Source organism: Fibrobacter sp. UWH6, from assembly GCF_900142465.1.
GTDB lineage: Bacteria > Fibrobacterota > Fibrobacteria > Fibrobacterales > Fibrobacteraceae > Fibrobacter.
The window spans coordinates 57672-110114 of sequence record NZ_FRAX01000012.1 but is presented as its reverse complement, the minus strand read 5'-3'; the positions used below and the strand labels follow the sequence as shown (position 1 = coordinate 110114).

72 protein-coding genes, 1 tRNA gene and 2 pseudogenes (2 of these 75 running past the window's edge) are annotated in these 52443 nt (G+C 47.6%); 38 read left to right on the top strand and 37 right to left on the bottom strand.

Features of this window, described 5'->3' with window-relative positions; translation table 11 throughout:
* Both BUB73_RS11190 and BUB73_RS11185 read left to right on the top strand, forming a co-directional pair.
* Positions 1-651, top strand: partial view of a hypothetical protein gene (locus BUB73_RS11190; protein ID WP_073285869.1) — the 3' portion only. It extends 21 nt beyond the left edge of the window; 651 of the gene's 672 nt are visible here — the last part of the coding sequence; its start codon lies beyond the left edge, outside the window; the stop codon is at positions 649-651.
* Between the two features lie 462 nt (positions 652-1113).
* Entirely contained in the window at positions 1114-1365 is a 252-nt protein-coding gene (locus BUB73_RS11185; RefSeq protein ID WP_073285867.1) for a hypothetical protein, read from the top strand.
* A 163-nt stretch (positions 1366-1528) separates the two neighbouring features.
* Here BUB73_RS11185 and BUB73_RS11180 read toward each other — a convergent pair whose 3' ends face one another.
* The 3 genes from BUB73_RS11180 to BUB73_RS11170 all read right to left on the bottom strand — a co-directional run bounded on the left by BUB73_RS11180 (position 1529) and on the right by BUB73_RS11170 (position 4970).
* Positions 1529-3049: a bifunctional N-acetyltransferase/class I SAM-dependent methyltransferase gene (locus BUB73_RS11180; protein WP_073285864.1), complete on the bottom strand. Its 1521-nt coding sequence runs from the start codon at positions 3047-3049 to the stop codon at positions 1529-1531.
* A 109-nt stretch (positions 3050-3158) separates the two neighbouring features.
* Positions 3159-4334: a DUF3800 domain-containing protein gene (locus tag BUB73_RS11175; protein WP_073285861.1), complete on the bottom strand. Its 1176-nt coding sequence runs from the start codon at positions 4332-4334 to the stop codon at positions 3159-3161.
* Positions 4335-4343: 9 nt separating this feature from the next.
* Entirely contained in the window at positions 4344-4970 is a 627-nt protein-coding gene (locus BUB73_RS11170) for a hypothetical protein (protein WP_139259198.1), read from the bottom strand.
* Between the two features lie 439 nt (positions 4971-5409).
* Between BUB73_RS11170 and BUB73_RS11165 the strand changes: the two are divergent.
* From BUB73_RS11165 to BUB73_RS17330, 4 genes and pseudogenes are all read left to right on the top strand, one after another.
* A pseudogene (locus BUB73_RS11165) lies at positions 5410-5652 on the top strand (GDP-mannose 4,6-dehydratase); the annotation flags it as partial.
* Between the two features lie 221 nt (positions 5653-5873).
* Entirely contained in the window at positions 5874-6092 is a 219-nt protein-coding gene (locus tag BUB73_RS11160) for a hypothetical protein (protein WP_073161277.1), read from the top strand.
* Complete coding sequence (locus tag BUB73_RS11155) at positions 6074-6628, top strand: GNAT family N-acetyltransferase (RefSeq protein ID WP_073161278.1); 555 nt, start codon at positions 6074-6076, stop codon at positions 6626-6628. Before BUB73_RS11160 ends, BUB73_RS11155 begins: the two co-directional genes overlap by 19 nt.
* Positions 6625-6879 carry a hypothetical protein gene (locus BUB73_RS17330; protein ID WP_170932303.1) on the top strand — a complete coding sequence of 85 codons (255 nt, stop codon included), beginning with the start codon at positions 6625-6627 and terminating at the stop codon, positions 6877-6879. Before BUB73_RS11155 ends, BUB73_RS17330 begins: the two co-directional genes overlap by 4 nt.
* Here BUB73_RS17330 and BUB73_RS18020 read toward each other — a convergent pair.
* Positions 6865-7087, bottom strand: a pseudogene (locus BUB73_RS18020) (PDDEXK nuclease domain-containing protein); the annotation flags it as partial. The gene BUB73_RS17330 and the pseudogene BUB73_RS18020 overlap by 15 nt on opposite strands.
* A 34-nt stretch (positions 7088-7121) precedes the next feature.
* Positions 7122-7271 (bottom strand): DUF1016 N-terminal domain-containing protein, encoded by a 150-nt coding sequence (locus tag BUB73_RS16980; protein ID WP_112132866.1) that lies wholly within the window; start codon positions 7269-7271, stop codon positions 7122-7124.
* A gap of 255 nt (positions 7272-7526) precedes the next feature.
* Between BUB73_RS16980 and BUB73_RS11140 the strand changes: the two genes are divergently transcribed.
* From BUB73_RS11140 to BUB73_RS11110, 8 genes are all read left to right on the top strand, one after another.
* Positions 7527-7730, top strand: coding sequence for a hypothetical protein (locus tag BUB73_RS11140; RefSeq protein ID WP_073285856.1), 204 nt, complete (start codon positions 7527-7529; stop codon positions 7728-7730).
* 151 nt (positions 7731-7881) lie between these two features.
* Entirely contained in the window at positions 7882-8751 is an 870-nt protein-coding gene (rhuM, locus tag BUB73_RS11135) for a RhuM family protein (RefSeq protein ID WP_073285853.1), read from the top strand.
* 313 nt (positions 8752-9064) lie between these two features.
* On the top strand, positions 9065-9301 hold the full coding sequence (locus tag BUB73_RS11130; RefSeq protein WP_073285850.1) for a DUF3791 domain-containing protein: 237 nt from the start codon (positions 9065-9067) through the stop codon (positions 9299-9301).
* Entirely contained in the window at positions 9298-9786 is a 489-nt protein-coding gene (locus tag BUB73_RS11125; protein ID WP_083539755.1) for a DUF3990 domain-containing protein, read from the top strand. The genes BUB73_RS11130 and BUB73_RS11125 overlap by 4 nt, the downstream gene beginning before the upstream one ends.
* A gap of 3 nt (positions 9787-9789) precedes the next feature.
* Complete coding sequence (locus tag BUB73_RS16680; RefSeq protein ID WP_083539754.1) at positions 9790-9990, top strand: DUF3791 domain-containing protein; 201 nt, start codon at positions 9790-9792, stop codon at positions 9988-9990.
* Between the two features lie 304 nt (positions 9991-10294).
* Complete coding sequence (locus tag BUB73_RS11120; RefSeq protein ID WP_112132867.1) at positions 10295-12169, top strand: S8 family serine peptidase; 1875 nt, start codon at positions 10295-10297, stop codon at positions 12167-12169.
* Positions 12170-12295: 126 nt separating this feature from the next.
* Positions 12296-13594, top strand: coding sequence for a hypothetical protein (locus BUB73_RS11115; RefSeq protein ID WP_073236410.1), 1299 nt, complete (start codon positions 12296-12298; stop codon positions 13592-13594).
* 8 nt (positions 13595-13602) lie between these two features.
* Entirely contained in the window at positions 13603-14820 is a 1218-nt protein-coding gene (locus BUB73_RS11110; protein WP_073236406.1) for a vWA domain-containing protein, read from the top strand.
* Positions 14821-14829: 9 nt separating this feature from the next.
* Here the strand turns inward: BUB73_RS11110 and BUB73_RS11105 are convergent, their stop codons facing one another.
* Positions 14830-15825 carry a GGDEF domain-containing protein gene (locus BUB73_RS11105; RefSeq protein ID WP_073161292.1) on the bottom strand — a complete coding sequence of 332 codons (996 nt, stop codon included), beginning with the start codon at positions 15823-15825 and terminating at the stop codon, positions 14830-14832.
* A gap of 123 nt (positions 15826-15948) precedes the next feature.
* On the opposite strand from BUB73_RS11105, the gene BUB73_RS11100 reads away from it, so the two are divergent.
* Complete coding sequence (locus BUB73_RS11100) at positions 15949-17199, top strand: amidohydrolase (protein ID WP_073236403.1); 1251 nt, start codon at positions 15949-15951, stop codon at positions 17197-17199.
* Positions 17200-17226: 27 nt separating this feature from the next.
* On the opposite strand, the gene BUB73_RS11095 is transcribed toward BUB73_RS11100, so the two are convergent.
* From BUB73_RS11095 to nadB, 3 genes are all read right to left on the bottom strand, one after another.
* On the bottom strand, positions 17227-17895 hold the full coding sequence (locus tag BUB73_RS11095) for a CvpA family protein (protein ID WP_073285847.1): 669 nt from the start codon (positions 17893-17895) through the stop codon (positions 17227-17229).
* A 23-nt stretch (positions 17896-17918) separates the two neighbouring features.
* Positions 17919-18983, bottom strand: a complete 1065-nt coding sequence (locus BUB73_RS11090; protein ID WP_073285844.1) for a serine/threonine protein kinase — start codon at positions 18981-18983, stop codon at positions 17919-17921.
* A gap of 138 nt (positions 18984-19121) precedes the next feature.
* Positions 19122-20705 carry an L-aspartate oxidase gene (gene nadB / locus BUB73_RS11085; protein ID WP_073236396.1) on the bottom strand — a complete coding sequence of 528 codons (1584 nt, stop codon included), beginning with the start codon at positions 20703-20705 and terminating at the stop codon, positions 19122-19124.
* A gap of 148 nt (positions 20706-20853) precedes the next feature.
* Here nadB and BUB73_RS11080 point away from each other — a divergent pair, with 148 nt between their 5' ends.
* Complete coding sequence (locus BUB73_RS11080) at positions 20854-22782, top strand: peptidylprolyl isomerase (protein ID WP_073285841.1); 1929 nt, start codon at positions 20854-20856, stop codon at positions 22780-22782.
* An 82-nt stretch (positions 22783-22864) separates the two neighbouring features.
* Positions 22865-22937, top strand: a tRNA-Glu gene (locus tag BUB73_RS11075).
* 271 nt (positions 22938-23208) lie between these two features.
* Here the strand turns inward: BUB73_RS11075 and BUB73_RS11070 are convergent.
* From BUB73_RS11070 to BUB73_RS17310, 27 genes are all read right to left on the bottom strand, one after another.
* Positions 23209-23622: a type II toxin-antitoxin system HicB family antitoxin gene (locus BUB73_RS11070; protein ID WP_073285838.1), complete on the bottom strand. Its 414-nt coding sequence runs from the start codon at positions 23620-23622 to the stop codon at positions 23209-23211.
* A gap of 46 nt (positions 23623-23668) precedes the next feature.
* The gene (locus BUB73_RS11065; RefSeq protein ID WP_073285835.1) at positions 23669-23851 is read right to left on the bottom strand and encodes a type II toxin-antitoxin system HicA family toxin; all 183 of its coding nucleotides are present in this window, start codon (positions 23849-23851) and stop codon (positions 23669-23671) included.
* Between the two features lie 127 nt (positions 23852-23978).
* Complete coding sequence (locus BUB73_RS11060) at positions 23979-24296, bottom strand: hypothetical protein (protein WP_073285832.1); 318 nt, start codon at positions 24294-24296, stop codon at positions 23979-23981.
* Entirely contained in the window at positions 24286-24828 is a 543-nt protein-coding gene (locus BUB73_RS11055; protein ID WP_073285829.1) for a hypothetical protein, read from the bottom strand. The genes BUB73_RS11060 and BUB73_RS11055 overlap by 11 nt, the downstream gene beginning before the upstream one ends.
* Before the next feature lie 29 nt (positions 24829-24857).
* Complete coding sequence (locus BUB73_RS11050; RefSeq protein ID WP_073285826.1) at positions 24858-25076, bottom strand: hypothetical protein; 219 nt, start codon at positions 25074-25076, stop codon at positions 24858-24860.
* On the bottom strand, positions 25073-25339 hold the full coding sequence (locus tag BUB73_RS11045) for a hypothetical protein (protein WP_073285823.1): 267 nt from the start codon (positions 25337-25339) through the stop codon (positions 25073-25075). Before BUB73_RS11045 ends, BUB73_RS11050 begins: the two co-directional genes overlap by 4 nt.
* A 260-nt stretch (positions 25340-25599) precedes the next feature.
* Positions 25600-25809 (bottom strand): hypothetical protein, encoded by a 210-nt coding sequence (locus BUB73_RS11035; protein ID WP_073285817.1) that lies wholly within the window; start codon positions 25807-25809, stop codon positions 25600-25602.
* Between the two features lie 21 nt (positions 25810-25830).
* Complete coding sequence (locus tag BUB73_RS11030) at positions 25831-26283, bottom strand: hypothetical protein (RefSeq protein ID WP_073285814.1); 453 nt, start codon at positions 26281-26283, stop codon at positions 25831-25833.
* 22 nt (positions 26284-26305) lie between these two features.
* A complete protein-coding gene (locus tag BUB73_RS11025; protein WP_073285811.1) occupies positions 26306-27070 on the bottom strand; it encodes a prohibitin family protein in 765 nt (254 codons plus the stop codon).
* Positions 27071-27339: 269 nt separating this feature from the next.
* Positions 27340-27636, bottom strand: coding sequence for a hypothetical protein (locus BUB73_RS11015; protein ID WP_073285805.1), 297 nt, complete (start codon positions 27634-27636; stop codon positions 27340-27342).
* A gap of 1 nt (position 27637) precedes the next feature.
* Positions 27638-27937, bottom strand: a complete 300-nt coding sequence (locus tag BUB73_RS11010; protein ID WP_073285802.1) for a helix-turn-helix domain-containing protein — start codon at positions 27935-27937, stop codon at positions 27638-27640.
* Positions 27927-28451 carry a dATP/dGTP diphosphohydrolase domain-containing protein gene (locus BUB73_RS11005; protein WP_073285799.1) on the bottom strand — a complete coding sequence of 175 codons (525 nt, stop codon included), beginning with the start codon at positions 28449-28451 and terminating at the stop codon, positions 27927-27929. Before BUB73_RS11005 ends, BUB73_RS11010 begins: the two co-directional genes overlap by 11 nt.
* Positions 28448-28618, bottom strand: a complete 171-nt coding sequence (locus tag BUB73_RS17325) for a hypothetical protein (protein ID WP_170932304.1) — start codon at positions 28616-28618, stop codon at positions 28448-28450. Before BUB73_RS17325 ends, BUB73_RS11005 begins: the two co-directional genes overlap by 4 nt.
* Positions 28619-28621: 3 nt before the next feature.
* On the bottom strand, positions 28622-30031 hold the full coding sequence (locus BUB73_RS11000) for a ParB/RepB/Spo0J family partition protein (RefSeq protein WP_083539753.1): 1410 nt from the start codon (positions 30029-30031) through the stop codon (positions 28622-28624).
* Positions 30015-30551: a hypothetical protein gene (locus BUB73_RS10995; protein WP_073285793.1), complete on the bottom strand. Its 537-nt coding sequence runs from the start codon at positions 30549-30551 to the stop codon at positions 30015-30017. The genes BUB73_RS11000 and BUB73_RS10995 overlap by 17 nt, the downstream gene beginning before the upstream one ends.
* 1 nt (position 30552) lies before the next feature.
* On the bottom strand, positions 30553-31227 hold the full coding sequence (locus tag BUB73_RS10990; RefSeq protein ID WP_073285790.1) for a hypothetical protein: 675 nt from the start codon (positions 31225-31227) through the stop codon (positions 30553-30555).
* Positions 31228-31438: 211 nt separating this feature from the next.
* Positions 31439-31999 (bottom strand): 3'-5' exonuclease, encoded by a 561-nt coding sequence (locus BUB73_RS10985; RefSeq protein ID WP_083539752.1) that lies wholly within the window; start codon positions 31997-31999, stop codon positions 31439-31441.
* Positions 31977-32186, bottom strand: a complete 210-nt coding sequence (locus tag BUB73_RS10980; RefSeq protein ID WP_073285784.1) for a hypothetical protein — start codon at positions 32184-32186, stop codon at positions 31977-31979. Before BUB73_RS10980 ends, BUB73_RS10985 begins: the two co-directional genes overlap by 23 nt.
* Entirely contained in the window at positions 32186-32428 is a 243-nt protein-coding gene (locus BUB73_RS10975; RefSeq protein ID WP_139259197.1) for a hypothetical protein, read from the bottom strand. The genes BUB73_RS10980 and BUB73_RS10975 overlap by 1 nt, the downstream gene beginning before the upstream one ends.
* A gap of 10 nt (positions 32429-32438) precedes the next feature.
* Positions 32439-32918 carry a single-stranded DNA-binding protein gene (locus tag BUB73_RS10970; protein ID WP_170932305.1) on the bottom strand — a complete coding sequence of 160 codons (480 nt, stop codon included), beginning with the start codon at positions 32916-32918 and terminating at the stop codon, positions 32439-32441.
* Entirely contained in the window at positions 32881-33207 is a 327-nt protein-coding gene (locus tag BUB73_RS17320) for a hypothetical protein (RefSeq protein ID WP_170932306.1), read from the bottom strand. Before BUB73_RS17320 ends, BUB73_RS10970 begins: the two co-directional genes overlap by 38 nt.
* Positions 33208-33215: 8 nt before the next feature.
* A complete protein-coding gene (locus tag BUB73_RS17315; protein WP_170932307.1) occupies positions 33216-33377 on the bottom strand; it encodes a hypothetical protein in 162 nt (53 codons plus the stop codon).
* Positions 33378-33519: 142 nt separating this feature from the next.
* Positions 33520-33867, bottom strand: a complete 348-nt coding sequence (locus BUB73_RS10965) for a hypothetical protein (protein ID WP_073285776.1) — start codon at positions 33865-33867, stop codon at positions 33520-33522.
* Positions 33868-34037: 170 nt separating this feature from the next.
* The gene (locus BUB73_RS10960; RefSeq protein ID WP_073285773.1) at positions 34038-34304 is read right to left on the bottom strand and encodes a hypothetical protein; all 267 of its coding nucleotides are present in this window, start codon (positions 34302-34304) and stop codon (positions 34038-34040) included.
* Entirely contained in the window at positions 34297-34623 is a 327-nt protein-coding gene (locus BUB73_RS10955; protein WP_083539751.1) for a SpoVG family protein, read from the bottom strand. Before BUB73_RS10955 ends, BUB73_RS10960 begins: the two co-directional genes overlap by 8 nt.
* Before the next feature lie 14 nt (positions 34624-34637).
* Positions 34638-35489, bottom strand: coding sequence for a hypothetical protein (locus tag BUB73_RS10950; protein ID WP_073285770.1), 852 nt, complete (start codon positions 35487-35489; stop codon positions 34638-34640).
* Positions 35486-35647 (bottom strand): hypothetical protein, encoded by a 162-nt coding sequence (locus tag BUB73_RS17310; RefSeq protein WP_170932308.1) that lies wholly within the window; start codon positions 35645-35647, stop codon positions 35486-35488. The genes BUB73_RS10950 and BUB73_RS17310 overlap by 4 nt, the downstream gene beginning before the upstream one ends.
* A 138-nt stretch (positions 35648-35785) precedes the next feature.
* Between BUB73_RS17310 and BUB73_RS10945 the strand changes: the two genes are divergently transcribed.
* Positions 35786-36106, top strand: a complete 321-nt coding sequence (locus BUB73_RS10945; protein WP_073285767.1) for a helix-turn-helix domain-containing protein — start codon at positions 35786-35788, stop codon at positions 36104-36106.
* A gap of 595 nt (positions 36107-36701) precedes the next feature.
* Entirely contained in the window at positions 36702-37301 is a 600-nt protein-coding gene (locus BUB73_RS10940) for a hypothetical protein (protein WP_073285765.1), read from the top strand.
* A 54-nt stretch (positions 37302-37355) separates the two neighbouring features.
* Here BUB73_RS10940 and BUB73_RS10935 read toward each other — a convergent pair whose 3' ends face one another.
* The gene (locus tag BUB73_RS10935; protein ID WP_073285762.1) at positions 37356-37583 is read right to left on the bottom strand and encodes a hypothetical protein; all 228 of its coding nucleotides are present in this window, start codon (positions 37581-37583) and stop codon (positions 37356-37358) included.
* Positions 37584-37893: 310 nt separating this feature from the next.
* Here BUB73_RS10935 and BUB73_RS10930 point away from each other — a divergent pair, with 310 nt between their 5' ends.
* From BUB73_RS10930 to BUB73_RS10835, 19 genes are all read left to right on the top strand, one after another.
* Complete coding sequence (locus BUB73_RS10930) at positions 37894-38394, top strand: hypothetical protein (protein WP_073285760.1); 501 nt, start codon at positions 37894-37896, stop codon at positions 38392-38394.
* A gap of 14 nt (positions 38395-38408) precedes the next feature.
* Positions 38409-38732 carry a hypothetical protein gene (locus BUB73_RS10925; protein WP_073285758.1) on the top strand — a complete coding sequence of 108 codons (324 nt, stop codon included), beginning with the start codon at positions 38409-38411 and terminating at the stop codon, positions 38730-38732.
* Between the two features lies 1 nt (position 38733).
* Complete coding sequence (locus BUB73_RS10920) at positions 38734-38916, top strand: hypothetical protein (protein WP_073285756.1); 183 nt, start codon at positions 38734-38736, stop codon at positions 38914-38916.
* 589 nt (positions 38917-39505) lie between these two features.
* Positions 39506-40237, top strand: a complete 732-nt coding sequence (locus tag BUB73_RS10915; RefSeq protein WP_073285754.1) for a hypothetical protein — start codon at positions 39506-39508, stop codon at positions 40235-40237.
* Entirely contained in the window at positions 40230-42092 is a 1863-nt protein-coding gene (locus BUB73_RS10910) for a phage terminase large subunit family protein (RefSeq protein WP_073285751.1), read from the top strand. Before BUB73_RS10915 ends, BUB73_RS10910 begins: the two co-directional genes overlap by 8 nt.
* Positions 42093-42291: 199 nt before the next feature.
* A complete protein-coding gene (locus BUB73_RS10900; RefSeq protein WP_073285745.1) occupies positions 42292-42957 on the top strand; it encodes a hypothetical protein in 666 nt (221 codons plus the stop codon).
* A 16-nt stretch (positions 42958-42973) separates the two neighbouring features.
* The gene (locus BUB73_RS10895; RefSeq protein ID WP_073285742.1) at positions 42974-43270 is read left to right on the top strand and encodes a hypothetical protein; all 297 of its coding nucleotides are present in this window, start codon (positions 42974-42976) and stop codon (positions 43268-43270) included.
* A gap of 71 nt (positions 43271-43341) precedes the next feature.
* Positions 43342-44820 carry a phage portal protein gene (locus tag BUB73_RS10890; protein ID WP_170932309.1) on the top strand — a complete coding sequence of 493 codons (1479 nt, stop codon included), beginning with the start codon at positions 43342-43344 and terminating at the stop codon, positions 44818-44820.
* A 10-nt stretch (positions 44821-44830) separates the two neighbouring features.
* Positions 44831-46129 (top strand): S49 family peptidase, encoded by a 1299-nt coding sequence (locus tag BUB73_RS10885; RefSeq protein ID WP_073285737.1) that lies wholly within the window; start codon positions 44831-44833, stop codon positions 46127-46129.
* A gap of 3 nt (positions 46130-46132) precedes the next feature.
* Positions 46133-46483, top strand: coding sequence for a hypothetical protein (locus BUB73_RS10880; RefSeq protein WP_073285735.1), 351 nt, complete (start codon positions 46133-46135; stop codon positions 46481-46483).
* 15 nt (positions 46484-46498) lie between these two features.
* Positions 46499-47536, top strand: a complete 1038-nt coding sequence (locus BUB73_RS10875; protein WP_073285732.1) for a major capsid protein — start codon at positions 46499-46501, stop codon at positions 47534-47536.
* A 3-nt stretch (positions 47537-47539) separates the two neighbouring features.
* Positions 47540-47884, top strand: coding sequence for a head-tail joining protein (locus tag BUB73_RS10870; RefSeq protein WP_073285729.1), 345 nt, complete (start codon positions 47540-47542; stop codon positions 47882-47884).
* Positions 47881-48477 carry a hypothetical protein gene (locus BUB73_RS10865; RefSeq protein WP_073285726.1) on the top strand — a complete coding sequence of 199 codons (597 nt, stop codon included), beginning with the start codon at positions 47881-47883 and terminating at the stop codon, positions 48475-48477. Before BUB73_RS10870 ends, BUB73_RS10865 begins: the two co-directional genes overlap by 4 nt.
* On the top strand, positions 48474-48668 hold the full coding sequence (locus tag BUB73_RS10860) for a hypothetical protein (protein ID WP_073285723.1): 195 nt from the start codon (positions 48474-48476) through the stop codon (positions 48666-48668). Before BUB73_RS10865 ends, BUB73_RS10860 begins: the two co-directional genes overlap by 4 nt.
* The gene (locus BUB73_RS10855) at positions 48665-50173 is read left to right on the top strand and encodes a hypothetical protein (RefSeq protein ID WP_073285719.1); all 1509 of its coding nucleotides are present in this window, start codon (positions 48665-48667) and stop codon (positions 50171-50173) included. The genes BUB73_RS10860 and BUB73_RS10855 overlap by 4 nt, the downstream gene beginning before the upstream one ends.
* A gap of 11 nt (positions 50174-50184) precedes the next feature.
* Positions 50185-50559 (top strand): phage tail tube protein, encoded by a 375-nt coding sequence (locus tag BUB73_RS10850; protein WP_073285716.1) that lies wholly within the window; start codon positions 50185-50187, stop codon positions 50557-50559.
* Between the two features lie 171 nt (positions 50560-50730).
* A complete protein-coding gene (locus BUB73_RS10845) occupies positions 50731-50982 on the top strand; it encodes a phage tail assembly protein (protein WP_073285713.1) in 252 nt (83 codons plus the stop codon).
* A gap of 310 nt (positions 50983-51292) precedes the next feature.
* On the top strand, positions 51293-51712 hold the full coding sequence (locus BUB73_RS10840) for a hypothetical protein (protein WP_170932310.1): 420 nt from the start codon (positions 51293-51295) through the stop codon (positions 51710-51712).
* A gap of 54 nt (positions 51713-51766) precedes the next feature.
* Positions 51767-52443: the beginning of a phage tail tape measure protein gene (locus BUB73_RS10835; RefSeq protein WP_139259194.1), read on the top strand. Its footprint extends 931 nt past the window's final position; only the first 677 of its 1608 coding nucleotides appear in the window; its start codon is at positions 51767-51769; its stop codon lies beyond the right edge, outside the window.

Genomic DNA, 52443 nt, shown 5'->3' with positions numbered 1-52443 from the left:
TTTTTCCGTTGTGAAAAGTTCCGTGATGACTTTTTGAGAGGACATCTATACTTCAGTTCCTTGAATTATTTTAGGGAGGCTGAAAAATCCGAAGTTCCTGGGCAAAATGACCGTTTTGAGTGCAGTGAAATTCTCCAACCTGATTCTGTAAAGGTTACTGTCGGGAATATTGAATTGAACGATCTTGCAGGTCCCATATCCATCTGCGACAATACCGCAGTGTTACGTAGCAACATTATGTGCTTTTCAACGATTGGGGCTGACGATGAAAAGGAGTTTGACTCCTTAGAAGAATTGAAACAGGATGTGTTGTTTCCGGAAAAAATGATAGAATACGGCGAGTTTGCGATTGTAATTCCGCAAGCTGATTTGTTTATAGAACGGTTGAGAAAGGTCGTATTGGAAACTGGATTCGGACTTTATGGGAGACCTGTGAGTTATTACGATTTTTCCAAGGATAATATTTCTTGTTGTTATCCCGAAATAGCTTTTAAAAAGCGGAGCGAATTCTCTTATCAAAGGGAATTCCGCTTCTTGCTGACAAAACGGCAGCCTTTTGATGCTCCGGTGATTCTTGAGGTGGGCGACTTGTCAGATATAGCAATGTCGTGCAAGTCCTGCGACCTAAATGAAATGATTGGTGTTATCTAATTTCTCGGCAAGCCATTGCGGATTTCTAAGTTCGTAAACGAGTTCGTCCACATGTGTACATGGATTTTGTTTACTAGGAGATACCGCAGAATCTAAAAATTGATTCTTTGGCCTATATGACATTTGGGTACCTAATTTCGTTGTAACCCCTTGTCAATAAAGGCGTTATCGCAGATTTTTTCTTTTATGGGAAAAATCTGCTTTTTTTGTGGTTCAAACAGGGTTATCAAGAAGGGCTTGAAAAATGGCAAACAGCGTTGGTTTTGCAAAGCGTGTGAGCGTCTTTTTTCATCAAGTTCTCGGATAAGTACAGACCAAGTCGTCGGTTTATATTCGCAAGGAAATTTTACCGTTAGGCAAATTGCGGTCAACCTCAATGTTGACGAAAGAACAGTGTACAGGCATCTGGCAAAATGCCATTCTTGTTCCAAGAAAATAAGATCGCCTGGTGAAATTATTGCAATGATGGACGCTACCTATTGGGGATGGAATTTTGGAGTCGTTGCCATCAAGGACCATATTTCTGGCGATGTTGTCTGGAGTAAGTTCATCAACCGTAAGGAACGAATCGACGATTACCTGGAAGGCATCATGATTCTCGAAAAGGAAGGCAACAGAATAGTCTGCATTGTAGGTGACGGCTTGAAAGGCCTGAGAGAAAGCGGGCTTCAGCCGGAGTATTTCGCGATATTTGGTCATGAGACCTCCATGTAAAAAGTCCGCGGCAATCATTGTCGTGGACATTCGCATTATAGAGTTTTCATGACATTTTGTGGGTGGCTCTCAGCCTCCGGAAGGGTGGCTCCATTTTTTCCGGAAAGGTGGCTCTCTAGTACCGGACTGGTGGCTCAAAGTACGCCGGAGTAATCAGGAGTTATTAAGCGTGTTCCAAGACTAATAAAATTTCTTTGGCATGAGAATCTGTTGATGTCAATTTTTTATCCCAGGCACCTGCGCTAACGAATCTTGTATTGACGATTTTCAAGCCTTCGTCTTGTACGATTTTCTTTATTTCGCTCAAATGGTAACGTTTGTCGGCGACCACATATTCTGCTAAGAGAAATTCATCGCCAGAAAATTGTTCTTTTCTGTAAACGAGACCATCGTCCTTATTGATTAAGAAGTATTCCGGCTTAAAAATATTTCCGCTTACCTTCATTGTTTCTGATGGAGGCAGTTTTAGCAAGGCTTCTGGTTTTTTGTTCAAGCTCACGATATTGGTTGCAATTTTCTTTGTGAGTGCCATATTCATTACAGAAATGATGGCTCTGCCTTTGTGTGTAAGAAGCTGCTTCAGGTTTCTTATAATCCTGAGATTGTCAGTATCGTTACGGAATGATCCTATGACATCATAAAGGCAGCAAATGCAATCGTACTTAACCCCAGATTTGAATGTTCTCGCATCCCCTTCCATAAAGTTACATGCAATCTTCTTCTCTACGGCTGAAGAACTGGCCCGAATGATATTCCTTTCTGAAAAATCGATGCCAGTTACATTTGTGTAGCCTCGTCTTGCAAGCTCAATTACATGTCGACCTTGACCGCATCCTAAGTCAAGAATTCTTGAATTAGGGGTAAGATTTGTATTGGATAAAATAAAATCAACTTCGTTTTGAGTACCCTTGGTCCATCCCTGAATAGGCATATCCATTCTCGAATAGGCCTCTTTCAGTTGGCTTTCGGAAAATTCTAAGAAATCCTTCAATTTTTCTGAAGTCCATGACATTTTTTGTGAACTGAAGGTAAAGGCTAGCCACTCGTTTCCTGGAGCTAGTTCTCCCAGCCGTTTTGCGTAGATACTAAGAGCTTCGCTTTTATTTGACTTTTCTAGTTCTGGATAAAATTTTGAAAATACTTGACAAACGTTCGATGACAGCCTTACACAATCCTTCTCTACAAAAGGAATGTCCTCCATCAGTTGTTCCAAGGTGCCGATATTCTTTTGTATTTCTTCTACAGAAACTTGTCGCCAGGTTACGGATTCTAGAGTCTTAATTGTAATGGCGTTAGCTGTTGCTAGCCCCCATGCAAAGTAGTTTGAAAATCCCCATGCAGAAAGCAGCAATTTAGAACCGATTTTTCTATTGCGGTAACTTCTATGAACAACCAACTGAACCACCCAGGAACACATTCCTTTTCCTGGGATATCTTTTCGCAGAAAGACTGCATGTCCTAGCAAGTTGTTCGCTTCATCAAAACATAATGAAGCAAAAATATTAGGTCTGTCGCCATACATTTTTTTGTATAAGGCAACAGACATCCTTATTGGCTGGCCTTTTTTGAAATCATTACCTTTACCACTATATTTCCCATAATTTTCTGAGAAAAGTGTTGAACATTTCTTTAATTCATCTTCGGTTAGCCCAGAAAATTTTTTTGTGATAAAGGTCTCATTCATGGGTACAAATATACAATAATGGCGAACGCGGAGAAAATAGCGTAAATTCTTAGCGGCGGTTTTAACTGATTTTTGACAGATTATCTAAAAAGAGGTCTGTTGTTTGTCATTACAAGATGTCTATTATTTGTTTTAGGAGCTTGCAATTATCATTGTTAAGAGGCTTTATTTTTCCATAGGAACTTAATGTGATTGAATTGCTGCATTTCTTTATTCTTTGAAGCATGGGGATGATTATTGTGTTGCTGTGGGTTAAGTAATCGTTGATATCACTTATTTGTGTAGGAATTTTATAACCGTAGGGTGAACTTGCGATAATGACATCATTATCCCGTAATTTCCCTACGATTTTATTTCTGAAGACCTGGGTCGATACTCGTCCGATGTGGGTGTCTGCTAGATAATTGTTTAGTTCTTTTGTGGAAATGTATTTCCGCTGATTGTTGTTCATGAAACGGAACAAAAGGTATTTAAGAACAAGGATTTGCCGGATTGTATCTTCATCCTTGGAACCTTCATTCTGTTCAATAAAATTTTTAGCTTTCATAAAACAAATTTCGGCAATGTCTTTATCGTAATCCTTGGCTGCAGGTGATGTTTCTACATTAAAATTGTGATATGTATATGGCAATAAGTCTATGCGAATTTTTTTCTTATCTAATAATTTAATGAATTGGTCTTTGTATTCTGTAGAAATAGACTTGCTGTCGTCATAAATATATGCAAGGGTTCCACTGATGATGTCTGCAATTTGGATGATCAATTCCTTTTTACTGTCAACCACATCTATTGTGCTAGAATCAAAAAGAGTGGGTTGTCCCAAACGTCCACGCATATATTTCAAAAAACTTTCCATGAAGTCGCTTTCTCCTATGGCGTCCCCATAGATATTGATTTCATTAAAAGCGTGGATGAGAGTAGAGTATATTGATTGGTTGAGGAATTTGTAAAAACTGCTTTTGTATTTAAGTCCCGGCATATCTGCCATAAGTCTCTTGTCATATACCATGGAAATGAATTTGAATGGCAATTGGCAAATATGCTCAAGGACTTTTACACGTCGTTTATGGTTTCCCTTGATGCCTTTAGATTTTAGTTCAGTGTTTCCGAAGAATAATTTTTGAGCCTCAATTACTCCTTCTTTAACAGTTTGTATGTTTTGAGGTTCAATAATCGCGGCAGTTAAGATGAAAAACTTTGATGTGCCTTCGTTTTCAAGGTCCCATCCGAATGCGCCATACTCGTCGATGTATGCGCTTAATATTGTGGTTGACTTTTTTTTCACCTTGTTACCTTATTCCATAGATTTTAAATCTAGATACACTCCAATCTTATCTAGCAGTTTTGATTGCTCGGCAAACTGTAAGTAATCCAGAACTTTTTGCCCCCATTCGTTTGCAACACCTTCCATTTCGGGAAAAGCATTGAACGCGAGCGTATCCATTTTTAAGCCATCAGAGGCATTTTCTGTACAAATTCTACTTAATCTGCCTTTTTCTTCTTCGGACAGGGTAGCAAGAACCTTTATATAGTGTATTTGAAGATCGAAATAAGCTCGTTTAAGATGGTCAAACAGCGTAGTAAGTTTTACTATGGAGTCGTAAATGTCTTGGTCAAATAGAAATTTTGAGTATGAACACATCTCTAGAAGTTTATTGTTATAGTCAACGAAACTTCGGTTGATATTGTTCTCATCTTTTGATAGAATCGAATCGAGGGTTGCATCATCTTTTCTAACAAGAATAAGAGTTTCCTTGATCGTTTTAAACACGGCGAATCTTTTGTCAAAAAGACTGAGTTCGACATTCTGTTTATGCGCTTTTTGTTGGCTGCGGCCTTGTCGAATTGTTGCACAAACTAAAATCACCGACAGAATAGTTGTTAAAATGGTGCTAACCGCATTCCAATTCCAGTTTTCCATTATGATTTTCTCCTTGAACAAAAATATAACTTTCTCTAGACATTATTTTCAATAGATTTGGCGTCATTGTCGAAGAAATCGTAGCTCTGTGGAATCAGCTTCTGCATAAGTGTACTGCGCACGCCAAACGTTTTTGGTTCCCATTTTGCATTCCTCTGAGGATGAGAATCCCTCTGAATCGGTAGAGGGCATGAATAGAGCTTTGCAATTGGGGCAAATTGCGGTGATATGGTAGATTTTCAACATTATATACCTCCTTGGTTGTTGTTTGTTTTATTATTAGTTATTGTCAAGTTGAGTTTTGGATTTATTCTTATAAGCATGTTGTTCCTTTTTTCTTATAAGGGTTACCCTTGTTTTTTTATTATTAGTTGAGACCAAAATTTCTGTAGAAAATCCCATATATGTCCTTTTTTGGAAAATCTTGAAATCTCCCTTTCATAATCTTGGTACGGGCCATGGCTATTCCGTATTGGATGTGGTCCACGCATTTGAAAAGGTTAATGGCGTAAAGGTTCCTTATTCTATCAAGCCGCGTCGACCAGGAGACATAGCTACATGCTATTGCAATCCTGCTAAGGCATTAGAAGATCTAGGTTGGAAAGCTCGCTATGGTATCGAAGAGATGTGTCGCGACGCCTGGAATTGGCAGAAGAACAACCCTAACGGGTATGAAAAGTAGAAGACGAGTAAAGCTGGTGGTCAAGAACCATCAGCTTTTACTTTTTAGTTGTGTTGACAGAATATGAAATCGTGCAAACAGTTGTTTGCAAAATGATCAACCCTAATTTGTATCCCTTGACGCGGCAGGGTTAGTGATTCTAGATTTGCTTTTGGGACCACCGGTCGGTCGCCAACCTGCCTAAAGGCTGTTATTTAGATGAACCAAAACAAGAGGTAATTATGGCTCGTGAAATACGAGAAACCCCGATCTTGTTCGGTGAGGATGCTCGCCGTTTCTTAGCCCGTATGCAGGAAAAACGCACCGAGTCTCCAGAAGCTCGCGCTAGACGCTTACGGAATTACGAAATCATGTGTAAAGCGTATGAGGAGGGAATGCGTGAAAAACGCGCGCGCGAAGAAGCAAATGGAGGTGTTGATCCTTGTTTCAGACAGGTGTGATTGTCCCTAAATTTCTAAAACTTAAATCTTCGGAAACTGTTAAAGCATTTGATTGTGGCGATGCTGATTTGAATGACTTCATTTTAAATCAGTCGGCTCCATTTGCTAAATCATTGCTAGCTACAAGTTATGTGTGTGTCAATCCGCAAGATGCTAGTGACGTTTATGCATTTTGTAGCTTGGCGAATGATAAGGTTGCCATAACAGATTTTCCGGGCAGGACTGAGTTTAATCGTTTCCGTAAAAATCAAGGTTTTCCTCAAGCTAAACGATTTAAATGTTATCCTGCAGTTAAAATATGTCGCCTTGGGGTTGATGTTTCTGCAAGGAAAAAACATGTTGGATCGATGGTTGTGGACTATATCAAGTCTCTGTTTTCAATGGATAACAAGACTGGCTGTAGATTCCTTACTGTAGATGCGTATTTGGCTGCGATTCCATTCTACCAAAAGAATGGGTTTGATTTCTTGAATCACGTAGATGAATGTAATCCGCATACCCGGTTGATGTACTTTGATTTGATGGACATTAAATGAAAGTGGTTCGTGAAATACGAGAAACACCGATCTTGTTCGGCGAGTTTTTTTTCGAAGAAGTTAACGGAGGTGTTGACCCTTACAAGGTTGCTCCTCCTTGCCGATACGATCACCGTGCTTTGGTTGCCTATGCCGAAAAGGTTGGTAAATCTATAAACGATCTCTCAATAGAGGAAAAATCACAATTTATTGAGGGGCTGTTTACGGAAATGATTGCAGCTGGTGGTTTTCAAACCATCAGCCTTTCTTAATCTCTCGTACAACATTAGATACATATCCATCTGTCCAACATCTTCGTACGAAATTTTTTCGAGTCTTTAAATCAACCAACACAAAGCATTTAAGCAAGTAATTGTAAAACACGAGATTGATGTAGTAGTCATTATCTTCAGTATGAATATGCTGTTGGCGGCTTACCAAAGCATAGCCTTTCCCCATTTCCATAAGGAATTTTTGTAACAAGCAATTTGTAAAATTTTTCGCTAATATTCTGTCAAATAAAAGTAAGGTAAAATTTGCGGAATCCTTTAAGCGATGCAACAGAGATTCCGTTTCCAAATTTTTCTGTCAATGCCTCCGACGCCATCTTAATCACATGCTTGCCATATCCAGCACGAACTTTCCCCTGCTGCTGTTTAGGCATAGTATCTCCTTGAAAAAGAAAAACATCTGTTGTTCACAGATGTCCTAGAGATACTCTTTCCTACATCAGGCAGAATGCATCCCCTTCAATTTTAATCACGAAAGTGTAATTTGTAAATGTTGTGATTTTAATCCTCCTGACTTATCTGGGGAGGCGTGATTATTCCGGAGCGGCGGAGCCGCCAGTCCGGACCCCCTTCCTCAGGTCAAAATGTCCGCTTTCAACTCCTAAATTCGGGGCGGAAAGGGGACTTTCATGTCCAAAAAAACTACCGATACAACCCTCAGGGATTCCTTTCTTGAACGCATAAAGAAGCCGGGATGCCCGTCTGTAAAGACCATCGCCGAAGAAATGAACCTGCCAAAAGCTACATTGTACTCTTGGATCTACTGGAGCCTTCACGACGGCATCGCCGAATTCATGAAGTGGTACAAGAGCGACAAGAATCCGTTGAGGTAGGGCTGTTGCTGGATGCGGGGCGCAAGATGCCCGCGGGGTCGCTGGTGCGCCCCCGCGAAATATTTTTCAAAAAATGCGCCGGGGGTATTGACAACCGTCCTGCGTTTGTGTACATTTGATAGTGAACAAATGTACAGATTTTTAGGGCGGTATGAACGAAGAGATTGTAATTTTCAGGACCAATGACGAGTCCATCAATGTGGAGGTCCGTTTCGAGGACGAGACGGCCTGGCTTACGCAGGACCAGATGTCCGTGCTGTTTAGCAAGTCTAAATCGACCATAAACGAGCATATAAAGAACATTTTCCAGGAAGGTGAACTGGTCGAATCGCAGGTGATGAGAAAATTCGGAAATTCCGAATTTACGCATAATTTGACGAAAATGACCAATTTTTACAACCTTGACGTCATTATTTCTGTCGGTTACCGCGTAAAGTCCCTGCGTGGCACCCAGTTCAGGCAGTGGGCCACGAAACGCCTCAAGGAGTATATTGTCAAGGGCTTTACGATGGACGATGAACGCCTGAAAAATCTTGGCGGAGGCAGCTACTGGCAAGAACTTCTGGCGCGGATTCGCGACATCCGTGCCAGCGAGAAGGTGTTCTACCGACAGGTTCTCGACATTTACGCGACGAGTATTGACTATGACCCCAAGGCGGATACATCGGTTCTGTTCTTCAAGAAGGTGCAGAACAAGATGCATTTTGCCGTGCACGGGCAGACTGCGGCGGAGGTCATCAATAGCCACGCAGATGCCGAAAAGGTTTTTATGGGACTTACGACTTTTTCTGGGGATAAGCCGACTCTTCAAGAGGCGTTGATTGCCAAAAATTATCTGGATGAAAGGGAATTGCGAGCCATGGGGCAAATACCAGCAAAAGACGCTCTCGTCTGTAGAAAAGGCTTTCTTGGATTCTATCAAGACGATCGAGAAAAAAACTTCAAAAAAAACTTGAGCAGGGTAAAAACTTTATTGACAAATTGCCTGGTTGCAGGAATTAGAGAACAGGTAATTGTATGAACTACGATTTCTCCGTTTTAAGCGATATTGATTTTGAACAAACGGTCAAGAAAAACTCTATAATGGGATAGCCCGTCGCAATGTTAGCTTACAGGAGGTTGCGTTAGGGATGGAAGCCCGAAGGGCCTGGCGGGCTCTTGCCAGGGCCAAGTCGGATGATGGTGCCGCCGAGACGGTTGAGCTCGTGGAATCCGCCGCTTAAGCCCACCCCCTCAGAGAAATTTGCGAAAGACAACATACGTTATCGCTTGAACTTTATTATAATTGTCTGGTGGGTTTTGCCCAGTTTTGTTTACGATAAGAACGAGGTTTTATGGAAGGATTGCCGAGAACACATGAAAGCGACGTTATTCAGTTTGTAGTCCTTGCCATAGAAGGTGGGGCGAAAGTCCTTGGCGTGGAACCGACTGAATTCGTAAACCGTCTTGAAAAACAGAATCTGATAGAAAAGCGCCTTTTGGAAGGCTATGAAATGCTGCATACTCAAAGCAAGGAATATGTGGCAGACGACATCGCCGAAACCCTAGTCAACTGGGAGAATGACTTGTGATTTTATATCATGGCTCCTTGGTTGTTGTTGAAAGACCTCTTGTGGGAATAGGTCGCTCGGATCTTGATTTCGGCCCTGGTTTCTATTTGACGAAACACCGAGAACAGGCTGAACGATGGGCGAAAATTAAGTCTGGAAGAAAGAAAAATTCCGAGGCTTTTCTTAACATTTATGAGTTTGATCGAAATTCCTTGAACAACGCTGTTTATAAACTACTCTCTTTTGAAGATTACAACAAGGAATGGCTTGATTTTGTTGCTTTTAGCCGTAAGGGAATGAGACCCTGGCTTGGATACGATGCCATTGAGGGTGGTATTGCGAACGACAGTGTTATCACGACTGTTGATTTGTATGTAGATGGCATTATAACTGTAGAACAGGCTCTTGACAAACTCGTGAATACGGAGCTTCGTCATCAGATTTGCATTGCGAACCAGGTTCTAGTTGACAGCTGCTTAACCTTTAAACAGTCGATTAGGTTGTAGAGTATGAACGAAAATGTCTTGTGGCGTAAGATGGGCCGTGTAATTATGCAACTTGCCGATCAGCTGAAAATTTCTCCGAAGCAAGCCTTGCTTTTATTCTATAACAGCGAAGTTGGTAAGATGATGCATGACCCGAAATATGGGTATGAGCTGATGAGTGATACGTATATTGTAAATGATATCATCGCTGAATTACGTGGATAAAATTTCTATATATTTAACAAGTACCTATAGCCCCAGGGTCTTAGCTTTTTCATTTTGCAAACAGTTGTTGAAATTACAGCTGGTGGTTTCAAAACCATCAGCTTTTGTTTTATCGTTTGCTCCTGTATTAAAATTGATTTACAAGCATTTTGCTGTACATGTATGACAAATTAACTGCATCTGTATTGCAGATTTTTTGCTCGTACAAAATTTTACCGAAATTTATGACAAACTATTTTATATTTCGCCAACGATCGTATTAACGGTCGTAAAACTGTTGCGTAGGGAAAATGAAGAGGAAAAGATGAAAAAAAAGACACTGTGCGTCATGACGACGGCGCTTGCCTGCGTAACTGCAGGTGCAGCGACTAATTATGACCTTCTTGGCCGTAAGGCTAGCAAGATGAATTCACCCATGGTCTATAAGGATGCTGACCACATGGCTATCAAGAAAAATGGCCTTGGTGGCGACAACCTGCAGGCCGCATCTGTAGCTGTTAAGGCTGCGTACCGAGCCGAATTCGATGAAGGTATTTACAATCATGATCGTGGATCTGATGGTCTCCCTACGAAGAATTTCATCACGTACCAGACCTACTACAATACCAATTGCTACTCCCTTTATCATACTCCTAACGCCAGGTATTATTTCGGGTGGAGCCAGTACGATCAAACTCCCGTCATATACAATTTCTCCACTACCCCCTATACGGTTAATGGTGCAAAGACGGCTACGGGCTACGATGTCAGTTTCTCCAAGACCAATTCCGACAAGCTTACGATTGTGGGGATTTCTTCTTCCTACAATGACTATGTTTACTTGCAGTTCAAGAACTTCGATGAAGTGCCGTACAGCCAGAGCGGAAAGGCCTTCCCTTACGAGAATCTGAAATACAACTATTATAACTTTAGTGACGATTATGTCGGCATCTATGTAGATACCAAGGCTTACCCGGCCTGGTTGAAGGATCAGACTCCCTCGAAGTTCTTCTTGCTGGAAGGCAGTGTTTTGGATAATATCACTTGCCAGGCTCATGTACCCACCCCGAATGACGAATACAACGCCACTCTCCTGAATTACGCTATGCCGGGTCAGAATAAGGGTGCTTACACTTTTATTCACAACTCCAAGTGCGAAAAGAGCCCGTATCCCGAAAATCCGTCTAGCCGTGACCCCCAGATTTACATGGGTGTTCATGCTGCCGAAGATACTCCCACCGATAAGTATACCGAAGAGACCAGGGAGCTGGATAATTACATCTACGAAAACCACATGCTTGAAATCGTGGGTGCCGGTAACTACAAGAACAATAGAAAGGGCCTGATGAATGCCAAGGCTTATGCCGCCAACGCAATCACCGTCGGTTCTGTAGATACCAAGAATACCATGGGTTTCTTCTCGGCCTGGGCCAACGCCCCGTACACCAACGCTGGCAAGACCGTAAGGGGCCAGAAGCCCGAAATTGCGAACTACACGGACTTTAGCTTCTTCGATAAGTCCAAGCGCAAGACCGATGTCAAGACCTACTCCAAGGGTGATTCCGTCTACACCAAGTACGAGGTTATGGATGGAACTATGGGTGCTACGGCTTATACCGCCAACATGATGGCCAATCTCATTAGGAGACAGCCTTTCATGCGTTACCATCCCGAAATGGCCAAGGCTCGACTCCTGACTTCCAGCATCCTGAAAATCAACGATGAAAACAAGAGCGGTGCCGTTGGCATTCCTTACTATCCGGCTCTCATGGGTTCTGAATACATTAACGAACCTGGTTATGAACATTACATCAATAAGTCTAACTACTGGTATGGCGATATCAATAGGATGTTCACAAAGGTTAGCGGCAAGAATCAGTACGAACTGTTCATCCCCTTTACTGTAAAGCCGGGATATAAGTATCGTGCCGCCATTTCTTGGCTCTCTTCTGGTGACGATATTGCAACGTATAACCGCGTTCCCCAGGACTTCGACCTGTTCCTGGTTGACAACTCGGGCAAGACTCTTGCCAGTGCCTCCAATAACGGCGCAACTCCTTATGAACTGTTGAGCTACACGGCTACCCAGGAACAGACCGTCAAGGTCAAGATTCTTCTTTACGAAGATATCAATGGTGAAGGTCATCCCCGTCATCACAAGATTAAGCTTGGCTTCAACTTCCTTGAGTATAAGGAATAGATGCGGTTCCGTTTCGTAAGGTTCTGACGAATAAAAACTTGACCTGCCATTAGATGGCGGGTCATTTTTTTTTTTGATTATACAATTTGAGGCGATCAAACGATAATATAGGTGAGGTGTAAAAATATGGATATCAATTCGATTAATCGTTTCATTGAAAATGGTCTTCTGCCGTCTCACACTCTGGGGCTCATGGGTAACCATGGTATCGGCAAGACCAGCTACGTTCACAACACTGTCCGCAAGATTATCGCCAAGAAGCACGGCTTGCCCCTGGATCGGGTGCATGTGATTAGCCGCTGCGTGTCTATTATGGATCCGGCCGACCTGATCGGTAACTTCCAGGAATTCGGCGGTCGAACTTATAGCTGCCCGCCCAGCTGGATTCCCACTTGCAAGGCCTACGACGACAAGATGGCCCAGCTGTACGAAGAAAACGGCATGCATTACAGCCGTCTGACCCAATACGACGATATTTATATTCTGTTCCTGGACGAATGTAAGCGCGGCAATGCGGTTATCCAGGACGGTATTATGGAACTGCTTCTGGAACACCGCCTGTTCGGGGTGGATCTCAAGGAGAACACTTACGTGGTTTGTGCCGACAACGACAACGCCACGATTTATAACGGCACCCGTCGCGACCCGGCCCAGGAAAGCCGAATCAAGAACTTCACTTTCGCGCCCACCGACAAGGAGTACCTCGAGGATTTCAGCCGCCGCGTGGAGGCCGGCCAGATTCACGAGGCCGTTCCCGATTTCTTGAGAAAGTATCCGGAGTTCATCGTTCTCCCCACCAAGACCATCGAGGAGCTTGCCATTCAGGGTAAGAAGGGGCCTTCGCCCCGCGACTGGACCCACCTGGGGGAATGTCTGATGAATTTCAGCAATAATAACGATGACATTACCACGGGTAACGTCAACTTCTTGACGGAGATTGCGTCGGCCTATGTGGGTTTCAGCTATGCCATGAAGTTTGCGGAATTCTGCGAGGTGGATCGCGTTCACGAGATTGACGTCAAGAAGATCCTGCAGTCCATGGACAAGGTCATGGTTAAGGTTGTCAGGGAGGCCTTCAAGAATAACATCAAGTTGGCTGTTCCGACCTGCCATTCCTTGCTGGAACTGGTAAAGTCTACCAGACTTAACGAAAAGCACGAGAAAAACATCCTGGCGTTCCTGGAATGCTGCCCCAACGAGGCCATTGTAGCCTTTGTAAAGGGCTGGATGAAGGAGAAGAAGGACCAGTTCCTGGCCTGGCGCAAGACTCCCAAGCGCTACAAGATTTACAACGCCGCCCTGATGAATAAGGAGGGCAAGAACGGCGGAGCTTCTGCCTATGACGCCTGGGTCTTGAACTTTACCAAGATGAACAATATTTCGGTGTCTGACCTGGATCGAGACGATATCATTATTGCGGCTTAGGGGGTGTCGTGACGGATTTTGAAAAGAGTTTTCAGGGGACCATATGCCGTCTCCTTGTGTACAGCCCGTTCAGCTTCAACTTGCTGGTGGGTATGAATACGGTGGCTACGGATTCTGTAGAAACCATGGGGGTGTGCGTCAAGAATGGCCGCATAAGCCTTCGGTACAATCCCCAGTTCTTTGTTTCGCTGGAAGAGGGGGAGCGCACCTATGTCTTGATCCACGAGATGATGCATGTGCTGCTGCACCACTGCACCCACCGCAGTTCCAGTGACCGTCGCCGTGCCTACAAAGAGAACGTGGCCATGGATCTGGCCATTAACAGCCTGATTTATGAAGAGACGGGTATCAAGATTCCCCGTTTCAAGGAGGATGTGGGCAACTGCAGAAAGGGCGATGTCATGAGCCTTTTGCCCATGATGTTTGGCTATAAGAACTGCCTGAGTTTCGAGCAGTACTTGACTCTGCTAGATCAGGATTTCCCCGATGTTACCGTCCAGTTTGTGGGTGGGGATGGCGAAATCGACGAGAATTGCCCCCTGGGCGAAATCACAAGGTGGCGCTTGGACAACCGGCATGGGGAAGGTTTTGAGGAAGATGCCTATATCGACGACTATGTGCGCAACGTGGTGGAGAACATCGGGCGAAACCACGGCTGGGGGCATCTCGATGGCACTGGTATCGAGATGGTGATGAAGGCCCAGGAGCAGCCCTTGAACTGGGGTGATATTCTGAGGCTCAAGCTGGGGCCCTTCCTGAGTTACCAGAAGGAACAGTCCCGCAGGCGCTGGAATAAACATTACGGCAAACCCTTTCTGGGGTATACCACGAAGTGCGTCGAACCGGTGGCGGTGTATGCCGATACCTCGGGCAGCGTGGGCACCCAGGACTTGTCGCGATTCATTGTGGAAATCGAGCGTATTGCCAACTATACCGGCGTATACCTCTGGAGTTTTGACATCGCGGTTCAGGATCCCGATGAAACGGTACTGTTCAACCGCCGCTCTATTGCCCAGATTGAGTTCAAGGGGCGCGGTGGGACTAGCTTTACACCTATTTTCGAGCATGCCCAGGAGAGGCACTTTTCGCAGGTGGTCATTCTGACTGATGGTGTTGCCGAAAAGGTAGACCCTGACCTGGCCAAGGGAATGGATGTTGTCTGGGTCATAACAAAAGACGGTGATACAGATAATAAACCTGGCACCGTCATAAAAATGGATCGTTAGTTGTAGAGGCTAGAGCAGCAGCATGCCGCCTTCGCCAAGGTTCAGGCAGGCTCTGTTGCGGCCGTTCTGCTTGGCGTTATAAAGGGCCTGGTCGGCACGTTCGATAATGGAGCGGACTGTGTCGCCATCCTGGCGTTCCGTAAAGCCCAGGCTGATGGTTACGGGAATCACCTGGCCGTCGGGCAGGGGAATGCGCAGCTTTTCGACGGCCTTGCGCAGGCGTTCTGCGATTATGCGGGCGTTTTCGGTGGAGGTTCCCGGCAGGAACACGCTGAATTCTTCGCCGCCGTAGCGTACGGGCATGTCGGAGGGGCGCAGGCTGTCGGTAATGGCTCCGGCCACGGCGATCAGGACCTGGTCACCGGCCAGATGGCCGTAAGTGTCGTTTACCCGCTTGAAATGGTCGATGTCCATCATGACGGCAGACAGGCGGAAATTGCCGGCGTTGCTGCGGTTGATTTCGCGGGTGTACATTTCTTCGAGCCAACGGCGGTTGTGGAGGCCCGTAAGGGAGTCCACCTTTGCGTTTTCTTCGATGCAGCGGATGTGGTATTCTTCTTCGCACACCACGCGGTTGTTGTTGCGCAGGCGCTGGCTCAGCATATGCAAAAAGTTCAGGCACAAGTCGTGAGAGGCGTTGATCATGGCCAGGGCGACTTCGGGTTCGATCACCAGAATGCGGCAGGGGTCCTTGGCGAATACGTAGGCGCTGGGCTTTACGCTGTCGAAGATGGACATTTCACCGGCACAGTGGCCCGGTTCGATGACATCCTTGAAGTTGCCGCCTTCGACTTCCATCTTGACTTCCATCATTCCGTCTAACAACACCAGCAAGCGGCGCTTGGGGTGTTCAGGGTCGATAAGAAGGGTTCCCGGTTCCACATTTACTGTATGGCAGCTCAACAAATATCCTGCCAAACTTTCAAAGGTGACGTTCTTGAAGATGTCAAGACGCTGAAATTCGGAACGGGAAATAGGAAGTGTTTCTAGATCATTTATAGCCATACCTTAATTATACAATAAATTAAGTGAAAGTTGAGATTCTTCTTAAAAATTTGTTGCAAAAGGCGAAAAAGAGCTATATTCTGTGAACAAAAAAGTTCTTTTTTTCGCGAAAATGAGGCATTTATGGGTAAAATGGTATTGAAGTCCGTCTATTTTAACGGCTCCGTCAGGGACATCCTTATTTCGGGCAAGAAGTTCGCCAAGGTGGAACGCCCGCTGACCGCAGCCGATTACAACAATGCCGAAATCGTGGACTGCTCCGGCCTGGCGATCCTCCCGCCGTTCTATAACGGCCATACCCATGCGGCCATGACCCTCCTTCGCGGTTATGCCGACGATATGCCCCTGCAGCAGTGGCTGACTCAGCACATCTGGCCCTTCGAGGCGAAGCTTACTCCCAAGGATATCCGGGTGGGATCCCGCCTGGCCATTCTCGAGATGATCAAGTCGGGTACGGTGTTCTTTGCCGACATGTACTGGCACCGCGAAGAGACCATCAAGGCGGTCAAGGAAATGGGGATTCGCGCGGCCATTGGCGTGACGGTGGCCGATGCGCTCCAGACGCCCGAACTGACCGAGGCCAGCTTCAAGTTCCTGCAGGAACACCGCATGGAGTCTGACCGTGTTTCTCTGGCGGTAATGCCCCACGCCATCTATACCGTTAGCGACAAGACCTTCAAACGTTGTGTGGAAGTGGCCCGCAAGGAGGAGTATATTCTTCATACCCATCTGGCCGAAACTGCTACCGAAGTCAAGGACTGCAAAAAGAAGTACGGCTGCACGCCGGTAGAACTGATGGACAAGTTCGGCGCCCTTGGCGGAAATTTCGTGGCGGCCCATTGCGTCCACCTCAGCGGAAACGACATGACGCTCATGGCGGAATCCTGTTCTGCGGCCATTGTCAATCCCTGTTCCAATTTGAAGTTATGTAGTGGCATCCCCAAGATCCACAAGATGCTGGAAAGCGGCATGCTGGTAGGCGTCGGGACCGACGGTGCTTCCTCCAACAACAACCTGGATATGCACGAAGAGATGAAGCTGACTTCTCTCTTGACCAAGGTTTCTAGCAGCGCCGAAAAGTTGCCTGCCGCCGATGCTCTGAAAATGGCTTCTTCCAATGTGGCCATTGCCTATGGCGTTCCGGCCGGAGCCATTGTTGAAGGTCTTTTGGCTGACGCCCTTTTGGTGGACCTCAGGAATGAACGTCTAACCCCCAACCACAATCTGGTTAGCAACTGGGTGTATTCCGCAGACAATAGCGCAATCAAGCACGTTATATGTAACGGCCAGTTCGTAATGAGGGACCGTCATGTGGATGGCGAAGAGGATATAATGAAAGAAGCCGAGCTGACAGCCCGGCGACTTGCTCAGTAAAACCGTTTCTGGTTTTTGATCTGGCTCCTACTTTTCTGAAGTGGGGGCTATTTTTTCGGAGGCTTCCTTTACGGCCTTGGCGGCGGCTTCCCTGGCTGCTTCCTTGGCGGCGTCGGTTGCCTTTTCTACGGTTTCCTTGGCCACCTCTTCTACTTTTTCGGAGGCCTTGTTGGCCATCTTCTCTGTGATTTCAGAGGCCTTTCGTTCGGCGGCACCTACAAGGTCTACAGGCTCCGTTGAGTATCCCATAGTCGCAAGTACGGTCTTGTAGGCGGCATAAGAAACGGAATTGTCGCGGGTCTCCTGCACAAAGCCCCCGAAGGGCATTACATGGAGGATTGTCAGTATGACGAACATGACCAGGGCGCCCTTCACCAGTCCAAAGAAGGCTCCAAGGATGCGGTCCACCTTTCCAACGACTGTGTCGGATACGTAATGGTTGACCATGTGGCCAGTAAAGAGCAGGGCGAGGAAGGGAACCAGGAATCCTATGCAAATACAGATAATCGAAGCGGAAAAATCGCTAAAGCCGAATCCTGCTACGGTATCGGAAAAGAACTTGTTGATGAAGTAGGCGTCGGTAATGGCGGCAATCCAGGCCAGGAGTCTGAAAATACCACGCAGGAGTCCGTGCCAGAGGCCAATGAGCATCAGGATGGTCATCAACACGAGACTGACTATATCGATAGTATTCATATTCAGGCCAAAAATAAAATTTTTTACAGGGCGGTATGGATGAGGACGGTCACAGCGGTGCTGATGACTACTCCAATTGATAGTCCAAGCAGGAACATTTTCTTGCGGCTATCCTTGTAGAGTGCCGGGGTCGAATAATCGGATCCCGACAGGGGACCGTTGGATTCCTTGAGGGCGGAACACCAGACGCTCATATAGGGAGTGAGGTCGCGGGGGTAGTTCTTCATGATGGCGGCCAGCTGGTCGGCGGCATCGGCTGCGGTGAGGGGGCGGTTCTTGGGCTTCTTGGCTACCAGCTTCAGCACGAACTTGCGAAGGGCCATGGGGACTTCCTTGGGGAATACCTTGGGGGTGATTCGCAGTTTCTGGATGCGCTGGATGGTCTCGCTGAAGTTCGCCCCGCGGAATATATTCTGGCCGGTGAGCATCTCGATGGCCACGATGCCGACGGCGAACAGGTCGGAAGCGGGGGAGGCGTCTTCGCCAAGAGTCTGCTCGGGGCTCATGTAGGTGACTGTACCGAGAATCGCGCCGGTCTGGGTGATGCGGCTGCGTTCCTCTTCGTCCTTGAAGAATCGGTTGAAGTCCAGCTTGTTGTCGGTATAGGCGATGCCGAAGTCCAGCAGACGCACACGACCGTCGTTATCGATCATGATGTTGGCGGGCTTGATGTCGCGGTGGACTACGTTCTGGCGGTGGGCGTGGCCCAGGGCGCTCAGCACTTCGTAGAGCACCAGCATAACGACCCACAGGGGAGGCTGCTTGCACTTGTCCAGGATGTTGCGCAGGGTGTAGCCGTGAACGAATTCCATCGAAAGCGATAGCTTGCCGTCGCTTTCTTTCCAGAGGCCGTAGGGTCTGGTAATGGCGGGGTGGTTCAGGTGGGCTAGGATGTTACCCTCTTGCATGAAGCGCTTGAGGGCATCGGGGTTGTCTTCCTGGGTGGTTTGCATCTGCTTGACCACCACCATGCGGTCTAGGGAAGGGTCGTGGCAAAGCCACAGTTTGCCCATGGCGCCGGCACCCAGTTCCTGTACCGGTCTATAACCGCCAATCTTAGAAGGTTTGTCGTTCTTGCCTGCTGCCAATTAAAATCCCGAAAACAGTGAATAGTGAACAGTGAAGAGTGAATTATGATTTTTTTGCAGGATTAATACGTCATATTTTCTAGTTAGACGGACTAATCCCGCTTATACCCAAATCTCATATCTCATCCCTCAAACCCCTTACTCCTTGTCGTTTAGGTAAATGCTCTGGTGCTTGGTCTTGGGATTCGGATTGGGGTAATCCAGAATGTAATGGAGACCGCGGGATTCCTTACGGCGCAGAGCTGCGATCAGGATCATCTTGGAGACCTGGAGGGCGTTCAGGAATTCAAGGAAGTAGAAGTTTTCGGTTTCCTTGTTCTTGATTGCGGCGTCCACTTCCTTTTCTAGACCTTCGATGACCTTGAGGCCCTGGTTCAGGCCGGCCACGGTACGTACGATACCGCAGTGGGTCCACATCATGTCCTGAAGGATCTTCTTGCGCTTGCGCCAGAAAGCGGACTTGGTGTAAGAAACCTTTTCCTTCTTGTTGGAACGAGGTGTGGAGATCTTTTCATTGAGGAGGCCGCTTTCCACGATGTTGTCGATGGCGCGAACGGCGTAGACGACGCTTTCGAGGAGGGAGTTGGAGGCCAGGCGGTTTGCTCCGTGAACGCCTGTTGCTGCGACTTCGCCGCATGCATAGAGACCTTTGATTTCTGTACGGGACCAGGTGTCTACCAGAACACCGCCGCACATGTAGTGTGCTGCGGGAACGACGGGGATCCATTCCTTGGTCATGTCGACGCCCACTTCCATGCACTTGGCATAGATGTTGGGGAAGTGGCTGCGGATGTCCTTGGGGGTGTGGCCGGTCAGGTCGATGTACATGTGGGGCTTGCCCAGACGCTGCATTTCGCTGTGGATGGCGCGGGCCACGATATCGCGGGGTGCCAGGGAGTGGAGCGGATGCACCTGGTTCATGAATTCTTCGCCCTTGTCGTTCTTGAGGATGCCGCCAAAGCCGCGGACCGCTTCGGAAATGAGGAAGGGCTTCTTGAGGCTGGGGGCGTAAAGACTGGTGGGGTGGAACTGCATGAATTCGATGTCCTGCAGTGCTGCACCTGCACGGGCTGCAATGGCCATGCCGTCGCCGCAGCTGTCGGGCGGGCATACGGTGTACTGCCAGATACGTCCGGCGCCACCGGTAGAAAGGACTGTGGACTTGGCGTAGATGTTTTCGACTTCGCCTGTCTTCTGGTGAATGATCTTTGCGCCGATGCAGCGCTTTTCCTTGCCTTCGCCCTGGCAGATCAGGTCCTTGATGTAGCAGTTTTCAAGGTAATCGATGTTCTTCTGCTTGTGAAGTTCGCAGAGGAGGGCGCGCATGATTTCCTTTCCGGTAAGGTCTGCGGCGTGGAGGATGCGGTGATGGCTGTGGCCGCCTTCCAGATGGAGGTCGAACTCTTCTCGGTTCACCGGATTGGGGGTAAACTGGACGCCCCATTTTACAAGCTGCTGGATGGTGGCTGGGCCACTCTTGGTCAGGATGTTTACCGGTTCCTTCTTGCAGAGGCCGGCGCCTGCTTCCAGGGTATCGTCAATATGGAACTTGAACTTGTCTGTCTTCTTGGTAACGGTAGCGATACCGCCCTGAGCGTAGTTTGATGAACCGTCCGGTTTAGCTCCCTTGGTGAGGATGACTACAGAGAGACCTTTTTCTGCAGCATGAAGGGCTGCGCTTAATCCGGAAATGCCGGCACCGAGGACCAAAATATCGTACATGTTCAAACTCCGTTCAGAATCTATTGACTTTTGGATGTGTAATAGATAGAAAAAAAGCCGTATTTCGGCATTATATGACAACAAAATAAAACCAAATGGATTTTTTTACTACATTTTGCGCCGACAAAATTTTAATGGAGTCTACTCTATGTTAACGTGGATTAATGAAAAAGCCAAGTGGATTATTGTAATCTTTGCCGCAGGTATCGCTGTTGGCCTTCTGGCCATGGACCGTGTACCGAACCAGGGCAAGAGCTACCCGGTTGGTGAAGTCAACGACAGCAAGATCACCTATGCTGAATTCGACGCCCGTATCAAGATGATCGTGCAGAACCAGTATCAGGGTCAGCACCTCGAAGACGAACAGTACAACCAGCTCCGTTCCGAAGTCTTCCGCTCTTTCGTTCGCCAGATTCTCCTGAATGGCGAATTCGAAAAGGCCGAACTGCAGGCCTCGGTCGCCGAACTGGAATCTGAATTCACCCGCAATCCGGATGCAGTCCGCGGCCGTCTGGTGCAGGAAGCTCAGCGTCGCCTCTATGCTATCCAGCAGCAGGCTACCTCCCAGGAAGACTTGATGCAGCGCTCTCAGGCCTACATCGCAAGTCTGCCCAAGTTCCTCACCGATTCTACCTTCAACAAGGATGAATACGACGCCTGGCTCAAGACTCCCGAAGCCTTCAAGTGGGGTGTCATGCTTCAGTACGAAGAAGACCTGAAGACCAACACCATCCCCGTTCGCCAACTGCAGGCTCTGGTCGGTGCTTCCTTCCACGCTACTTCTCTCGAAGCTAACTGGACCGTCGGTCGCCGTATGACTGACTACGAACTGCAGGTGGCAGTCGCCTCTGCTTCTGACTTTGCCGTTGACGAAAACACTGTCGACAGCGTCATGGTTGCCGGTTACTTCAATGCACATAAGGACAGCTTCTTCGTGATGAAGGACATGGCTCAGTTCCAGTATGCTTACCTGCCGGTCGAAGCTACCGCCGGTGACGATGCACGCATCCGCGAATATGCAATGACTCTCTACTACCAGCTCACCGACTCCTCTTCTACCACCACCTTCGAAGACATGGCTCGCATTTCTTCCGAAGATCCGGGTACTGCAGAAAAGGGCGGCATCCTGAGCGACGATTACGTTGGTCGTGGTGTCTATGTCAAGGAATTCGAAGACAAGGCTTTCGCCCTGGATTCCGGCGCTATCTCTGAACCGGTGAAGACCCGCTTCGGCTACCATATTATTAAGTCTTACGGCAAGTCCAAGGACTCTACCGGTGCTGACCTGGTCAAGGTCGGTCACATCCTGCTGGTCGTGAACGCTTCTTCTGAAACTATCGACAGCCTCGAAAACGTTCTTGCTCAGGTTAAGGCTAGCGTTGATGCAGGCAAGTCCTTCGAAGAAGCTGCCAAGGATCAGAACCTGATGGTTCAGAAGTCCAACTGGATTTCTCGTGGCGACAACATCGACGGTGTCGGTTACCTGAAGGGTCTGGCTGCCTACGCATGGCCCAACGAAATCCTGCCCGAAGAATCCAGCAAGGTTTCTCCGGTCATGAAGAACAACAAGTGGGTTGCTGTCGCTATCAAGACTGCCGACCTCAAGGCTGGCGAACGTAGCCTCGACCTGTTCTTCAACGACATCAAGGCAACTCTCCTCCGCAACAAGGCTGCTTCCGCTGCTGAAGCTTACCTGAACTCTGTTGCCGACAAGGTCAAGGCCTTCAACGCCGACGATTCTACCACCAAGATCGAAAAGGTCCGCGTAGAAACCAAGAGCGCTTCTGTTGACGGTTACGTTCCGGGTTTCGGCTACGGCAACGTGAACTTCGCCAAGGCTGTCAAGAATGCCAAGGAAGGTGAATGGACCGCTGCAATGGCAACCGATATTGGTGCCGTGATGCTGAAGGTCACCTCCAAGAAGACTCCTGAAGAAGAAGCTCTGAAGTCCGCTGTTAAGTCCGACGTCCAGAACGCTTCTAGCTACGGTGCTGCAAGCCTGTTCAACGAATTCGTGAACAACCTGGAAGCTGCAACTCCGGTCAAGAACAACCTGGACCTGTACTACAGAGACTAATATCCGGTCTTTGATGACAAGTTCAAAAATGTTTACTACATTTAGCACCGCTTTTGCGAAGGCTTAAGTAGAAACATTTTTCGGTGCCATCGTCTAGTGGTCTAGGACACTGGCCTCTCACGCCGGCAACGAGGGTTCGAGTCCCTCTGGCACTATAAAACTAACCAATTACGCTCCAAGCCTTGTAAATAAAGGGCTTGGGGCTTTTTCTTTATGTGATAATTTTTTAAATCGTGACGAAATCGTGACGGAAGTTTGAAATTTATCATTTTCGTGACTTCACGAAAATGGTCTAGCGCTTGCGAATCGTGACGCAAACAAAAAACGCTCGAATTTCATCGAGCGTTTTCCATCACGTTATCCAGGCCGGTCGAACCGGTTTGTACCTGTTGATGTCAGCCACGCGGGCCTGCATTCAATATAGCATTAAACGAACTTGATTTCAAGTTTTTTGCCGATGGCCTTGGCGAATTTTTCAAGGGTGGCAAAGGTGACGCCGGTTGAAGGATCCTCGAGTTTATATTGCTGGGGCGCGATGCCCATCTTCTTACAGATGGAGGCTGCAGGCTTGCCCCTACGGGCTTCAAAGATGGTGTAGGCGAGTGCCAGCCTGCCGTTGACCTGGATGGCGTAGAAACCGTTCTTCTGGTCCTCTGTGAGCGTGGATTGGGGGAGCGGGTCCTTGTCTTCCAGTTTCACTTCGAGAATTAAGTCTAAGGCGTCTTTTGCCATAGTCAATGCTTCTTCAAGAGAGTCTCCGCATGTATTGCATCCCGGGATGTCTGGAAACTCTACGGTAAATCCGTCTTCTTCGTGATTTATTTTTGCAATGTATTCCATTTTTTTTTATCCTAGTTAAATGAGTGCCCAAGAAAGGGCGGGAGCCCTATTTGAGTCCCGCGTCTTTTAGAATCTTGTTTGCGGTTCCTATTTTCAAGTCTTTGTTTCCGTGATAAGGAACCGTTATCGGCTTGGATCCTTCCTTTTTGTAGATTCGGTGTGAACCGTTTGCTCTATCAAAGGTGAATCCCGCCTGTTCAAGTTTCTTGATTAGCTCTTTTGCATTCATTTAACCTCCGTTAATTGTTCTTTGATATTACAAATATACATAATTTTATTTATTTTGTCAAGCATTTTGTTTAAAACAAATCAAAAAAAATGCAGGATTTTGTCCTGCATTGTAGATTACTTGATGCTTACGATTCTTGAGTAGTGGATGAAAGTATAGTGTTCTTTCGTCTTCTCCTGTTTTCGCTAATTTTGGCGATATACTCAGCATATTTTTGAGGATTTTTTTTCAAGTTTTCATACCACTTGTTGAGGCTCCTTTTATAAGCGCCATGATTCTTCTTGTGGTAATCCTGCTTCTTGGCATTCAGTTCTTCTTTGTGGGCCTTGTAGTAGCGTTGCCATTTGGAAGCCGATTTTTTTGCCTTGATATCCTTTATTTTCGTTTGTGCTTTTGCGACATTATCCAGCCATTTTTCGTATCCTTGGGCAAAATCAATCTTCATCCTCCCTCCTTATCAACTGGTCTTTCGTTATTCCGCTTCCACGATAGAATGTTGCTATGTCGCCTAGCCGGACTACATCATGGTCGCAACTAGGTCTCGTTTCGTCTATAAGGCATTGTAATGGCTGTTTGCTTCTGTAATCGAACGAATTTAGAAGTTCTTTAAGTTGGTCTAAAAATTCAGTCTTATCCCAGCCTTCAATGTCGCAAACCGTCATGTCAAACAAAAGATCTTTCAGTATATGAACTTTTAAGTTGTACCTTGCCAATTGATTTATTTTGTAGCGTTCAAGTGGATTGGGCGTCCTATACGGTTCATCTTTTTCTTCTGTCTTTTCTTGACGTTGTTTCTTTTCGGTTTCTACAGGTTTGCAACTTTTGGCATAGGCTAAAAGTTCGTCATGAGAGAATCCGTAATTAACTAGCTGTTCTGTAGTGACGATTTTCGTTTCAAAGTCTTCTGCAAATCGGCTTTTACCGTTGCTAATGAGCCATTCGTCATACCATCTTAATTCAATTATTTTCCATTGCATTGTCTGTTGTCCTTTGTCTTGATGTTCAATTACTTGATACTTACGATTCTTGAGTAGTGAATGAAGACGCATCCTGAGGAGTCCTTGTAACGAATGCCTCCTCCGCCGTCGATCGTGTTGAAATCAACGTAATTTATTGGTGCTTCGAGAATCTTGGATGGAATCTTTACATTGACCGTCTTTGGTTCAAGGAATTGAACGACCATCCCTTTGTGAAAGCTTAAAGCATCAAATTCTTCTGCGGTCATTTTCTGTCCTCTGTTAATGGGTGCTTCTCCATGACTACTCGCTTGATTGCGTAGATCGTTTCTGTTCGGACAAGGTTGCTTAAGGTGGCTTCTTCGTCGGCTTCGCCATCGATGGTGTACCATTCGCCTTCGTAGTCCCAGAACATCAGTTCCACGGATCCATCCCAGTAGGCGACCCAGTACCAGCCCGAGGGCAGGTAAGGGTCCTCACGGTCCTTGACGGTAGCCCGCTTGATCCATTTAGAGCGGGATTTGTTTGCCATGGGCTTCCTCCTGTTTGAGACTGCCGATTAGCAGTCGCAATGATTTTTTGCAGCTTGGGCAAATCGGTAAAGCTTTTGGTGAAAAGACGGGAAATGAGTTTTCGCAAATAGCGCAATCCATAGCGTATTCTGCTGGCATGGCAGTCGCTGTTTTGGCTTCAATAGCTTCAGCGGGGTACATTCCGCAATTTTGGCATTTTACTGAATCGTTGTGTTCGACAGTTTTTCCGCAATGTCGGCATATTTTGACTATTTTCATGCTACTTTCTTTCCTTCAAGGATTCGTTGTAAAGTTTTTCGATCTGTTTGCGAACCTTGGATTCGAACTTTCTACATTGTTGGGTGTGAAAACCTGTTGCCAACCGGCCGCAGTAACACATTGTTGGTGTTTCGCTATCGCAAATGTCAACTGCTTGATTGCGGAGTTTTAATTGTGCTGCGAATGGAATGTCTTCAAACTTGATTTTCATGGTCGTACACTTCCTTCATGCTTAGCACCATTTAAATCCGGTTTTATTTTTTACGCAGTCATCAATCAACGATTTGAACTGCTGGAAAGTGGCTGCGTCAGGTCTTGCTGAATAGCCAAAGACAAAATCTTCAGATACATCTTTTATGTACTCCCAGATGGCCTTTGCTGTTTCGTATTTCATTTCTGCATCGCAATCGCTCGCCCATTCGAAATTTCCAAACCAGTCTAGAGTTTCAATTTCTTCCTTTGTGCTACCCTTGTTTGCCAAAAATTCAAGGTCGTTAATTTTCTTGTTGAAGGATTCCATCCATCCGGCGGGTCTCATGAAGGAAAGAATGTTTTCATTAAATTCTTCGACGCACTTTCTGAAGTTTTCGTGCGGGCGTTTGGATGCGACGAAATCCCTTAATCGCTTGAAACCGAAATATCCGCAATCCAGCGAGAAGTTTTTACTTTTTATCGTTATTCCCATTTTTTATTTCCTATAATTTTTATTATTCAATTTTAGGCAGGACAAGTGCGTTACCGTTGGATACCTGGGGAAGCTTTCCGTCCCACTTTTCGATGTACTTGAGCATCAGGTATTCCTTTCCGTTCTGCTGCTTGAGTGCCTGCATCTGCAGAGCGATCACTGCGGAGTCTGCCTTTGCTTTCGCCACCTTCTGCTCGTTCTGGTATTCAACCTTCAGCTTGATGTTCTTTTCCTTCAGGGCATCCTGCTCAGCGACTTGCTTGGCTTCTACAGCTTCCTTGAAGGCTTTTCCGAAAGCAAAGTCCGTGATGGCGAGGCCTTCTACGATGACGTGTGTATTTGCGGAGTCTAGTTTAGACTTCAACGTGGTTTCCATGCGCTGACGGATTTCCTCGCGTTTCTGCAGCATCTCCTCCGCGGTGTACTGTGGAGTTACGCCTGTGATCGTCTCCTTGATTTTTGGCTGCAGGGCAATCTCTACACCGTTCATGCCGTACTGCGTGTAAACCTGGTCAACCTTTGACGGGTCAATTCTGTAATTTACGGCAACTGTTACATTGACGGTCTGCAGGTCCTTTGACCCGGATTCAATTCGAGTTTCCTGCAGTTCGGTCTTGACGGAAATCTTCAAGACCTGCTTTGTGATAAAGTTGTAGATGGTAAGGCCGGGTTCAACGACCTCGTCCACCTTTCCGAATTCAAGGATGATTCCGCGTTCGGTCTGGTCGATCTGAGCACATCCAACGAATGCGAGTGCGATGATGATTGCGAAGATTGTCTTTTTCATTTTATGTCTCCTATGTTATTTTTGAGTTTCTTTGTCAATGATATTTTGTGCGGCTTCGTGAAGTTCTTGCGGGAGTCCGTTCAATTCGCGGAGCCATTCCTTGTATGTAATGCTGTATGATTCTACTTGTTTTATGCAGTCTTCAATCCTGAACAAGTAAATGCTTGTTTTTGCAGATGCTCTGGCAAAAGCGTCTTTGCTTGTTTTGGTTTTGAATTTGAGTATTCCGTTAGGGAATAGTAATCCATAGTAAGTGTAAGTGAAACCTCTCATTCCTGCACCTCTGAGGTTTCCAAAATTTTTGGACGGCCGTGGTCCTTGTTGAAGCTGATCATGTCCTTTTCCTTGTAGGTGTAGAACATTCTCAGGTCCATCTTGCCGTAATCGTCGGTGTGGAAAACGGCGACCTTGATCAGACCTTTGTCGGAGTAGTCCGTAAACTGCTCGATGAATTCCTGGATGTAATCCTTGACTTCGTTCATTTCGTAAACGGTAGCGTCGGTCTTGATTTCGGTCGAGACATTATTGATTAATTCATGATGAGTTGTTTTAATGTTATAAGCCATGTTATGACCTCGCGAACGCCTTGCTGGAAGCTTCATCGTCACTCATGATGCGGTTCTTGCGGAAGTAAGCGTCCATGTCGTTTGTGTCGATGAAGATCTTGCGACCGAACTTGCTGTGAGCGATTTCGCCGGTCCTGACGAGTTCGCTTAGTTTTCCCTTCTTGAGATTGTACTTTTTGGCGGTTGCTACCAGGTCAAGGAAACAAGGTTCGGTCTTGGTCCTGTCTGCGGTAATAGCCGCCATAATCCTCTTTTCAAAGGCGTCGAGGTCAGCCTTGGTTACGATGTCTTCAATCTGCATTGTTGTCCTCCAGGCTTACCAGGAATGAGATGTTGCAGGCGACGTGCCAGAGGTGGGGGAGGCCGGATTCTTCGTCACGGCTTTGGGGATCGTCGATGTACTGTGCCCAATGGCGGAAGGCTGCGTCGCGGTAGCGTTCGATTTCTACGGTCTTCCAGTTGTCCTTGGACTTGTATTTGCGATTGCCGTATTCACGGACGCAGGCGATTGCTTCAAGGATTTTCGTCGGGACAAGGGAAAGCTGGGGCTTGCCGCAGTCGGCCTTTGCGGACTGATCTGGAATCTTTACCGACGATTCCTTGCCGGGGTGAGTCCGAAAGTTGGGAATGAACTCGGTCTGAGTCTTTTCCATTTCGGAAACAGCTGCCGAGGATTCCTCGGTGGTTTCAGTCTTTTTCTTGCGGCCGCGCTTTTTTTCTTGCGCGGGCTTTTCGGCGGACTTTGCGTTCATCACTTTGACTTGCTTTTCCGGGCGAGCTTCTTCTTTTTCTGCGATTTTCTTTTTCAGGTTCATTTTGATTCCTTTACACACTGGGTGCATTTGAACACGTTCAGGCCTACTTCGAACATGTCTTTGATTTTGAACTTGTGGCCACAACGGTAGCAGGTTGCCAGAAGGTTGGGGCTGTCGCCAAGGAATACCTTTGCTTCACGTTCCCTGGCGAGCTTGAAGTAATTCATTTTCTACTCCTGCTCTTCTTCGTATTCCTTGGTTGCTTCTTCTACGATTTTTTCGTGGTCAATGCCAAAATATTCGCGGTGTTCTTCTGCAATTCCGTTGTAACCGCGAAGTCCGTAGATTACTTCCAGACAAAGCTGCTGAACCCAGCTAAGGGGGCCTTCGTCCTTGCAGCGGTAATCTTCCTGGCATTCGTTAATGTGGTTCAGGGGGCTATCTTCGACTTCTTCTTCGTTTCCGTCAGCGTCTACTTCCTGGTAGTTAAAATGTGTGTCCTGAAGGCCCGCGAGAATCAAGGCTGCAGTTTCGTCGCTGATGCCTCTCAAAAGTTCTTCAACCTTGCCGCGGATCAGTTCGGTTTCCTTGTCTTTTACGATGTTCATGATGTCACGGTTGCGTTCGTATTCAGACGGCTTTTTGACCGTTTCTTCTTCGTCATCTTCATCGTTTTTAACTTCGGTCTTGTGCCACTTGGCAAAAACGTTTCCGGTTGTATCAATCAGGAAATACGGATGTTTGTCAGCTTCCTTAAGTTTCTTGATGATTTCATCTTCTTCTTCAGTATGTTCGCCATCAGTGGGGATCCATTCTGAACGATACCATTGGAAAGAGTGCATTAAAGATGCGTCGCCTTCTACCGAAATCATTCCCAGGTCTTCGCATTCCTTTTTCTTGAGCTCGATCAGGTTCGCGATGTTCTGCTGGTAGCACTTTCCGTCGCGACAAAAGCTATCGGTTACGTCGCCAAAAATGTCCTGCTGAGTGATAGTCTGCTTTTCGCACTTCTTACAAATCTTTGCGACGTCAAAGGGAGCCTTGGCGAGATTCTTCTTTTCAGCCAAAATCATGTCGCGAAGTTCGTCCGGTGTTTCGTATTTGGCTTCTTCGGCAAAACGCTTGGCATCTTCGTCGCTGTCCGCCATCGTAAGGATTTCGGCATGAGCCAACGTGATTTCGCCTTCGTCCAGCATCTTCAGGATTTCGTCTCCAAGCTGCACCATCTTCAGGCGACCAATAACCCAGCGGGGCGTGCGCCCAAACTGAGCGGCAATATTGTAGATGTCGGTCCCGTTGTCGATCATTTTCTGAATTGCCTTGCATTCGTCGCTGGGGCTCATATTCTTGCGGCTCACGTTCTCGGCGGTGGCAATTTCAAAGAGCTTGTCTTCGGGACCGTCAATCACGTTGCAGGCTACCTTGTCGATGCCGAGGTTCTGCAGGGCCTTAAGGCGGCGGGAACCGGCTACCACTTCGAAACGGATACCGTTCCAGCGGACGGTCAGCGGAGAGATAAGGCCGTGGGCCTTGATGCTTGCTTCCAGATCGGAAACGTCACCGATTTCGGATCTGGGGTTGTTCTGGTTGGGGATGATTTTCGCGACTGCGATAGTTCTCATGTCAAGCTGCGTTTTCATTGATTTTGTTCCTTTTGCTTGGTGCGATATAACCTTTTAGTTTTGCGTATCGGAGTTGAAGGGCGCTTATGGTTCTTTCCGGCATGATCTCGTGAATCTGCGGATATGTCATTTTCTTGTTGTCCCTAAGGTCCAGGAGTTTCTTGTCCTTGAAAACGGACCAGTAGCCTCGTTTACGGTTGCACTCGATCCCACGGCGTCTTAGGATTTCGTAGAATTTTTGGTAGCAGGCAAGATTCAGTTCGCCGTTGTACTCCCTGAACAGTTCGTAGGCACTCTTGTCCGGATTGTCCAGGAATATTTCGACTACTCTGTCCAGGGTGGATTCCGGAATGATGTCGGGAGTCTTCTTTGTGAAACCGAGCAGGCTCCTGAGCGTATCGACTACGTGCTTTGTCATTCCGATGCTTTCGCCGATTTTCAAGGCTTCTTCACGGTCGCAGTCGAGCCTTGGAAGCAAATCCTGCAGTTCCTTGACCGTGAAAGTCTTGCGGCCGTACTTCGTGCGTTCCTTTCGCATCTTATGCCTTGAAGAAACTATATTCCAGCTTCATGTCGTTGGCCGGGTTGAAACTGTTGCGTTCGGTACCCTGTTCGATGGGTACGATTGTCAGGACCATTTCCGGATAGGCGGCAATGCAGACCTTATTGCTTTCGCTGCAGACCATGCGCTCCTGTGGACTTGCGTAGAAGGCGTTGAATTCGTTGGTCTTCTTCACATTGTCAAGAATTACAAGAAGCTTCGGGTCAAACATCTTTCCGCTGTCGATGGCCTTTTCACAGACGGCCATTTCGGGCAGGATTTTTTTCCAGTCGATGTATTCAAAGCGATTCCATTCACCATCTTCGGAAATAGGCCTTCCGTTGCGGCTGATGAATTCGTCGTAGTTCTTGCTTGTTACAAGGGCGTATCCGTTGGAATACTGAATGGGCATAAGACCGGCGTGGCCTGCGGCCAGCTCGATGCACTCGGCATAGTCATTTTGGGATTCTTCGCACAGGTGACTGATGTTCAGGGCACAGCCGATACGAGTGGAAAATGCCACTGCAGTATGGCTGTTGTTTTCAATCCAGATGCAGCAAAGGTTGTGGTGACCGTCCTTGATGTTGCTGCTCATGACCTTGCTCATTGCGGCGAATTCGCTTGCAACATTGTGGATAATGTCTTTCATGTGTTTTGCTTTGGAGCTGTTCATTAGAGGTTCCTTTCGGTTTTTAAAATGATGCCCTCCGGACGCGGTACAACACAACCAATAGGAGGACTCAATGACTAGATCAAATGCGTCCATCGGGCTAAAGTGAAACCCTGGCGGGGTGTGTAATTCAATGCTGGGGCCTGAGTTGCAGGGCGCCGACATCTAGTGTGTTTTTGTTTTGTTGTTGTGTTGTGCCCGCCAGGGCTATATTCTACTGGATGCTCTTTGCGGGAGCGAGCTGCAGACCAAGGAAGTAGCGGAGTCCCCGCATCTGTGCCTTGGCGTCTTCCAGGGCGTTGTGCTTCTCGATGTTGCCTTCGTTGGCCTTTACTTCGGGGAACAGTTCCTTGATGGTGCGGTAGTCGCGCTGCTGCCAGAACTTCCACAGGGGAGAGACGCCGGTTCTTGCGAACAGTTCGCCAAGGATCGGGAAGTCGAAATCAATGCCGCAGCTCCACACGGTGAACTTGCAGCTGCTGCGACCGGGGTTGAAGTTCTTGTAGAAGAACTGCTTGAATTCGCTCAGGACTTCTGCAGGGCCCTTCTCGCCGCCGAAGGCTTCCAGCATTACGGATTCGTCCTGCTTGCGCCACCATTCCATGGTGGAGGGTTCGTCAAAGAACATTTCCTGGGAAAGCTGTTCCGGATTGATTCGTTCATAGAAACTGACCTGCTGACCTTCTTCGTTTAAGCCAAAGGCTCCGATGGAAAGCACCTTGCAGCCAGGCTTGGTGCCGGTGGTTTCGATATCAATCATGAGGATGTTTCGCATTTTTATTTTCCTTTTCTTCGATGGTTTTTAAAAGTTCTGAGTTCGCTTCGATTACCTTTTTTCCGGGGAACTTGAATCCCATTCTGGAGCAAATCCGTCTGCAGGCAGTCAGGGTACGACCGGCAGGAATAATTCCCGCCTTTAGGGCCAGTATCTCGGATGTGGTCCAGAACTTGTAATCGCGCATTATACGCTCACGGTCTGTACATATTCGTTGTGACGGATCATTGTGAGCTTGATGGAGTTCACGATATTTTCAGGTGCAGACTCGTGGCAATTCGTGAAGTCCTTGACGATTTCGGCCACGTCTCGGCTCGGCTTTCCGCAAAGTACGATGGTCTTGATTTTGCCTTCGACAACCTGCACGTTTATCGTGTACGGTGTGCCGTTGTAGGACTTTCCGTGCAATCCAATAACATTGTCTTTCATGATCATCCCCCTAGAACGGCAAGTCGTCTTCGTCTTTCGGAATCTGTGCGCTTGCCTGCTGTTCCTCGAACATCTTCTGTGTCGTCTGGCTGAAAGACTTGTTTCCGGAATTTCCGTTTGCAGACTTTTCTGTGCTGTTGTCGGAGCTCTTCGCTGGCTTTGCCATCTTCCGCATCTCGCTTACCTGGATGTAGACATCGTTGTGATGCTCGCCGTTCTGGCTGTTGATCCAGTTGTTGTTGCGGATTTTTCCTTCCAGCTGGACTCTCTCTCCCTTAGCGAATTTCATGCGGTCCAGGGTGGTTGCGATGTTGCCCCATGCAACACACTTCAGCCAAGTGCTTCTGCTTTTCCATTCTTCGCCTTCCTTGTAGGCTTCGCTTGTGCAGACGTCGAACGTCAGGCGCGGCTGGCCCTGGTTACTCATCTTGAGCTCTGGGGCGTCGCCCAGGTTACCGATGATCTCTACATAGTTCTTGTGGATTTGCATTCTCTTCTTCCTTCCATCCTTGCGGAAAACGTAACGGTTGGCTTGACGGGTGATCTTTGGGCAATAGCCTTGGCGAAAGTGACGGCTCGGCCCCGGTGTGGATGCCATCGTAGTTGTGTGCAAGTAACCAGGTGGCCTTCTTGATGAAGGTTTCTCTACCGCCGTTCCTGCACAAATCCGGTTCCTTGCGCATGATGTACCAGGAGTATTCCTTGGTCCATTCCATCTTGATGCATAGCATGTGCAGGGCGTTCATGTAGTTGGTTCTCTTGATTGCCGGGTGAACCATTGTATACCTTATCCGTCCAAAATTCCTGCCAGGCAATACAAGACGGGGAAGATTGCAAAAACGCCGGTCATCAGAAGTGCGGTGGCGAAATTTTCGGCACACTTCTTTGCTGCTTCCAGGTGTCTTTCCTTCTGCCAATACTCGGCGCTCTTGTATTCGTTGAAGTTCATGTTAATTCCTTTTGTAAACTTTTGTTAATGCGGGGGGGGGTAACGATCCCCCAAGAGTGTCGAAGCGGCTAGATAGCTGTTGCCAGTAGTGTCACCGTCTACGCATTCTCTGAGTAGTACTCTTCTCCATGCCCCGCTGTGCCTAATGGATGATTAGGGCTTCTTGGTCGATATTCGTCAGTACAAGGAATAACGCTCTCTCCCTTTTGCGGCGGAAGCAGTTCCGGCTGTTCCTTCTTTTACGAAGGATGAAATCTTCGTTTTCCTTGTTCTTTTCGCGGTAGCGTTCTCCTCGTATCCGGTCGCTCTTTCGGCCTGCATCGGTCTTTCTCCACTTGCGATGCTTGTTCTTCGCGGCGAATGTTTTCTCGTACCTTTGCGAAGCTTTCCTTGCGTTCTCCTTCCGCATTGTCGACTCGATGCACTTCGGCTCGAACGGATGCGTCTCGATTTTCTTTTTCACTCTTGCGTAGAAGTCTTCTGAGTTCATTCTGGCATTCCTTGAATTTCCTTTCGCATTCCATGGCGACCTTCGCCCATATTCCGGTTGACTCGGTTGGCTCCGTAGCCTTGAGCAGTGCTTTTTTCTGTAGGTAAAGCCAAGCCTGTCAGGTCTCGTATGTCCTGTACTTCAGCTTGTCTTCGTCCGTAGCCATATCGTCAGTCATTGTCTTCTCCTCGTTCTTCCCTTAACTGGAGAGCCACCTCCATCTTGATCATCCTGTTGGTCAAATTCTGGTTAATCTGTTCCAGCTCTCCGTTCTTCTGCTGTTCCTTGATGTACAGCTCCGAAATCTTGCGGTAATCTTCCTGCTGTTCCTTTCCGTCGATCACAAGTGCATTGAAAGCTTCCTTCCAGTTCTTCAGTTCCTCGCGCAGACGGTGGTTCTCCTCCATCGCGGCTTCGTATCGTTCCTTGTCAGTCATCTTCGTCCTTGAGCTTGGCGGCTTCCTCCTGGTACTTCTCCAGTACGACGTTCTCGATGTGTTCCCGTAACTGCCTGGAGATTGGCTGACAGATGCATCTGAATTCGTCTCCCTTGTAGAACGGATCGTTAGGGTATCCCACGAACAGGCCGTTTTCTCCATCCATCACGCGGAGTCCGCGGACGGTGAACTGGTCATTGAACACGATGGTCACAAGGCCCTTGATGTGGTTAAGCCCTTGGCTTTGGCTGAACGGATAGACCTTGACGTCGGTGACTGTCAAGCATTCATATTCGGTTTTTGTTGCGTTGTTGCTCATATATGCAAATCCTTTTAAAGTTTCCTTCTCTTCATTTTTGCCCTGCAGTAGTTCTTGCAGTGGCCTTTCCAGTTCTCTATTACGATGCCGTCCTTGTCGCAGCCGGGGCGGTCCACGAAGTTGATCTCGAACCATTCGCGGGCGTCGTCTGCGTCGAGCTTTGCCGTGCGGGCGAAGTCATAGACGGCTTCTTTCGTTGGCGGTGGCAATTGCTTGCGGCCAGTGGCAACCTGACCGCAAGCGGGCTTTGCCGAGCCTCTCACGGAATTTTGTTGCCCAGCGGAAGTGGCGGATTCCAGAAGCGACCCGTCGGAGTTAAGGAGAGATCCTCCTTCGGGCATTGCGAGTTCATCCCCTTCGTTGCCTGTGGGGGCTTCCGCCGGGCTATTTTCGGTGGTGGCAGATGTACCAGATTCCAGATGCGCACGGTTGCCCGTGTTAGCGAAGTTCAGCGAGCCCTCGCGGGTGTCGCCATCTGCCACCAAATTGTCGCTGGACGGTGGTACTTTACAATCGTCAGCGGCGTTACCGTTCGCTGCGTCCAGCTGTGTGCCGTTCGTGCTTATGTCGGATGCGGTCACTTGGTCGTTATTCTTTGCTGCAGCCTTGGCGCGTTCGTTGGCGACTCTCTTATTGCCGCCTTTCTGACCGGCCTTCTGTTTCTTAGTCTGGAATTCTTTACCTTCCTTGAGAAGCATGGCTGCTCGTTCGTTCGTTTCGTAATCTTGTTCAAGCAGTGCGTTTGCTTGTGCAATCACTTCTCTACCGGCAGCTTCGAAATCGCCTGTTTTCTGAAACTTATTCCAGAAGCGCCAGTTTTCGAGAATGTCGATTCGTACAAACGCAATGCCGGTTTTACTTTTCATTCCTTGCCTTTGTATGTTTCGATTACGGCTTTGGAAACTATTGCGCCGAGGGACATTTTGACTCCGGCTTCCTTTAGGCGATCCTGTTCAGCCTTGGCGACATCTATAGCCACGAGGCTGACAGCTACTGCCTGGTTGTTCGGGTCTTTTGTTGCCATTTATCGTTCCTTGTTTTATTAATGAGAATGATTATTTGTTAATCACAGTAACGAATATAATTAATCTGATTAATAAAAACAAGGGGTTTTATAAAAAAAATTGTAATAAGATTAATAAAAATTATTTTTGCGGTTATTATGGAACCAAAATTTGATTTTAATTCGTTTTTGCATAGAAAGAAGCTGAAGCATCGAGAAGCGGCTCCTTTTGTGGGTGTTTCTCAGAGTTTGGTGGCTGCATGGGCATCGAATAGGGCTGTGCCTAGTTATGAGTCGATGGGAAGACTTATTGAGGCCGGCATGACCGTCACGGAACTTTTCGGAGAAGAATTATCGAATAGATTGAAAGAAAATGACCGTTGTCCGTCCGTTGAACCGCCTACAAGAAGTGATTTGAAGGCGGTCGTTAGGGAGATTATGGACGAAATAAGGTCCGAATCAGGTTCTCCAAATTCTTAGAATCCGCTCAATAATCAAGTCAATGGCCTTGCCAGGAGGGATTTTCCCTTTCTTGGCGTATTTGGCTACTGCGTAGATATACGTTAGGTCTTTCTTCATATAAACTCCTATAAATTATGGTGAATTTTTCAAGCATTGCTTAAGCACTGCTTAAGCAGAAGTAGATTTTTGCTTTAAGCAAATTTCAAGCGCAGCTTAAGCACTGATTAAGCCACCTCACCTCATTACACTTCATCTCATATCATTTCACTCCATCGCAGTATTAACCATAACTCACTCATTAACCTTTAATCCTTATGTGTACATAACCCTCATACTCACTCATAGGCAAATAGACCCAATTACGGCTTCGCTACGGCTCTGTTTCTATCGCAAGTAACAATACAAGTCCACCACCGCAAAACCACGCCAACGCCAAGCGCACACCATCCCTGCTAACTCAGCAGGCTCCGCACGCACACCAAGTCCTTATGGCAGATGATAACAGTCTGGAGCGCCGCTTCCGTTCCGCTTCTGAACCGTCCCGCTAAGGTGGGGGAGATGGTTTTTTCTATCTTGCCTTGCATTCATAATTCTTTAATTCTATTTTCATGACATGGACAAAACAAATGAACAATTCAATTCTGGCGCTGTCGATACCGGGAGCGAACAAAATTCCACCGTTTCCGCCGCCACCACCGAAGTCTCTCGAAATGAAATGGAACGGCATAACCTTGAATTTCAGTGCCGCTATAACATCTTTCTAACGGATGACTATGCAGACCACTACGGCAGACTTGAGCTGGCATGCTCGTTTGTTGGCATTGTTTTTGGCTTTACTGCGATGACTTCTATTGCCGAATCGGTTGGCCAGTTGACATACGGCTTAATGGGATTTGCTTCTTCCATTCTGGCGTTGCTTTCCGTGGTTTATGGTTTTGGTCGTCGTTCCTCCAATGAACTTAGAATGAAAGCCGCTTTTGAGTCTGCTCTTAACGACTTGACTAAAGAAGGTGCCTGCGACCATCTTGAATCTATTCGGGCTTCTATTGCCGCTATTAGCGACGATCCGAAGCGTAACGAAATTTCCAGAGCTATTGCCTACAATGAAGCTGTTGATGAGATGGGGCTGGATCAGTCCTATAAGCTTGATGTCGGTTGGATTTCCTATCATACGAGATTCTGGCTTCCTTGGCGTAAACCAAACAAAGGTTAAGTAACCGGGTCCGCGTTCGCGGGCTCGTTTTTGTTTGGTGGATGTTGGGTTGGCCTACTTTCGCTTCTTTTTCTGATCTTTTTCTTTGGCCATTTCTTCGGCTTCGATTTCTAGGAACTCCTGATAGGCTTCCTCATAATCCTTCGGGTCGGAGTAGATGTCGTGCAGAACCTTTTGCCATAAGGCTCTTCCAAGTCTCCAGAATCGTCGCTTGACTCCGGCAGAGCTGATTATCCATTCGTTGCCTACTAGGTCGGCTTCCAATTCTCCACGCTCGCGCATTCTTCGAATGGTCCTGTCGGATCTTTCACAGTAGAAGGCGACCGTCTTCGGGGGTACGGTTAGGTGTCTCATGCGGTTTATCCTAAATTCTTGTAATAAAATTATAATTGTTTTGCATTTTGTATAGATTGCTTGACGGACAAATTAAGCCTATCTGGACAATTTGGACAAACACGGACGGGTTTTGTGGACAGTTCGGACTGATTGGAGCCGTTGGACGCTTGCCATTGTATTTGCCGTTTTTCCTTCATAGATTTTGCTTGTCGGGCAATTCCGCCCGGCGAATAGTAAAGGGTAATTGGGTAATCCGATGGCTACTTACACTAACGAAGGTTCTTCCAGCACCGCTAAAGCTGGTCTTGGTCTTGGCATTGCAGGTACTGCACTTGCACTCATGCAGAACGGTGGTCTTGGTCCGCTCTTTGGCGGCGGCAATCAACAGACTACCTTGGCTCTCGCCCAGAAGGATTCGGAGATTGCACTTCTTAAGGCAGGTCAGGAAACTGACAAGAAGCTGGTGGAAGTCTACAATGCTCTGTTCCGCAACGACAAGGAAATGAATGCTAAGATTGCTGGCATTGACGGTCGTGTTCTGGCTCTGGAAACTGCTGCTCCTCTGAAGGAACAGATTGTGGATCAGAAGATTGCTCGCGTCGCCGATACGATGACTTGCTGCTGCAACGCCGCAAACGCCGCTATCGACAATCTTAAGGCAACTCTTGCGGGCATTACCAAGACTGTTGTCCCGAATTCCAGCGTTTGTCCTGGTTGGGGCCCTGTGACTATCGCCCCTGAAACTCCGGCGGCATAACAAGGGGCTGAGCTATGATCACTTTACAGCAGGCACTTGACGGATTGACGCTGTTTGCCACTCAGGATGTGATTGCCACTATGCCCAATTCCATGAGCAAGTTCATTGCTCTTATGGCTGTTGGTGCGATGCGGAACAATCCTGCATCATTCATTAAGCCTTACGAATCTGTCCTTAAGTCTTTTGGGGTGCTGTCTGAAGACGGCTCCATGGTTCATGAGGATAATGTTCGTGCCGCCTTGAACGAGGCCTTCAGCAATATGCCTAAGGTTTCCTGGATGGGATTCACCTTTTCCGCCGATGATGCTGCCAAGCTGATGGCTCGCATGGGAGGCTAATATGGGCGAACTGTTCGCTAAATTGGAAAAACGCTGTATGACTCATCTCGAAGTCATCTGCAACGAGTCTGACGATGCCAATGGCTTTGCCAGTTCTCAGCAGATTGACGACATGAAGGACTTGCTCCAGAGTGTTCGCGATATGCACGAGATTCAGTGCATGCAGAAAAAATCCGTTGTCTAGACCTTAGTGGTTAGGCGACACCAAGCCAGAGGGGAGCGATTCTCTCTGGCTTTTTGCGTGTTGCGTTTCTCCACGGCCTTTGGCGTTTAGGGTTAAAAGTCTTGTGTAGTGGCTTCCTGGTGGCCTATTGCTTGCCTTTGCTTGCTGTTTGTGACATTTTGTGTCTTGGCGGGTGGTTCTTTAACCTCAATTATTTAACCGTCAAAACACGCTAGAAACCGCTTAAAATAAGGATTTACGGCAATGTTTTAACTTTGAATTTTACTATTGAGTTTTGAATTTTAACTTTAACTTTTAACTTGTGAAAATGTTAAAAGTGTGGCGGGGGAGGGGTGCCACGTGGCGTGACCTGGACCGATGGTTTGCCGTTGTTCTGGATGATGGGCACCCCCGCGGGGTAGGCCCCCGGGTGTCAAAAGGGTTGCTACTGTTTGCAACTCCGATGGGGTGAGTCCGACGCCCCGCGTCCGCCGTTTGTGTGGATTTTTGGTTTGGGTTAAGGGGTGGGGATGGTTGGTGGATGTGGCGGTCTAAAAATAACATGGTTCAATTTTAACCAAAGATTTTTTTTAATGGGTAAAATGTGGGTATGTTCTACAAACATTCCCAGCATAGTTACCCGGATTCCGACCTGATTAACGCATCGGCGTTCAGCAGGATCGTCAAAATTTCAAATGCCGCTGTCACCAAAGCAAAGCAGAGCGGGCGCCTTGATACCTTCGAGAACTCCGAAGGCAAGGAATGTTTCCACCGTATCAGGAGCCCGCAGCAGTATTGGGCGACCCGTGACCGCCGCCATGTGACTACCCCGACGCAGGGGCAGAAGCAGGCTGGCTTCGACAACATGACGGCCCAGGCCGTGGCCCACAATCCAAATTACGATGTTCCTACTCCGGGCTTCGGCGTTCCGATTCCTGGCGTAACCGATGTGGATGATCCGCTGGACTTTGGTTCGGCTGCTGCCGAACGCGCGGACCTTGCTACATCCAAGGCGCAAAAGGAATACCAGAACGCCCGCCTTGCAAAGCTCAAGGCTGACGAAATGGAAGGCCGCCTGGTTCCCAAGCAGCAGGCCGCAATCATTGCCTACCAGATTGGCGCGAACATTCAGGACAAGGTCATGACCATTTACTCTTACCTTGCTCCGGAAATCGTCGGCTACTTCAAGGACCTAATGACAAGGGCCGAAATTCCCAATGAAAAGATCATCGAAATTACAGGCGACGCCGACCATTATGTGGGTGAAAAGATCCGCAAGGCTTGCTTGAATGCCCTGAAGGATTTGACCGAAAAGACGGAGGAAAATTTCCTAGATGGTTGATGCAAGCGTCAGCATGTCGCCTACACTCCAGGCGAATATCAACCATGTGGCCGAGAACATCTTGGCCGGTCTTCGACCGCCCCCTGACATGACCATCAGCCAGTGGGCTGAAAAGAACCGTATTCTCGCGGGAACTGCATCAAGCGAACCTGGTAGATGGCGAAACGAAAGAACGCCTTACCTGGTGGAAATTATGGACGAACTCTCGCCGCAAAGCCCAGCCACGGACGTGGTCTTTATGAAGGGCTCCCAGATCGGTGGAACCGAAGTCCTTATCAATACGGCGCTCTATTACATTAAGCATTGTCCGTCGCCAATCGGTCAATTCCAGACCACGGAACAGACTGCCAAGAGATTCTTGAAGCAGCGTATCAACCCGGCTATTGCGGCCATGGGCATGAGCGACCTGTTCTATGGCGACGAAATGTACATCAAGGAATTTCCTGGCGGTGTGCTGACAACAGGCTGGAGTAACAGCCCGTCAAACTTCCGTTCGGCACCTTTCCGGATTTTCCTTGGAGACGAAGTTTCTGAATGGCCAAAGGACTGTGGCGGGCAGGGCGACCCTTGCGAGCTCGGGCGCCGAAGAACCACCAACTTTCCGCGGCGCAAACTTTTCTGGAATTCCACGCCTGGAACCGAAGGCGACTGCCGCATTACCGAAATGTTCTACCAGGGCGACCAGAGGCATTACCAGGTGCCGTGCCCCCATTGTGGCGAACTCCATAAATGGGAATGGGCGAACATCGTTTGGGACTGCGATTCCGAAGGACGGAACCTGCCGCAGACCGTGCGCACGAAGTGTCCTCATTGTGGCGAGGAATACGGTGAACACCACAAAACGGAACTGATGAATTTGGGCCAGTGGGTCAAGGAAAATCCGGATGGAGAATTCCCTAGCTTCCACATTAACGCCCTGTATTCTCCGCTTGGCTGGTACTCCTGGGAAAAGGCTGTTATCGACTTCTTGAACGCCAAGGGCGATGTCAACAAAATGAAGTCCTTCGTCAACAATGTGCTTGGCGAAGCGTGGAGCCTTGAAGACGGCAAGGTTATAGATCCGAACGGCCTAATGACCCGCTGCGAAGATTACGAAGCCGAAGTTCCCGAAGGTGCCGTTGTCCTTACCGCGGGCGTTGACGTTCAGGATGACCGCTTGGAAGTGGAAGTTGTCGGCTGGGGCAAGGGCCTTGAAAACTGGGGCATTACAAACAAGGTTCTTGTGGGGAACCCGGCGGAGCCTGCTGTTTGGGAGGCTCTGGATTCTGTGCTGATGGCTCCCTATGGGAACGTGTTTGACGAAAATCTTTATGTTGCGGCAACCCTTATAGACTCAGGTGGCCACCATACCGCCGATGTTTACAACTACACCGCGAAAAGGGAACGGCGAAACGTTTATGCCTGCGTCGGTAAGAGTGGCCTTGCAAGGCCCCTTGTGACACGTCCACAGCGAACAAAAAAGAGTGCGCTGCATAACGCCACCCTTGTGACCGTTGGCGTGGATATTGCCAAGGACCAGTTCTACGATTGGCTCTCCATTGAACAGGCTGGCCCAGGATTCTGCCATTTCCCAAACAAGCCCGAGGAATACAACAAGGAATTCTTTGCCCAGCTGACCGCCGAAAAACGCTACAAGAAATGGGTGAGGGGTAGCCAGGTTTGGGGCTACAAGAAAATACGCCCGCGAAACGAAGCCCTGGATAAGCGCAACTATGCCAGAGGCGCTCTGCAATTGACGGGCATTGACGTTGACAAGTTTGCTGCTGCTGGCAAGAAATTCCTCCGGAACGTGAGCGCAGGACCCGTCCGCAGGAAAAAACAAATACGAGAAATTTCGGGAGGAATGAAGCTATGAGTAAGCGTCGAGGTTATGCTGAATTGGAAAATCGAATGCAGGAAGTTTTGGTGTGCTACAAAGAGTTTCGTCGCGATTTTGATGGAACTTCATACCGATACGAAAATCATGTTGTATATTTGGAATCGTTGTGTCGTCTCAATAAATTGATATCTGATGAAGCGATGAAAGTTTTAAAAAAACTTGGAGGAATTAGGAGATGAGTTCTGTTACGGTATCTTTGGATAAGTTGGGCAAGGCTCTTGAAAACCAAATCAAGAAGGACATGAAGCAGGTTAGGTTTGCGGCCTTTAAGGCGGTGAACGAAGTTGCCTTCAAGAAAGTAAAGCCTGGCCTTGCCACTGAATTCAAGAAGTCATTTACGGTGCGCAATACGAAATTGCCGCAACGCGTCCAGATCAAGAAGGGCACCCGCGAAAATCCCGTTGCAGAAGTTTCTTTCCCGCATGATTGGATGTACATCAACACGAAGGGTGGCGACAAGAAACCTGAAAAATCTAGGGTGCTTATGGTTCCCATCAAAGACGGTGGCCTTAAGGACTTTCGACTTTCCAGCGGTAGGATCAAGCGTGGAATGACCGCCGGCGCATTGCTTAAATACGCCGATGCCCACCCCAAAAAGACCAAGGCCCATGTAGCTACGCCCCACGCCTTCAAGAACATCAAAAACAAGAAGGGGCAGGATATTATTGCCATTCGCGACAAGTCCAACCGCAAGCAAATGAAGTGGCTCTACGTTGGCGTTCCTGTTGCCAAGGTGATGAAACGCTGGGACTTTGAAGAAATCGTCCGGAAAATCGCATCGAAGGAACTTCCCCTGGAATTCGATAAGCAGCTGAAGCACGCTATAGCCACTGCCAAATAGTCTGTCAATACCCAAAATGACCATCTTCAAAAAAGATGGTCCAAAAATCGTATTTACCGATGTGGATGGGCTATCTTGTGAACGTATGGCAAAACGTTATCCTGTTGCTCTTTGTGAAAAAATGGTCGCTGCTGCTGAAGCGGCGCTTGTACGGGCTATGGATGCACAAAGTTATTCTATAGGCGGTCGCTCTAAAACGAATGCGTCTGTTGAATCTTGCCAAAAAGAACTTGATTTGTGGCTTGACCGCTTAGCTACTGCTCGTGGCGGCAGCAACTGTAAAATGAAAATTATTACGGGTGTTCCCGTTTAGGTTTTTCGATGGCTAGTACGATTGGTCCAAAAGGTACTGCGTGGAAGGCGGCGTCCGTTGTAACGGAGGCCTTGCGAAATTTTGTTGCGCTTCCGAGTTCTGCTGACCGTGATTTGGCCTTGGACCTGGAAACACTTCGTTTGCGTAGCCGCCAGCTTTTCCAGAACAACACTTTCAGTCGCGCGATGATTGAAAGTTTTACCACCAATGTTGTTGGTACTGGCTGTAAGTGCCGTCCTACTCTTCGTTTGATGGATGTGGTTGGGCTAAATGCGGAACAGGCCGAAAAATGGTGCCGAAAGACGCAACGTCTTTTTGAACTTTGGGCTGAATCAAAAAACTGTGATGCAGAGCGCAAGAATAACTTTGCTCAACTTCAGCATCTTGCTTTCAAGTCAGCAAAGATTGGTGGTGACAGCTTCGGTCTTGCTTGCTATGACAAGAAAAATTCCGCATTTGGTCTTTGCATTAAAATCCTTGAAGCGGATCGTTGCCAAAATCCATTGGGTTCTTTTGATTCCGATGCTCTTGTTCATGGAGTAGAAGTTGATAAGAGTGGCATGCCGACTGCATTTCATTTTTCTTCTAAACCTACATGGAGTATTGACTCTTATACTGATACAGTTGATTGTGTTCGTATTCCTGCTTACGATGCACTCGGTTATCCGAATGTGATTCACGTTATGTCTGTTGACCGTACAGACCAACGTCGCGGCGTTCCTTTGCTGGCTCCTTTAATTATGCAGCTAAAGCAGTTGGAACGTTATCAGGACGCTGAACTTATGGCTGCTGTGGTCAGTGCTTGCGTTACTGCTGTCGTTACCAGCAATAATGACGAAGAAGCGGACGATATGGGCGCTGACGAGGGAAACTCGGAAACAGATTCTTACGGAAATCCTGTGAATGGAACGGCGCCTTCGCTTGAACTGTCGATGAAACCTGGTGGAATTTGGTCTTTGCCGAACAAGTACAGTGCAAGTCTGCTGAATACGACTCGGCCGAATGTAAACTATCAGCCGTTTGTTGAGTCCATTTTTAGTGAAGCTGGTGCTGCGGCGGGTTCGAGCTATGAGGTGATTTTAAAGAATTTCCATACGTCAAATTATAACGCAGTTCGTGCAGCGGTCCTTGAGAGCCGAAAGACATTCAACCGCATGCGAAATGACTTTATTTCGGATTTTTGTCAGCCCATTTATGAAAAATGGCTTGCACAAGCAATCCTAACGGGTCTTATTGACGCTCCTGGTTTCTTTGATGATCCGATGAAACGCGCCGCATGGTGTGGATGTCGTTGGATTTCTGATGCTGCTTTCCTTTTGGATCCGCTTAAGGAGACCCAGGCAATCAAGATGCAGATTGACGAACAGCTTATGGATCGTGATACAGCTTGCGCTATGGTCAATGGCGGCGAATACGATGTGGTTACGGACCAGCTTGCTAAGGAACTGAATATGCGCAAGGCAAAGGGTCTTGGCGAACCTGGTAGCGTAACTAAGACTGAAAGTTTCTCTGTATCGACTGATGATACGAACGAAAGTTCTTTGAACTAGGAAAATAGGAATGAATTTTTTGGCGAAGTTTATCGGTACAAAGTGGGCTATGCGCTCCGAAGATGCTTCTATCCTGGCGTCTTCCCGCCTGCGATTTACCGAAGATGAAGACGGACGCTTTAGATTTCGCAAGGAAAGTGGCGAACTTGATATTGTGAACGCTGTCGAACATCGTGACGACGGGATTGCCGTCATTAAAATTGACGGTTCTCTGATGTATCGCGGTGAAGATGCGTTCTGGTGGGGCTGCGATTCTTACGATTCTATTCAGGCTGCTTTCGATGAATGTCTTGCAGATGATAACGTCAAGGGAATTGTCTTTGACATCAATTCTCCGGGTGGTGAAGTCAATGGCTGTGCTGACCTTGGTAATCGAATTTTTGAAGCCCGCGGTAAAAAGCCGTATGGCATTGTTGCTCGCACCGGTGGCATGATGTGTTCTGCCGCCTATTGGATTGGGTCTAGTTGTGAAAAAGTTTTTTGTGCTGACAATGGCACTCTTGGTTCTATTGGCGTACTGTGTAGCTTCTCGAAGTGGAGCGAGGATTTGATCAAGACGCAGGTAGTTGTTTCTGACCTGTCTCCCGATAAAGCTGCAACGCCCGATACTCCCGAAGGCTTGGCTCTGATCAAGAAAGAACTGAACGATCTTGCCAGCGTATTTATTGAAACGGTTGCCCGCAATCGTGAAACTACTTACCAGGATGTACTCAACAATTACGGTAAAGGTGCCGTGTTTATCGGTGCCGATGCTGTAAAGGCTGGTCTTGCAGACGGCGTGATTTCCCTGGACGCTCTCTGTAAACAAATGGCTCAGGGAAGTCTATCTATTGGAGGTGGCGTAATGGCTACTGAAAACAAAAAGTCTGCTCCCGCAGCAAGTGCTGAAGGCGTGGATCTGGAAGCTATCAAGGCTCAGGCCATTGCTGATTACAAGGCCCGTGTAGCTTCCTTCGAAGCTGCTTTTGCGGGTGTTGAAATCTCTGCAGAAGACAAGAAAAACTTTATGGAAGACGAATCCAAGACCGTCGCTGACGCGAATGCATTTGCACTTTCCAAGGCAAAGGATCAGATTAAGGCCATGGCCGAAAAGATTGAAGCCGTTGCCAATGAACGTGACGAATTCAAGGCTAAGGCTGAAACAGCTCCGTCTGCCGCATCTGAAAAGGACCGTGCGATTTCCGCTCTTGAAAAGAGCGCCGCTGACGCAAACAGCGTGACTCCGGATGGCGAAAAGGAAAAAACTTCTGCTTCTAAGCATTCCGATTGGGCCAAGGAAGCTGCAGACAAATTCTACAAAAAGGGGTAAACAATGTCGACTAAGATCAATTTCGACAACGATATCGCAGGTGATTTCCCGATTCACAGCGAAGTTGTAAAGATCGGGGCCAATCAGAACCTTAAGCGCGGTGCAATCCTTGCGGTGAATTCCGCTGGTGCCGACAAGGGCCTTGTGCTTGTTGCCGGTGATGCTAAACCGGTTGCTCGCCTTATGGCGGATGTAAATACTGGTGCTAATGGCGGCTATGCTCTCGTTGCCCGCACAGGTTGCTTTGCTGACGGTTCTATTGTGATTGGCGAAGGTGCCAATGTGCAGACCGTTAAGGATGAACTTGCCGCACGTTGCCTTTTCTTTAAGGCTGTTGACGGCGTAAAGGACTAATGAAAGGAGGACCTAATGTCTGGTGAACTCAATCTTGATTCTCGCTACGAGCTGACCAAGCTTACCAGCGAAAACTTTAAGCCTTCTCAGTTCCTTCGCCGTATGTGCGCTGTTGAACTGCACAAGACTAAGACTCTTATTCTTCAGCAGAATAAGAAGACCCATCTCATTGCTTCCTATGTTGCCGATGATGACGAAAATGGCAAGGCTCTTGCCCGTGATGGCTTTGAACGCCTTGTGGTGACTGCTCCTACCGTGCATCCGTGGCGCGATCTTTCCAAGCGCGATGTCGAAACTGCTGCTAAGGCAGACGGTATTGTTACCTATGGTGGCCAGGAAAGTTCTGAAAAGATTAAGTTCCAGAGCTTGATGAATGACGCTCTCGAACTTCGTCAGTCTATCGAACGTCGTGAAGAACAGCAGATTGTTGAAGCGATCACTACTGGTAAGGTTGATGTTAAGGTTGACGACAATCTGATGCGAACCATCAACCTGAACATCCCTTCTGCAAACCTTTCTCCCGCAGCTTCTGGTGATAAGTTTGATGCAAATGGTTCCAATCCGATTCTCTATCTTCTGAACCAGAAGCGTCTGGTCTCGAAGAATGGTGGTGGCAATGTCGGTTTGACCATCATGGGTAACGATGCTTTCGACGCTTTCATCCAGAATGATGCAGTCAAGGAATACATGGACAAGCGTAACATGATGTTCGGCGAAATTGAACCGAAGGACACCGATCCGGAAGGCATTACTCGTTCCGCTCACATCCTTGGCATGGACATCATTACCTACGATGAATTCTTCTATGACGGAAAGCAGAAGAAGGACCTGGACTTGATTCCCAAGGATTCCATTATCATGATTGGTAATGGTGCTGGCTTCAAGATGCATTACGGCGCTATCGCAGATGGTACCGACGGCACCCTGAATGTGTGCCAGTCTTACGTTTACACCTGGATTAAGAACGGCAAGTCCAAGATTCTTGAAGAAGAATCCAGCCCGTTGTTTGTCCCGATGAACGGTGCCGCAATCATTTCTCGTAAGGTTGTGTAAACAATGTCTTTCAAGGATGACCTCATGACTGATCTTGCCGAGACGTTCTTTAACGAGAACGAATTCGGTGAAATCGTTACCTTGACTCGCGGTGGTGAAAACTACGAGATCAAGGGGCTGTACGACAGCCCCGAGGTCCCTTCCGAAAGCGTTGGTGATGTTGGCGCGATTGCCCATGTTCATCGTCTGTTTGTGCGAGTTTCCGACCTTCCAGAAAGCAAGCCCCGCAAGAATGACGTGTTTACATTGGGCTCGACGCCGTTTCACTCTTCTGTGAAACTTAGCGCTATTGATTTTGTGAGTGAAAAAGACGGGGTCGTGGTCTATCGACTCAAGGAAACGAAATGAGCGAAAGAACTTTAACCTGTATTAAAGACTTTAGGCATGCCGTCGTGCAGACTCTTATTGATTCTGATATCGAAGGCATCGGCTCAAACGTTTCTGCTTCAAGGCTGATGAAAATCTGGCCCGAAGAAGAGTCCTATGTGATAGTCAATATTCCAAACGTGAGTTTTGACGACAAGGCCACGAACCCTCGTTTTTATTATGCCAAGGCCGATTTGAATATCGATGTTTATGCCAGGTCCTTTATGGATGGTGAAGATAACCTGGATGGCGTTGATTCCGATTCCGACCTGAATGATTTTTTGGATAATGCTGCCAACGCCATTATTGCTGCCGTTGACCCCTGCAAGAGCTGGAAAGGCCCTTACGAAGGTCTTGTGAGCAAGTGCGTTCTCAGAAGTTACGCCAACAATCTTTCTGACCCAGAAAGAACTGAAACGGACCGCGGGTCTGCCAGGATTTCTTTTGAAGTCTCGTTTACGATTCATGTTGACAAGACGGCTCCAACGAGAGATTGGTTGCGCGCGAAGAATTCTGTTGCTGCAGATGGTGGCGAACCTTTAGATTTTGAAACAAAACTGAGGATTGAATCGTGAGAAAATTCGTAAAGCCTGTTGGCGCTCCAGTTTTTATTCCGGAACACAATCGAAAGATTTTGCCGGAAGGCGAAACTGTGGAAGTGACCGGCTACATTGAACGCCTTATTGCTTCTGGAAACCTTAAGGTCGTTTCCGCGACGAAGGTTTCTGTCAAAAATGAACCCCAAAACCAGGAGACCGAGAAATGAGTATTTCTTTCTCTGAAATCCCGACTGATAATCTTTACCCGATTTTCATGACGGAGTTTGACGGCTCGAACGCTACCAAGTCCGGCGCACTGCCGTGGAAAAACTTGATTATCGGTCAGCCGCTCAGTTCGAAGAGCAGCCTTAACGGCACTCTTGTGAAAATTAGCAGCGACGAACAGGCCGATGCTGAATTTGGCTATGGTTCCCAGCTGGCTTTGATGGTGAAGGCTTTCCGCAAGAATACCAAGTTCAGCGAACTTTGGGCTTTGCCTGTTGCCGACGACTCTTCTGCCGCTGCCGCCAAGGGCTCCTTGACCTTTACTGTGGATGGCGATAAGTTGAATGTTTCAGGTGTTGTGCGTCTGATGGTCGCTGGCCAGGCTTGCGCTGTTAACGTTTCCATCGGTGATACTGCTGCGAATATCGCAGCAAAGGCTGCCGCTGCCATCAATGCAATTGACAATCTTCCTGTGACTGCCGCTGTTCCGGAAAACGCCCAGACCAAGGTGGAACTTACCGCCAAGAACAAGGGCACCTGCGGCCATGGCATTGACATCCGCTGGAACCACAATCAGGGTGAAAGGCTGCCCGACGGCTTGACTATTGCCAAGGTCGCTATGGCTGGTGCCGGTGCTGACCCGTCTTACGCAATCGCAGGCGTCAAGGCAATTTGCGAAGGCACCTGGTTCAATGCCATCGTAATCGGCTCCGACGAACCTACCAATGTGGACTACATCAAGGAAATGCTTGATTACCGTTGGAAGGCAACCGTCCAGCAGACCGGCGTCATGATCTTCTCTTTGAACGGTAATGATGTCCTCGATGGCACTGACGATGATCCTGGTTTTACCAAGCGTGGCGAAAAACTCAATTCCCAGGAAATCGTTCTTGCTGCTCTTCCGAAGTCCCCGACTCCGGGCTTTGAAAAAGCATCTGCTTTGCTTGGTTGTGTCGCCCCCAAGGCTCTCAACGACCCTGCACGCCCCTTGTCCAATTACACCGTTGCAGGTATTGTGGCTCCAAAGCCCGAAGACCGCGAAGGCTTTGATGGCAACAATTCCTTGCTCAGGTCTGGTTGTGCCTGCCTTGTCGGCGCAGACGACGGGTCTGTAATCGTAAAGCGTATGGTGACCACCTATAAGAAGAATGCCGCAGGAGCCAAGGACACTGCATTCTTGCAGCTCGAAACAGTCCTTACCCTCAGCTATCTTCGTTGGGATTGGAACAACTATATGTCGGCCAAGTACCCGAACGCAAAGCTTGCCGGTGACGGTAACAAGTTCGGTGCAGGTCAGGTCGTGATGACTCCGAAACTGGGCAAGGCAGAACTCTTGAGCCGTTACCAGTTCTGGGTGGAAAAGGGCCTGGCGCAGAACTACGAAGACTTTGCTGCCAATGTGGTGGTGATGCTTGACAAGGATGATCCGTATGCAATGCAGTTCCTCATTCCGGCTCATCTCATTAAACAATTCTTCGTTGGCAAGTCCAAGATGCAGTTTGACTAAGGAGGTCGAAGATGGCAGATTTTGATGATGTTGGTGGCGTGTTCGAACTCAAGGTGAACGGCGTCCTTTATAACCTGAAGGGCCAGCCCACCATTGAGCTTGGTGGACCTACCCGCGAACCTGTTCTGGGTCCCGATGGTCGCCTGCACGGTTACAAGGTTGTCGGCAATAACCCCGGAAAGATTTCTGGAACCATTACCGATACCAACAGTCTTGACCTGGTGGAACTCCAGCAGCTCAAGGATGCGACCGTCACCGTGCAGAAGCCCAACGGCAAGACCGTCGTTCTGGACCATGCCTGCTTCAGCATTGTAGCGAGCGAAAGTGGCGAAGAAGGCGAAGTTTCCTTTGAATTCCAGGGCCCTCCGGCTAAGGAACAGAAGTAAACCTGACGCCTTGTTGGGTAGCGATACCTGGCAAGCGCCCCGCTAAGGCGGGGCAAATCTCCGCGCGTCGTGGGTGCCACTTGCAAGAGGCTTGAGGATTGCGATTGCATTTGGATCAGGTTCGAATCCTGGGCGCGGCTTATTTCAACAATCCATAAAAGGAGTAAAAATATGGACTATACGCTGATTGTTCCCGTTCAGAAGGTGGGCGGCGAAAAGATTGAAACCGTAACCGTCAAGGAATCCTATACGGGTCGTGATACCAAGGCAATCGGCAATTCCGGGGGAGAAGGTTCCGCCATGATTGCTCTGGTGGTTGCTGCTACGGGCCTTAGTGAAAATACCGTACTCAATATGGACGCCCGTGATGTCAGGAAAATCGTGGGGATTGCTAAGAATTTTTTAGCGGATGGCGAGGCTTAAACTTTGATGATGGCTTCGCTGTTCTTGCCGGCGTTTTCCATTGGCCGTATGACCAGATTATGGACTTGGATGCAGAAGGCTTTGACTTCAGCGTGAAACAGGCCCTGAAGTTCTTGAAGTGGAAAAATCCGAAGACCGTGAATGGGAAAGTTCCGAAGACCGCCAAGTGATTATCTTCATGAGAGGGACAAACTAAGCCGGGGGAGAAATCCTCCGGCTTTCTACGTTCCAACTTGGAATAGCCTTCCTTTGTTGTTTTACCAAAATTTTTACTAGAATGTAAAATTTTGTCATTGGAAAGATGTATATTATGGACATGAGAAACGGAAAAAAGACATATAACGTGAATGTGGTTAAGACTGTGGATTTCCATAGTGTTATTCTTCCGTTGGTTCTTTTCGGACTCGGAATTCTTGTTCCAGTTATTACGGATGATATTTTTGTAATAATATTCTCTTTTGTTCCGTATTATGGTTATACGATTTGCAATGAGAAAAGATTCTCTGTTGGCAGTATTTTTGTTAGTAAGGTTGTTGTTGTTGTTTCTTTGCTTCTGGGGTTACTGCTTTCTGTTTTGGCTGGCAATGGAATTTTGGAACTGTTTAAAATTTCAGGATGGATTCTTGTTTTGAATGTGGTTCCTTCCTTTGTTTTTATGGTTTACACTATTTTTAGCGTAGAGTCGAGGGATCCTTCTAAGTGGTCTAATTACACTATTCCGCCCTCCTAAAAAAAGATGGTTAAATATTTGTGATTTTAGTAGCCATGCGGTTATTATTACTGCATGGCTAGTCTTATAAATATTGCTCTTGGTTTTAATTACAACAAAGGTGTTATGAATGCCGTTGTTGGTGATATTGGAAAGCTAACTAATGTATCGGTTGGCGCTAGTGAGGCCGTGACGGGCCTTTCTAATAAAATGAGCTTATTACAGAAGGTTCAAGGTTTGGCTGCTGTTGGAAATCTTGTTAATAACATTACGTCTTCTGTGAAAGGTGTTGTTGGTGAAATTAAAAGTGTTTTTGATTTTGCGGACAAGTATGCTTCTAAAGGTGATAAAATTGCAAAAACGTCCAGGTTGCTAGGTCTATCTGCTAAAGAATACCAGGCTTTTGGTTCCGCGGCTCAGCATGCTGGAATGGAAGTTTCCGAAATGGAAAAGTCGTTTACTCGGCTTAATGTCAACTTTCAGAAAGCGAAAGTTGGCGATGCCAAGGCGTTGGAAATGTTTGACGCAATTCTTGGAGGTCGTTCTGTCAATGATTTTTCCAGTAAAACGGAATTGTTGGCTGCAATTGCAGACGGTTATACAAGACTTGGATCTGCCGAGCAGAAGGCATTTGTTTCTCAAGAATTGTTTGGTAAAAGTGGTGTAAAAATCGCCGAACTTTTTAAGGATGGTGGCGAATCCTTAAAAGAGTATGTGACGAATTACAAGGCTGCTTTCGATGATAAATCAGC

What these genes read in the sequence shown, in the direction of transcription:
- BUB73_RS11185 (WP_073285867.1), top strand. Translation starts at nt 1,114, where the DNA reads ATGATGGACGCTACCTATTGGGGATGGAATTTTGGAGTCGTTGCCATC.
- BUB73_RS11180 (WP_073285864.1), bottom strand. Translation starts at nt 3,049, where the DNA reads ATGAATGAGACCTTTATCACAAAAAAATTTTCTGGGCTAACCGAAGAT.
- BUB73_RS11170 (WP_139259198.1), bottom strand. Translation starts at nt 4,970, where the DNA reads ATGGAAAACTGGAATTGGAATGCGGTTAGCACCATTTTAACAACTATT.
- BUB73_RS11160 (WP_073161277.1), top strand. Translation starts at nt 5,874, where the DNA reads ATGGCTCGTGAAATACGAGAAACCCCGATCTTGTTCGGTGAGGATGCT.
- BUB73_RS17330 (WP_170932303.1), top strand. Translation starts at nt 6,625, where the DNA reads ATGAAAGTGGTTCGTGAAATACGAGAAACACCGATCTTGTTCGGCGAG.
- BUB73_RS16980 (WP_112132866.1), bottom strand. Translation starts at nt 7,271, where the DNA reads ATGCCTAAACAGCAGCAGGGGAAAGTTCGTGCTGGATATGGCAAGCAT.
- BUB73_RS11140 (WP_073285856.1), top strand. Translation starts at nt 7,527, where the DNA reads ATGTCCAAAAAAACTACCGATACAACCCTCAGGGATTCCTTTCTTGAA.
- rhuM (WP_073285853.1), top strand. Translation starts at nt 7,882, where the DNA reads ATGAACGAAGAGATTGTAATTTTCAGGACCAATGACGAGTCCATCAAT.
- BUB73_RS11130 (WP_073285850.1), top strand. Translation starts at nt 9,065, where the DNA reads ATGGAAGGATTGCCGAGAACACATGAAAGCGACGTTATTCAGTTTGTA.
- BUB73_RS16680 (WP_083539754.1), top strand. Translation starts at nt 9,790, where the DNA reads ATGAACGAAAATGTCTTGTGGCGTAAGATGGGCCGTGTAATTATGCAA.
- BUB73_RS11120 (WP_112132867.1), top strand. Translation starts at nt 10,295, where the DNA reads ATGAAAAAAAAGACACTGTGCGTCATGACGACGGCGCTTGCCTGCGTA.
- BUB73_RS11115 (WP_073236410.1), top strand. Translation starts at nt 12,296, where the DNA reads ATGGATATCAATTCGATTAATCGTTTCATTGAAAATGGTCTTCTGCCG.
- BUB73_RS11105 (WP_073161292.1), bottom strand. Translation starts at nt 15,825, where the DNA reads ATGGCTATAAATGATCTAGAAACACTTCCTATTTCCCGTTCCGAATTT.
- BUB73_RS11100 (WP_073236403.1), top strand. Translation starts at nt 15,949, where the DNA reads ATGGGTAAAATGGTATTGAAGTCCGTCTATTTTAACGGCTCCGTCAGG.
- BUB73_RS11095 (WP_073285847.1), bottom strand. Translation starts at nt 17,895, where the DNA reads ATGAATACTATCGATATAGTCAGTCTCGTGTTGATGACCATCCTGATG.
- nadB (WP_073236396.1), bottom strand. Translation starts at nt 20,705, where the DNA reads ATGTACGATATTTTGGTCCTCGGTGCCGGCATTTCCGGATTAAGCGCA.
- BUB73_RS11080 (WP_073285841.1), top strand. Translation starts at nt 20,854, where the DNA reads ATGTTAACGTGGATTAATGAAAAAGCCAAGTGGATTATTGTAATCTTT.
- BUB73_RS11070 (WP_073285838.1), bottom strand. Translation starts at nt 23,622, where the DNA reads ATGGAATACATTGCAAAAATAAATCACGAAGAAGACGGATTTACCGTA.
- BUB73_RS11065 (WP_073285835.1), bottom strand. Translation starts at nt 23,851, where the DNA reads ATGAATGCAAAAGAGCTAATCAAGAAACTTGAACAGGCGGGATTCACC.
- BUB73_RS11060 (WP_073285832.1), bottom strand. Translation starts at nt 24,296, where the DNA reads ATGAAGATTGATTTTGCCCAAGGATACGAAAAATGGCTGGATAATGTC.
- BUB73_RS11055 (WP_073285829.1), bottom strand. Translation starts at nt 24,828, where the DNA reads ATGCAATGGAAAATAATTGAATTAAGATGGTATGACGAATGGCTCATT.
- BUB73_RS11050 (WP_073285826.1), bottom strand. Translation starts at nt 25,076, where the DNA reads ATGACCGCAGAAGAATTTGATGCTTTAAGCTTTCACAAAGGGATGGTC.
- BUB73_RS11045 (WP_073285823.1), bottom strand. Translation starts at nt 25,339, where the DNA reads ATGGCAAACAAATCCCGCTCTAAATGGATCAAGCGGGCTACCGTCAAG.
- BUB73_RS11035 (WP_073285817.1), bottom strand. Translation starts at nt 25,809, where the DNA reads ATGAAAATCAAGTTTGAAGACATTCCATTCGCAGCACAATTAAAACTC.
- BUB73_RS11030 (WP_073285814.1), bottom strand. Translation starts at nt 26,283, where the DNA reads ATGGGAATAACGATAAAAAGTAAAAACTTCTCGCTGGATTGCGGATAT.
- BUB73_RS11025 (WP_073285811.1), bottom strand. Translation starts at nt 27,070, where the DNA reads ATGAAAAAGACAATCTTCGCAATCATCATCGCACTCGCATTCGTTGGA.
- BUB73_RS11015 (WP_073285805.1), bottom strand. Translation starts at nt 27,636, where the DNA reads ATGGCTTATAACATTAAAACAACTCATCATGAATTAATCAATAATGTC.
- BUB73_RS11010 (WP_073285802.1), bottom strand. Translation starts at nt 27,937, where the DNA reads ATGCAGATTGAAGACATCGTAACCAAGGCTGACCTCGACGCCTTTGAA.
- BUB73_RS11005 (WP_073285799.1), bottom strand. Translation starts at nt 28,451, where the DNA reads ATGAACCTGAAAAAGAAAATCGCAGAAAAAGAAGAAGCTCGCCCGGAA.
- BUB73_RS17325 (WP_170932304.1), bottom strand. Translation starts at nt 28,618, where the DNA reads ATGAATTACTTCAAGCTCGCCAGGGAACGTGAAGCAAAGGTATTCCTT.
- BUB73_RS11000 (WP_083539753.1), bottom strand. Translation starts at nt 30,031, where the DNA reads ATGAAAACGCAGCTTGACATGAGAACTATCGCAGTCGCGAAAATCATC.
- BUB73_RS10995 (WP_073285793.1), bottom strand. Translation starts at nt 30,551, where the DNA reads ATGCGAAAGGAACGCACGAAGTACGGCCGCAAGACTTTCACGGTCAAG.
- BUB73_RS10990 (WP_073285790.1), bottom strand. Translation starts at nt 31,227, where the DNA reads ATGAACAGCTCCAAAGCAAAACACATGAAAGACATTATCCACAATGTT.
- BUB73_RS10985 (WP_083539752.1), bottom strand. Translation starts at nt 31,999, where the DNA reads ATGCGAAACATCCTCATGATTGATATCGAAACCACCGGCACCAAGCCT.
- BUB73_RS10980 (WP_073285784.1), bottom strand. Translation starts at nt 32,186, where the DNA reads ATGCGCGATTACAAGTTCTGGACCACATCCGAGATACTGGCCCTAAAG.
- BUB73_RS10975 (WP_139259197.1), bottom strand. Translation starts at nt 32,428, where the DNA reads ATGAAAGACAATGTTATTGGATTGCACGGAAAGTCCTACAACGGCACA.
- BUB73_RS10970 (WP_170932305.1), bottom strand. Translation starts at nt 32,918, where the DNA reads ATGCAAATCCACAAGAACTATGTAGAGATCATCGGTAACCTGGGCGAC.
- BUB73_RS17320 (WP_170932306.1), bottom strand. Translation starts at nt 33,207, where the DNA reads ATGGTTCACCCGGCAATCAAGAGAACCAACTACATGAACGCCCTGCAC.
- BUB73_RS17315 (WP_170932307.1), bottom strand. Translation starts at nt 33,377, where the DNA reads ATGAACTTCAACGAATACAAGAGCGCCGAGTATTGGCAGAAGGAAAGA.
- BUB73_RS10965 (WP_073285776.1), bottom strand. Translation starts at nt 33,867, where the DNA reads ATGAACTCAGAAGACTTCTACGCAAGAGTGAAAAAGAAAATCGAGACG.
- BUB73_RS10960 (WP_073285773.1), bottom strand. Translation starts at nt 34,304, where the DNA reads ATGACTGACAAGGAACGATACGAAGCCGCGATGGAGGAGAACCACCGT.
- BUB73_RS10955 (WP_083539751.1), bottom strand. Translation starts at nt 34,623, where the DNA reads ATGAGCAACAACGCAACAAAAACCGAATATGAATGCTTGACAGTCACC.
- BUB73_RS10950 (WP_073285770.1), bottom strand. Translation starts at nt 35,489, where the DNA reads ATGAAAAGTAAAACCGGCATTGCGTTTGTACGAATCGACATTCTCGAA.
- BUB73_RS17310 (WP_170932308.1), bottom strand. Translation starts at nt 35,647, where the DNA reads ATGGCAACAAAAGACCCGAACAACCAGGCAGTAGCTGTCAGCCTCGTG.
- BUB73_RS10945 (WP_073285767.1), top strand. Translation starts at nt 35,786, where the DNA reads ATGGAACCAAAATTTGATTTTAATTCGTTTTTGCATAGAAAGAAGCTG.
- BUB73_RS10940 (WP_073285765.1), top strand. Translation starts at nt 36,702, where the DNA reads ATGGACAAAACAAATGAACAATTCAATTCTGGCGCTGTCGATACCGGG.
- BUB73_RS10935 (WP_073285762.1), bottom strand. Translation starts at nt 37,583, where the DNA reads ATGCGCGAGCGTGGAGAATTGGAAGCCGACCTAGTAGGCAACGAATGG.
- BUB73_RS10930 (WP_073285760.1), top strand. Translation starts at nt 37,894, where the DNA reads ATGGCTACTTACACTAACGAAGGTTCTTCCAGCACCGCTAAAGCTGGT.
- BUB73_RS10925 (WP_073285758.1), top strand. Translation starts at nt 38,409, where the DNA reads ATGATCACTTTACAGCAGGCACTTGACGGATTGACGCTGTTTGCCACT.
- BUB73_RS10920 (WP_073285756.1), top strand. Translation starts at nt 38,734, where the DNA reads ATGGGCGAACTGTTCGCTAAATTGGAAAAACGCTGTATGACTCATCTC.
- BUB73_RS10915 (WP_073285754.1), top strand. Translation starts at nt 39,506, where the DNA reads ATGTTCTACAAACATTCCCAGCATAGTTACCCGGATTCCGACCTGATT.
- BUB73_RS10910 (WP_073285751.1), top strand. Translation starts at nt 40,230, where the DNA reads ATGGTTGATGCAAGCGTCAGCATGTCGCCTACACTCCAGGCGAATATC.
- BUB73_RS10900 (WP_073285745.1), top strand. Translation starts at nt 42,292, where the DNA reads ATGAGTTCTGTTACGGTATCTTTGGATAAGTTGGGCAAGGCTCTTGAA.
- BUB73_RS10895 (WP_073285742.1), top strand. Translation starts at nt 42,974, where the DNA reads ATGACCATCTTCAAAAAAGATGGTCCAAAAATCGTATTTACCGATGTG.
- BUB73_RS10885 (WP_073285737.1), top strand. Translation starts at nt 44,831, where the DNA reads ATGAATTTTTTGGCGAAGTTTATCGGTACAAAGTGGGCTATGCGCTCC.
- BUB73_RS10880 (WP_073285735.1), top strand. Translation starts at nt 46,133, where the DNA reads ATGTCGACTAAGATCAATTTCGACAACGATATCGCAGGTGATTTCCCG.
- BUB73_RS10875 (WP_073285732.1), top strand. Translation starts at nt 46,499, where the DNA reads ATGTCTGGTGAACTCAATCTTGATTCTCGCTACGAGCTGACCAAGCTT.
- BUB73_RS10870 (WP_073285729.1), top strand. Translation starts at nt 47,540, where the DNA reads ATGTCTTTCAAGGATGACCTCATGACTGATCTTGCCGAGACGTTCTTT.
- BUB73_RS10865 (WP_073285726.1), top strand. Translation starts at nt 47,881, where the DNA reads ATGAGCGAAAGAACTTTAACCTGTATTAAAGACTTTAGGCATGCCGTC.
- BUB73_RS10855 (WP_073285719.1), top strand. Translation starts at nt 48,665, where the DNA reads ATGAGTATTTCTTTCTCTGAAATCCCGACTGATAATCTTTACCCGATT.
- BUB73_RS10850 (WP_073285716.1), top strand. Translation starts at nt 50,185, where the DNA reads ATGGCAGATTTTGATGATGTTGGTGGCGTGTTCGAACTCAAGGTGAAC.
- BUB73_RS10845 (WP_073285713.1), top strand. Translation starts at nt 50,731, where the DNA reads ATGGACTATACGCTGATTGTTCCCGTTCAGAAGGTGGGCGGCGAAAAG.
- BUB73_RS10840 (WP_170932310.1), top strand. Translation starts at nt 51,293, where the DNA reads ATGGACATGAGAAACGGAAAAAAGACATATAACGTGAATGTGGTTAAG.